Origin of the sequence: Vibrio cholerae ATCC 14035, assembly GCF_000621645.1 — a bacterium.
Lineage (GTDB): Bacteria > Pseudomonadota > Gammaproteobacteria > Enterobacterales > Vibrionaceae > Vibrio > Vibrio cholerae.
This window is the reverse complement of the sequence record NZ_JHXR01000027.1, coordinates 1-43,664: the sequence shown is the minus strand read 5'-3', so window position 1 is coordinate 43,664 and position 43,664 is coordinate 1. Positions and strand designations below refer to the sequence as shown.

The window sequence follows — 43,664 nt, the reverse complement described above, 5'->3', positions numbered from 1 at the left end:
CGAGCGTATTAAGTCGCCTCAAGAGCTTGCACAAATCGAGCATCATTGGGCTCTTTCTGAACTTGCTAATGTTCAAATTGAGCTAATGTATCACTGGACCGATGATCAACGTGCAACATACACTTTGGATGCGTGGAAGTTATACGCAAGACAGCTCCGAGACTACACCACTACCGACGAACAAGGTACACCATCAATTCGCGGTGAATCACGCCCTGTAAATCCGATTTAAATTTTGTTTAACCCTAATGAAATGAGCACTATGGTTAGTGCTCATTTTTATAGTCTCGATTGCTCATTTCTCGCGGCTCGCTACAGGAGCCTTTATCATTTTAGTTTCTGGCAAAATTACAGAGCGAATTCTTCCAGAGATTTACCTTCATCCAGTGCTTTTTGGATCACTGAAGGAGTACGGCCTTGGCCTGTCCAAGTTTTTTCTTCACCGTTGGTGTCGATATACTTGTATTTTGCAGGGCGAGGTGCACGTTTGCCTTTTGCTTTCGTTTTAGTTTCGCCTGATAGCGCAGAAATAAGCGCTTCGAGGTCGATACCATCTTTAGCAATTTGTTCAGCAATTGCGGCTAATTTCGCTTCTTGCTCTGCACGAGCAGCAATTTCTTCTGCTTCTGCTTCTTTACGCTCTTGAACGACGGTCGTTAATTTATCTAACGCTTCTTCAAGTTGCTCAATAGTCAGTTCGCGTGCATAAGCACGTAGGCTACGAATATTTAATAAAGTCTTAGTGATTTCCGACATTACCATTTCCTGTTCACAATTTGGATAACGAGTTAATACTAAACCTAGCTTATTATACTGACAAGTTTTCGCTGCAAATATTAAGTCAAAATAGTAAGAAAGTAAAAATATAAAATGATGTTTATTTAATGAATTTACTATTTAGAATACTGCAGACGCATATAAAAGCAGCTGCAGGAACTTATCATACAGGTAAATAATATTAGTTCTATATATCAAGTCTTGCGGTGTTTTTATGAAATAAGTATCAATGAAATGATTGATTTGTGAGCTGTGGCACTTGTTTTTCTCACTGGAACCTAGTTGCATTGATATTTTTGTTAAGTAAAATGTCTCTCACCTAATGCGAAAAGCAGACTAAATGAGCCAAATGAATTGGCAGATTAGGATGAAGTTTTCGCCGTAGAGGAGCGGTTACGAAAAGTATCCACAGTTGGGGTGATGCCAATGAATTGTGGAAAAAGGCGTTGCCGCCGAAGTCAACTTGCCCATCAACGCAGTTGGCTGGGGTTACATTCAATAGGTGTAACACTGCCATAGTCTATATTGTTGTTAAACTATGGAGCGCTACTGTAGGGTTGGGTGAAGTGTTCGCTTCCCTTTCGCTTAGTTCAACATAAATTAAGTTGACATGATGTCGCTTGATTTGTCTGCAGTAGATCTCTAACCATTTTTTACTGGTTTAGGAAGATCATGAATTTAATCGATTTTGCTTCTTCGCCACTCTCTGTTTTACCACCGCTGGTGGCATTGAGTTTGGCTATTGTGACTCGCCGTGTACTCCTTTCTCTTGGCGTGGGGATTTTTTTAGGTGCTTTACTGCTGGCTGATTATTCTATTGGTCAGTCGTTGCAATATATCGCCACACAAGTGGGTAGCGTGTTTGTCAAAGAGGGCGCGATCAATGCTTGGAATATGAGTATTGTCGGCTTTTTACTGTTACTGGGTATGATGACTGCGCTACTGACGTTGTCGGGCGGCACTCGCGCTTTTGCTCAGTGGGCACAAGTCCGGGTGAAAAGTAAACGTGGCTCTAAATTACTGGCGGCATTTTTAGGCGTATTCATTTTTGTTGACGACTATTTTAATAGCCTCGCTGTCGGTTCTATTTCTCGCCCAGTGACCGATCGTTTTTACGTTTCGCGTGCCAAACTCGCTTACATTCTGGATTCCACTGCTGCGCCTATGTGTGTGGTCATGCCCGCCTCAAGTTGGGGTGCGTATATCATGACCATTATCGGTGGCATTTTAGTTTCGCACGGTATCGAGGAGTATTCCGCATTAGGTGCTTATCTGCGTTTAGTGCCGATGAACTTCTATGCGATCTTTGCGTTGCTGATGGTATTTGCGGTGGTGTGGTTCCAAATGGATATCGGCCAGATGCGCAAGCATGAAATTGCCGCTTCTCAAGGGCGTGGTTTTGATGAAGACCCGAGTACAGATACACAAGAGGCCCACGAACTCAATGAAGAGCTTGATATTCGTGAAAGTGAACGCGGTACAGTACTCGATCTCGTGTTGCCGATTGTGTTTTTAGTCGTTGCGACCATTGGTGCGATGATTTGGACTGGCGCAAGTGCATTAGCGGAAAGTGGTCAGTCGTTTGATATTTTTGGGGCGTTTGAAAATACCAATGTTGGTACTTCATTGGTATATGGTGGATTAGTTGGTCTGGCGATGGCTTTTGTGACCGTGTTGCGCCAAAAACTACCGACGGCTGAAATCGCAAAAACCTTATGGATTGGTGCGAAATCGATGTTTGGTGCAATTTTGATCCTGATTTTTGCGTGGACCATAGGTTCTGTCATCGGTGACATGAAGACCGGTGCTTATCTCTCTTCTCTCGTACAAGGCAATATTGACCCACATTGGCTTCCGGTCATTCTGTTTGTGCTGTCTGGTGCGATGGCGTTTTCTACCGGTACATCATGGGGCACTTTTGGCATCATGCTGCCGATTGCGGGTGACATGGCTGGCGCTACAGATATTGCACTTATGCTGCCGATGCTCGGTGCGGTACTTGCCGGTTCCGTATTTGGCGATCACTGTTCGCCGATTTCAGATACCACGATTCTCTCTTCGACGGGAGCACGTTGTCATCATATTGACCATGTTGCGACTCAACTGCCTTACGCATTGGCGGTTGCGTTAGTGTCAGCGATTGGTTACGTGGTGCTGGGAATTTTTGCTTCACTCGGGCTGGCTTTAGCTGCCGCATCCGTGAGTTTTGTGGTGGTTTGCTTAATTTTTGCAGCACTATCAAAAGCCAAAGTGAGCAAACAGGTGTCTGCCTAATTTGCATCGCTATAGAGATAAGAGGCCAGTCGGCCTCTTTTTTTATCGCTAACCTTAATTGCAGCTTTGAGTGGTGGTGATGAGCTCTTAAAGCCGTCATAAAAAAATAACCAGAAAAGTGTCAATTTGTGGTTGAAAAAAAAACTTAGCTTAGTTAGTGTGAAGGCAGTTCTCAAACAGACAGAAACCACTAAGTATGCGTAATTTCGTAATGAACATTCATCACCATCATCATCCCTAAGGTGTCTTTCGGGAGATGTACGCATACCCGGGGGACAGGAATCTCCCGGAGTTGAAATCAGAGCCATAAAAAGATTCTAACCCTCGGGAGACCAAACCTCCCGAGGGTTTTTCGTTTTAAGCTTTGGAAAAATTATTAAATTCAACAAATTGCAAAGGAAGAATGACATGCAAACACAACGACTAAGAATCGCGATACAGAAAAAAGGCCGCCTGAGCCAAGAGTGCCAAGAACTGCTGAAAAAATGCGGTGTGAAATTCAACATCATGGGCGAGCGCTTGGTGGTTCATTCACTGAATATGCCGATTGACCTGTTGTTGGTGCGTGACGATGACATTCCAGGACTGATCATGGATGGGGTGGTGGATTTGGGTTTTGTTGGTGAAAACGTGCTTGAAGAAACACGTTTAGATCGCCTAGCACTCAACCAACGTAACGAATTTACCACTCTTCGTCGTATGGACTTTGGTGGTTGCCGTCTGTCGATCGCGATTGAAAAAGATGCTGAGTATCGTGGCCCGCAAGATCTGAATGGTAAGCGTATTGCCACCACCTACCCACAACTGCTCAAAGCTTATATGGATCGCCAAGGCGTGGATTTCAGCACCTGTATGTTGACGGGGTCGGTTGAAGTTGCACCGCGCGCGGGATTAGCCGATGCGATTGCGGATCTGGTCTCCACTGGCGCGACCTTAGAAGCCAACGGTCTTAAAGAAGTGGAAGTGATTTTTGAATCCAAAGCGACGCTTATTCAGCGCCCAGGTGCTTTTGCTGCCGATAAAGCTGCACTGATCGATAAACTCCTCACTCGCATGCACGGCGTGCAACAAGCCAAAGAATCGAAATACATCATGCTGCACGCTCCGGTTGAGAAGTTGGCGCAAATCAAAACCTTGTTGCCCGGAGCGGAAGACCCAACAGTGCTTCCCTTGTCTGCCGACAAATCCAAAGTCGCGGTACACATGGTGAGTTCGGAAAATCTATTCTGGGAAACCATGGAGCAGCTGAAAGCCCTCGGTGCTAGCTCAATTTTGGTGTTACCGATTGAAAAAATGATGGAGTAAGGCGATGAGAACCGTGGTTTGGCAATCGTTGAGTGAAGCTCAGCAAGAATCGATTTTAGAACGTCCTGCGATTACCGAAGGAGCAAACATCACTGCCGCAGTTGCGCAGGTGATTGCGAAAGTGCGCAGTGAGGGTGATGCCGCACTGTTTGAATTAACTGAAAAATTTGATCGTGTAAAACCCGCTTCACTGCGCGTATCTCGCGAAGAGATGGATGCCGCGGCCGCGAGTTTGTCGGAAACAATGAAACAGGCGTTGGAGCAGGCATACAACAACATCAGCAAATTCCACAAGGCGCAAAAAGCGCAACCAATCAAAGTGGAAACCATGCCCGGAGTGGTGTGTGAGCAAGTCACTCGTCCGATCAACAAAGTGGGTCTGTATATTCCGGGTGGCAGCGCACCGCTACCATCAACCGTACTAATGCTCGGTGTGCCTGCGCAAATCGCTGGTTGTCGTAAAGTGGTGCTCTGCTCACCTCCGCCAATTGCTGATGAAATTCTCTACGTCGCTAAGCTGTGTAACATCGATGAGGTGTACAACCTAGGCGGCGGTCAGGCAATCGCCGCAATGGCTTACGGTACGGAAACGGTGACTAAAGTTGACAAAATCTTTGGCCCCGGTAACGCCTATGTGACGGAAGCAAAACGCCAAGTGAGTAACGATTTCCGTGGCGCAGCGATTGATATGCCTGCAGGACCTTCAGAAGTATTGGTGATTGCTGATGAAACGGCGGATGCCAATTTTATCGCCGCCGATCTACTCAGTCAGGCAGAGCACGGCCCAGATTCACAGGTGGTTCTGGTCACACCATCACCAGTGTTGGCCGATCAAGTGACGGACGCAGTGCAAAAGCAGCTTAAAGTGCTTTCGCGCGCCAGCATTGCTGAAAAAGCCTTGGCTTCCAGTCTGATCATTATTGCTGAATCACTCACCCAAGCAGTGTCGATTTCTAACTACTACGGCCCTGAGCACTTGATTGTGCAGACGCGCAACCCGCGTGAGTTGGTTCCACTGCTCGATAACGCAGGCTCCATTTTCCTTGGCGATTGGTCGCCAGAATCGGTAGGCGATTACGCTTCTGGTACCAACCATGTGCTACCCACTTACGGTTACACCCGCACCTATTCCAGCTTAGGTTTGGCCGATTTCAGTAAACGCATGACAGTGCAAGAGCTGACCGCTGATGGCTTGCAATTGCTTGCGCCCACCGTAGTAACGATGGCGGAAGCGGAAGGGTTAGACGCGCACAAACGTGCGGTTACGATTCGAGTAGAAAAATTACAGAAGGCTCAATAAATTATGGAAAAACTGGCTCGTCAACAAATTCAGGCGTTAACCCCATACCTTTCTGCGCGTCGTATTGGTGGTAGTGGTGATGTTTGGCTCAATGCTAACGAATCGCCTTTCAATAACGAATACAAAACCGATTTTGCGCGCCTTAATCGTTACAGTGATTGCCAACCTAAGGCGATGATCCAAGCTTACGCTAATTACGCTGGAGTACAGCCGGAGCAAGTGCTGACTTCGCGCGGCGCGGATGAAGGGATTGAGCTTTTGATCCGTGCGTTTTGCGAACCCAATCAGGATGCGATTCTGTTCTGCCCTCCAACCTATGGCATGTACGCGATCAGTGCAGAAACCTTTGGTGTTGAGCGTAAAAAAGTGCCGTTGACTACTGATTGGCAACTCGATTTACCGAGCATTGAGGCCAATCTGGATCGCGTTAAATTGGTGTTTGTGTGTAGCCCGAATAACCCGACTGGCAACTTGGTCAAACGTGCTGACATCATCAAACTGCTGGAGATGACCCAAGATCGCGCGATTGTGGTGATGGATGAAGCCTACATCGATTTCTGCCCAGAGGCATCGACGGTTGATTTGCTCGCCCAATATCCGAACTTGGCGATTCTACGCACACTCTCTAAAGCTTTTGCTTTGGCGGGACTACGCTGTGGCTTCACGCTTGCCAATGCTGAACTCATCAATGTGTTACTCAAAGTGATCGCGCCTTATCCGGTGCCAGTGCCGGTTGCCGAAATCGCGGTGCAAGCCTTATCACCTGCAGGTCTCGCGCGCGCCAAATACCAAGTATTGGATCTCGGCGCGAATCGAGCTTACCTACAAGTGGGGCTCTCTATGGTTCCGGGTGTGCAGGTTTTTGAAGGTTGGGGTAACTATCTATTAGTGAAATTCCCTGATGGTGATGCACTGTTTAAAGCGGCGTGGGAGCACGGCATTATTTTGCGTAATTCACCGATTGAAAACTGTGTGCGTATCAGTGTTGGCAATCGCGAAGAGTGTGAAAAAACCGTCGCGTTTATTCGCAACTACTACCAGTAATTTTGTTTACAGCAGCTCGCTGCGCGGGCTGCTGATGAAAAGGACATTCTTGTGAGCAAACAACAAAAAATTCTTTTTATCGACCGCGACGGCACCTTAATTGTTGAGCCGCCAGTGGATTTTCAAGTTGACCGTTTGGACAAACTCAAACTTGAGCCTTATGTGATCCCAAGCCTGCTCAAGCTACAAGAGGCGGGTTATCGTTTGGTGATGGTGACCAATCAGGATGGTTTAGGCACTTCAAGCTACCCGCAAGCGGATTTCGATGCGCCGCATAACATGATGATGGACATTTTTGAATCGCAAGGCGTGAAGTTTAATGATGTGCTGATTTGCCCGCACTTTGAGCGTGATAACTGTTCGTGCCGCAAACCGAAACTTGGCTTGGTCAAAGAGTATCTGCAAGGTGGCAAAGTCGATTTCAAATCGTCAGCCGTGATTGGCGATCGCATGACCGATCTGCAACTGGCTGAAAATATGGCGATTCGCGGTATTCAATACCACCCACAAACCATGGGGTGGCTGGATATCGTTAAAGATCTCACCACCAAGCCACGTGTTGCCCAAGTGGTGCGTAAAACCAAAGAGACCGATATTCAGGTTCTAGTCAATCTTGACCAAACTGGCGGTAATCAGATTGAAACTGGATTGGGCTTTTTTGATCACATGCTAGATCAAATCGCGACCCACGGCGGTTTCCAACTGCAACTGAAAGTGGTGGGCGATCTGCACATTGATGATCACCACACGGTGGAAGATACCGCCTTGGCACTAGGGCAAGCACTGCGTGAAGCACTGGGTGACAAACGTGGTATTGGACGCTTTGGTTTCACATTGCCCATGGATGAGTGTTTGGCACAGTGCGCGTTGGATCTCTCGGGCCGCCCGTATCTGAAATTTGATGCGAGCTTTAGCCGCCCGCAAGTGGGCGATCTGTCGACTGAGATGGTGTATCACTTCTTTCGCTCATTGACCGATACTTTGGCGTGTACTCTGCACCTCTCTTCCAGTGGCGATAACGATCACCACATCATTGAGAGCCTGTTTAAAGCGTTTGGCCGCACGCTGCGTCAAGCCATCACGGTGCAAGGTAACGATCTGCCGAGCAGTAAAGGGGTGCTCTGATGACTCAGAATGTGGTGATTATTGATACTGGCTGCGCCAATATCTCCTCGGTCAAATTCGCCATTGAACGATTAGGTTATGCGGTGACGATTTCGCGCGATCCGCAAGTGGTACTCGCGGCAGATAAACTGTTTCTGCCCGGAGTTGGCACCGCGAGCGAAGCGATGAAAAACCTCACCGAACGTGATTTGATCGAGTTGGTGAAACGGGTTGAGAAACCATTGCTTGGCATCTGCCTTGGCATGCAATTGCTTGGCAAATTGTCGGAAGAAAAAGGCCAGAAAGCCGATGAGATTGTGCAGTGCTTAGGGTTAGTCGATGGCGAAGTCCGTTTGCTGCAAACCGGCGATCTGCCGTTGCCACACATGGGCTGGAACACGGTGCAAGTGAAAGAGGGGCATCCACTGTTTAACGGTATAGAACCTGATGCGTACTTCTACTTTGTGCACAGCTTTGCCATGCCCGTTGGCGATTACACCATTGCCCAGTGCGAATATGGTCAGCCGTTTAGCGCAGCGATTCAAGCAGGGAACTATTACGGGGTGCAATTTCACCCTGAGCGCTCTTCAAAAGCGGGCGCACGCTTGATTCAAAACTTTCTTGAGCTTTAGGGACAAGCGCTGGTCAAAGCTGGCGCAATACAAGGAACCACAATGATTATTCCCGCATTAGATTTGATTGAAGGTCAGGTTGTGCGTCTGTATCAAGGTGATTACGGACAAGTGACCGAATATAAAGTAGACCCAGCGGAGCAGTTTAATTTGTACCACCAAGCTGGGGCAGGTTGGTTGCACTTGGTGGACTTAACTGGCGCGAAAAATACCGCAGCACGCCAACTGAATTTGATTGCTCGCCTGCTCGCGAGCACACCCGCCAATATTCAAATTGGTGGTGGAGTACGCAGTGAACAAGACGTGGTGGATCTGCTTGAAGCTGGCGCGCAGCGCGTGGTGGTGGGTTCAACCGCGGTTAAACAGCCGCAATTGGTCAAAAGCTGGATAGAAAAATACGGCGCTGAGAAAATTGTTTTAGCGTTGGACATCAACATTGATGAACAAGGTACGCGCAAAGTCGCGATTTCTGGCTGGCAGGAAGATTCCGGCGTGACGATTGAAGCTTTGATTGATGATTACTTAACGGTTGGTTTACAGCACGTACTGTGCACCGATATTTCCCGCGATGGCACGTTGGCCGGTTCGAACGTTGAGCTGTATCGCGATCTCTGTCGTCAATATCCACAAGTGCAGTTCCAATCGTCCGGTGGCATTGGTTCACTTGCCGATATTGAGGCATTGAAAGGCACAGGCGTTGCGGGTGTGATTGTCGGTCGCGCGCTATTGGATGGCAAATTTACCGCGCAGGAGGCATTCGCATGTTGGCAAAACGGATAATTCCTTGTCTGGATGTACGTGATGGACAGGTAGTGAAAGGCGTTCAGTTTCGTAACCACGAAATCATTGGAGACATTGTGCCACTGGCCAAACGTTACGCCGAAGAAGGCGCGGATGAGCTGGTGTTTTACGATATTACCGCTTCCAGTGATGGCCGCGTTGTCGATAAAAGCTGGGTCGCGCGAGTCGCGGAAGTGATCGACATCCCTTTCTGTGTCGCGGGCGGGATCAAGTCGGCGCAAGATGCTGCGCGAATCTTGGAGTTCGGTGCAGATAAAGTGTCAATTAACTCGCCTGCACTGGCGAATCCACAACTGATCACCGATCTTGCGGATCGCTTTGGCGTGCAATGTATCGTGGTTGGCATCGACTCTTATTTTGATAAAGAAACAGGTCAATATCAGGTTTATCAGTTTACCGGTGACGAAAGCCGCACCCGTGCCACGCAGTGGCAAACTTGCGATTGGGTGCAAGAGGTGCAAAAGCGCGGCGCTGGGGAAATTGTACTGAACATGATGAACCAAGATGGTGTGCGCAATGGTTACGATCTTGAGCAGCTCAACTTAGTGCGCTCGGTGTGCCGAGTTCCGCTGATCGCCTCCGGTGGTGCAGGGGCGATGGAACATTTCGCGCAAGCTTTTACTCAAGCGAACGTCGATGGTGCTTTAGCCGCTTCGGTGTTTCACAAGCAGATCATCAATATCGGTGAACTCAAGCAGTATCTAAAACAACAAGGAATTGAGGTGAGACGATGAATCCAGCAAGCCCATTTGCCACGCTAACCGACCGTATTGATTGGCAGAAAGTCGATGGACTTGTGCCCGCCATTGTGCAAGATTTTCAGTCCAGCCAAGTCTTAATGATGGGGTATATGAACCCTGAAGCGTTGCAAAAAACCCTCGATACTCAGCAAGTGACCTTTTTCTCGCGCAGCAAACAGCGTTTGTGGACTAAGGGAGAAACCTCAGGTCATGTGTTGCAACTGAAAAATATCGCGCTGGATTGCGACCAAGATACGCTACTGGTGAAAGTGAACCCGATTGGCCCAACCTGTCACACAGGCACCGTGACCTGTTGGGATGGTGATGCACAAGAGGAGTCACAAATGGTTTGGCTTCATCAGTTGGAACAACTGTTGGCAGAGCGCAAAAATGCCGATCCCAGTTCTTCTTACACGGCCTCTTTGTATGCGCGTGGCACCAAACGCATTGCGCAGAAAGTGGGTGAAGAAGGGGTTGAAGTCGCGTTGGCGGCGACGGCAGGGGATAAGGAGGAGCTGATTTGCGAATCCGCCGACTTGATGTATCACTTGTTGGTGTTGCTGCAAGAGCAAGGCTTAGCCATGAATGATGTGATCAATAAGCTGAAAGAACGCCATAAGTAATTGGTAGACGAGTTTCTCCAACCAAACAATAACGCCCCATTATTGGGGCGTTATTGCCTTCCTACTTGAAGCTGCAGCGGTGTTGGCTGCATTCGTTCACCCCAATCACATAGTGTATCTATGCTCATGGGGATTCACTCATTTGCCGCCTACCTGCAACTCCAAGTAGTTTGGCTATATATTTTTGATTAATCAGAGTATTAAAGCGTCACTTCCCGCCACTCACCGGGCTGCAAATCTCCCAAGTTCCAATCGCCCATGGAGTAACGAATCAAGCGTAGAGTCGGGAAACCGATGTGCGCCGTCATGCGTCGTACTTGGCGATTACGCCCTTCCATTAAAGTAATGGCTAACCATGTGGTCGGAATTGCTGCGCGAAAACGCACCGGCGGATTGCGTGGCCAAAGCGTGGGTTCGGGCATGATGTCGACTTTCGCCGGTAAAGTCGGGCCATCTTTTAAGGTCACTCCGTGGCGCAATGCCTCAAGGTCGCTCTCTTGTGGCGAACCTTCAACTTGCACCCAGTAAGTTTTTGGCGCTTTGGACTGCGGCTGAGTCAATCTGGCCTGCAAAATTCCATCATTGGTTAAAATCAGTAGTCCTTCGCTATCGCGATCCAAACGTCCTGCGGCGTAAACATCCTTAATTGGGATGTAGTCGGCCAAGGTTTTTCTTCCATCCCCATCGGTAAATTGGCTTAAAGTGTCATAAGGTTTATTAAACAGGATCACTTTACGCTCAGCAGGAGAAAGGGGGCGCTTAGGTGACAAAGCCGTTTGAGTGGCATTTTTTTTCTTGTTAGCAACACTCTTTCGATTTGCTCTCGTTGGTGGATGGCCAGCGTTTTTCGCGGCTCTTTGTTTAAAATGCGACTTTCGTTGATCGGAAGAAGAGGAGGTGGCATCGCTGGACAAGCGAGATGACATGTTAAGCACCTTGCAAAAATGTAAATAAACTGTGTTTGAAAGTTTTCCGTAGAGGCGAGATCGGCTATCATTTGCGCCCTGGAAAAGGTTTAACGAACAAGATAATAGACTATTGTCTTCAATTTGTTTAATTATAAATACCTTCACTCAAGGACGAGCTCGAAGGCGGCTCAACGTCATTCGAACACAGGATTTGCAAGAGTGAGAAGATCGTACTCAGGTTGAGGGGATGTCGCCGACTTGAGAACGGACAGTCACACAGTGTCATTGCATCCAATGGTGCTGTTAGAACAGATAGGGAAAGTTCATGCCTACCAATAAACCTACAATTATTTATACCATTACTGATGAAGCCCCAGCGCTGGCAACGTATTCATTACTGCCGATTATTCAATCATTTACTGCTTCATCAGGCATTAACGTAGAAACACGCGATATTTCATTAGCTGGTCGTATTCTGGCTAATTTCCCTGAGCATTTGACCGAAGAACAACGTATCAGCGATGCGTTGACTGAACTGGGTGAGCTAGCAAAAACGCCTGAAGCGAACATCATTAAACTGCCAAATATTTCTGCTTCTGTTCCTCAACTCAAAGCGGCGATTAAAGAGCTGCAAGACAAAGGCTACGCACTGCCAAATTACCCAGAAGAACCGAGTAGCTACGAAGAAGAAGCGATCAAAGCAACTTATGACAAGATCAAGGGTAGCGCGGTAAACCCAGTGTTACGTGAAGGTAACTCCGATCGCCGTGCTCCAGCCTCGGTGAAAAACTACGCCAAGAAAAACCCGCACTCCATGGGCGCTTGGAGTAAGGATTCAAAATCACATGTTGCAAGCATGAGCGATAAAGATTTCTTCGGTAGCGAGAAGTCGATGACGGTGAGCGGCGCAACTAAAGTGGCGATTGAGTTCGTGGGTAAAGAGGGTGCAGTGAAAGTGCTGAAAAAGCCTTTTGCGCTGCAAGATAAAGAGATCATCGATACCAGCGTGATGAGCAAAAAAGCGCTGATTGCCTTCTTTGAAAAAGAAATCGCGGATGCGAAAGCGCAAGACGTGCTGTTCTCACTGCACATGAAAGCGACCATGATGAAAGTCTCGGATCCAGTGATCTTCGGTCATGCGGTGAAGGTGTACTACAAAGCGGTTTTTGATAAGTATGGTCAACTGTTCGATCAGCTGGGTGTGGACGTTAATAACGGCTTAGGTGATGTCTACGCTAAAATTCAATCGCTGCCAGAAGCGCAACGTGCAGAAATTGAAGCGGCGATTCAAGCGGTATATGCGACGCAACCCGCTCTGGCGATGGTGGACTCTGACCGCGGTATCACCAACCTGCATGTACCAAGCGATGTGATTGTTGATGCGTCTATGCCAGCAATGATCCGTACTTCAGGCCAAATGTGGGGCCCTGATGGTAAGCAGAAAGACACCAAAGCGACGATTCCCGATCGCTGCTACGCAGGCGTTTACCAAACCGTCATCGATTTCTGTAAACAGCACGGCGCGTTTGACCCAACTACTATGGGCAGTGTGCCCAACGTGGGTCTGATGGCACAAAAAGCAGAAGAGTACGGCTCACACGATAAGACCTTTATTCTGGATGCTGAAGGTGTGGTGCGTGTGATTGACGAAGCGGGCAAAGTGCTGCTGGAACAAAGCGTGGAAGCGGGCGACATCTTCCGCATGTGTCAGGTAAAAGATGCGCCAATCCAAGATTGGGTAAAATTGGCGGTAACTCGTGCTCGCGCTTCCAACACGCCAGCCGTTTTCTGGCTGGATCCTGCACGCGCTCATGACGCTGAGTTGATCAAGAAAGTGAATCAGTACCTACCTAATCACGATACCTCTGGTTTAGAAATCAAGATCCTGTCACCGATTGAAGCCACGCAATATTCACTTGTGCGTATGAAGGCGGGACAAGACACCATTTCTGTAACAGGTAACGTGCTACGTGATTACTTGACTGACTTATTCCCAATCCTTGAACTGGGTACTTCGGCGAAAATGCTCTCTATCGTTCCGTTGATGAACGGTGGTGGTTTGTTTGAAACGGGCGCGGGCGGCTCGGCACCGAAGCACGTACAACAAGTACAAAAAGAGAACCACTTACGTTGGGATTCACTGGGTGAGTTTTTAGCGCTAGCCGCATCTCTGGAGCACTTGAGTGTGGTCACTGGCAATCGCAAAGCACAAGTGTTGGCGGATGCGCTTGATAAAGCGACGGGTAAGTTCCTCGATATGAACAAATCGCCTTCACGCCGTGTCGGTGAAATTGACAACCGTGGTAGCCATTTCTATTTGGCGACTTACTGGGCGCAAGCACTGGCTGAACAAACGGCAGATGCAGATCTCGCAGCTGAGTTTGCTCCGATTGCAAAAGCGCTTGAAGAGAAAGAAGCGCAAATTGTCGCAGAACTGAATGGCGCGCAAGGCAAGCCTGGCGATTTGGGTGGCTATTACGCACCTGAGTTTGCGAAGGTGGCTCCGCTTATGCGTCCTAGCTCGACCTTCAACGCGATCATTGACCGTTAATCTAGTTTAGACACCAAAACAAAACCCGCCCAATTGGGCGGGTTTCTATTTTTGTGCTTTGCAAATTGCCAAAGCACGCTAGTGTGGCAATCAATCCACTATTTTGCTGATTGTCCCTCGATTGGCACAACACAGCTCGCGTGGTATCCCTTAGGACCTTGCTCCACCTGATAAGAAACCTGTTGACCGGCTTTGAGTGTACGGTATCCGTCCATCTGAATGGTTGAGTAATGAGCGAAAATATCTCCGTCTTCACCTTCCGGGCAAATAAAACCGAAGCCTTTGGCATTATTAAACCATTTCACTGTACCTGTAGCCATGCTATACATCCCTCATGCATTTTATAACTGATGTTTTAAGAGAAACGTCAATTTGTCCCTAGGACTTCCTGACTTCTCAAAAGTGAATAGCGATTCAGCCTATGCTTAACGTTAGTCACTAATTGACCAATTTAGACGATGATTGAACGCAGTCAATAGGACGAACGTATAAAAGCACACAGTTTGATATGCAAACTCAATTTTGCAATTGCAATTATATAAATTTGTCATTTGCAAATCGCGAAGCAAATCATTAACAAGCTTGCATATTGGTGTCGGTAAAGTAAGCAATCGCGCTATTCGTGATCGTCATTCGCAATGTTTTATTTGCAGCGTTACAATTGCTGCATTAGTCTCTAAGTAAGAGGCGAAATTCATTAAAGTGCGGATGCCGTCAGTGAGTTTAAACGGCTAGTTTTACAGCACTTTATAGTTGAATTCTCTGTAAGAAGCCCTCAAATATTGAAGTGTCATGAGTAAAAACTTTGAATGGATCTCTCCAGACTTTGATTTGCTGGAGAAAGAAAAGACGGCGGTTAAGCCACCATCTATGTATCACGTGGTGTTAAACAACGATGATTACACACCGATGGACTTTGTAATTGAGATTCTTGAGCGCTTTTTCTCTATGGATATAGAGAGAGCGACGCAAGTGATGCTCAAAGTGCATTACGAAGGAAAAGCAATATGTGGCACGTTTACTGCAGAAGTTGCAGAGACGAAAGTCGCTCAAGTAACGATGTACTCAAGGGAAAATGAGCACCCACTTTTGTGCACGATGGAGCAAGCTTAAACTTGCCGGGCAATGTGGTTGTTCCTTAAGGAGGCCTTATGCTTAACAAAGAATTAGAGTCGAGTCTAAACGGCGCGTTCGCTCGGGCACGAGACAAAAGACATGAATTTATGACCGTCGAGCACCTCCTACTTGCATTGTTGGAAAACGATGCAGCGCGGGAAGCCCTGTTAGCCTGTCAAGCCGACATTGATGTATTACGCCGTGAGCTGGATACTTTTATCGACCAGACCACGCCTCTTATCCCCAAAAATGACGAAACTCGCGAGACACAACCGACGTTGAGTTTCCAACGCGTACTGCAACGCGCGGTGTTCCACGTGCAATCTTCCGGTCGAAGCGAAGTGACGGGAGCCAACGTGCTGGTGGCGATTTTCAGTGAGCAAGAGTCGCACGCGGCCTATCTGCTGAAGAAAAATGACATCAGCCGCTTGGACATTGTTAACTTTATTTCGCACGGCATTACCAAAGCGTCTAACCATAGTGAAGACTCTTCTTCCGATTCGTTTGGCAGCAGTGATACTTCTGAAGAGGTGAGTGCTGACGAGCGTTTGGAAAGTTTTGCGACCAACCTTAATCAGTTAGCAAAACAAGGCCAGATCGATCCACTGATTGGCCGTGACAAAGAGTTGGAACGTACGATTCAAGTTCTGTGTCGCCGTCGTAAAAACAACCCACTGCTGGTGGGAGAAGCGGGTGTCGGCAAAACTGCGATTGCGGAGGGCTTGGCATGGCGAATTGTTGAAGGCAATGTGCCGGAAGTGATTCAGCGCAGTGTGATTTATTCACTGGATATTGGTTCGCTGTTAGCGGGCACCAAATATCGTGGTGATTTCGAAAAACGTTTCAAATCGATTTTGAAACAGCTTGAGAAAGAGAAAGACGCCATCCTGTTTATCGATGAAATTCACACCATCATCGGTGCGGGTGCCGCTTCTGGCGGTCAAGTCGATGCGGCGAACCTAATTAAGCCTCTGCTCAGTAGCGGTAAACTGCGTTGTATCGGCTCAACCACCTATCAAGAGTACAGCAACATTTTTGAGAAAGAGCGTGCGCTATCTCGCCGCTTCCAAAAGATTGATATTGTTGAGCCTTCATTGGACGATACCACCAAGATTTTGATGGGATTGAAAACCAAATACGAAGCTCACCATGATGTGCGCTATACCAATAAAGCGCTGCGTGCTGCGGTTGAACTTTCAGCCAAATACATTAATGAGCGTCATCTGCCTGATAAAGCGATTGATGTGATTGATGAAGCGGGTGCGCGGGCACGTTTGATGCCAGCAAGCCGTCGTAAGAAAACGGTCGGTGTGGCGGAAATTGAATCCATGGTCGCCAAAATGGCGCGGATCCCAGAAAAATCCGTCTCCTCTTCTGATAAAGACATCCTGAAGAATCTGGATCAGAAGATGAAAATGTTGGTGTTTGGACAAGATGCGGCGATTGATGTGCTGACAGAGGCGATCAAGCTGACCCGTGCTGGATTAGGCGCAGAACATAAGCCAGTCGGTTCTTTCCTGTTTGCAGGTCCAACTGGGGTTGGTAAAACAGAAGTGACTCTGCAGCTTTCTAAGCTGCTCGGTATCGAACTGCTACGTTTTGATATGTCTGAATACGGTGAGCGCCATTCGGTAAGCCGTTTGATTGGTGCACCTCCAGGTTATGTGGGTTATGACCAAGGTGGGTTATTGACGGACGCTGTGATTAAGCACCCGCACTCGGTTGTTTTGTTGGACGAAATTGAAAAAGCGCACCCCGATATTTTTAACTTGCTCCTACAAGTGATGGATAACGGTACGCTGACGGATAACAACGGCCGTAAAGCCGATTTCCGTAACGTGATTCTTGTGATGACCACCAACGCGGGTGTGGCCGAAACGGTGAAAAAATCGATTGGTTTGATCCAGCAAGATAATAGTCATGATGCGATGTCGGAAATTAAAAAGGTGTTCACTCCCGAATTCCGTAACCGTCTTGATCACATTATCTGGTTCAATAGCTTAGATGAGCGTGTGATTCATCAAGTGGTCGATAAATTTATCGTGGAACTGCAAGCTCAGTTGGATGCGCGTGGCGTTTCTCTGGAAGTCTCGGAAGATGCCCGCCACTGGTTAGCAGTGAAAGGTTATGACCGTGAGATGGGCGCTCGTCCGATGGGACGTGTGATCCAAGAACAACTGAAGAAACCACTCGCCAATGAGCTGTTGTTTGGCTCGTTAGTCGATGGTGGCACAGTGAAAGTGACGCTGAGTGATGACAGACTGGCTTTCGAGTATTTCGGTACTCGCGAAGAGGTGGTCCACTAGACATCTCACAATACGCAAAAGGCACCGCAAGGTGCCTTTTTTGATCCACAGTATTGGATAACTCCAATTTAACTGAGCAAGATAAAGATGGTACCCGTTAAGGTCATTAAGATATTGGCAATCGCGTAGGTGCCCGCATAACCCAGTGCTGGAATGGTAGACTTAGCGTATTCATTAACCACATCCATCGCCGGAGCACAGGTGCGCGCGCCAATAATCGCACCAAACAATAGAGCGCGGTTCATCTTTAGAATGTAGGCGCCAACCAAGTAAGCGAACACGACAGGTACAACGCTCACTAAAAAGGCTAAACCGATCACTTGCACACCTACTTCGGAGAGATGCTGGAACATTTTGCTACCTGCATTGAGCCCAATACCGACCATGAAGATGGCTAGACCAAGGTCTTTGACCATATTGAGTGCGCCTTGCGGAACATAACCGAAAGTCGGGTGGTTGGCTCGCAAAAAGCCCAAAGTGATACCAGAGAGCAGTAACCCCACCGCATTACCTAAGCTAAACGACACTTGGCCAAAGGTCATGGTGACCAAACCAAACAGAATGCCAAGAATAAAAAAGCTACAGAAAGCAAGCAGATCAGCCATTTGGCTGTGTACAGAGATAAAACCGATTTTATCTGCCAGCCCCTTTACTTTGCTTTTCTCGCCGCTGACTTGCAGGACATCGCCTTTGGCGAGCACGATATCCAGATCCATCGGCATTTCGATTTGCGCACGAACGACTCGGTTAAGGAAGCAGCCGTATTCCGAAAGATTAAGATCGGAGAGACGTTTTCCCGCAATGCTGTCACTTTTTACCACGATCTCTTCTTCTGAAATTCGTAGGTCGAGTAAGTTACGGTCAAACACTTCTTTGCCATTGCGAAAGCTCGGGTCAAGACGAGCGTGACTATCTGGGAAACCTACGAGAGCAATTTCATCCCCTTCTTGCAAAATGGCATCACCATCAGGATGGGCCAAAATGCCATGTCGGCGGATACGCTCAATATAACAGCCTGTTTGACGGTAGATACCCAGCTCGCGCAGATTACGACCGTCGATCCAGTTAATCAGTTCAGGTCCGACTCGATAGGCACGGATGATCGGCAGATAGACTTTACGCTGACTGCCTAACCCTCGTTCTTGCGCGATTTGTTGAGCCGAATCGGACAGGTTTTGCTTTTGCAACTTAGGGAGTAATTTAGCAAACATGATCATGCTGATAAGGCCGATCAAGTAGGCCATCGCATAACCGACCGAGACATTATCTAAAATCAGTGATAAATCCATATGTCTTGGTACCGCGGCAAGCCCAGAATTGAGCGCATCCTGAGCACCAACCAGTACGGGTGTTGAGGTTAATGCGCCCGCCATCATCCCGGCGGCTAAGCCATAATCCAGATTAAGATAGTAACCACCAAAGTAGGCAATCCAAGTCGCAGTGATCAAGACCACTAAGCTTAGAATTAAGTAGTGTTTACCATCGCGGAAGAAAATACCAAAGAAGTTAGGACCCGCTTCAATGCCGACACAATAAATAAAGAGCATAAAGCCGATGGTTAATGCTTCCGGTGTAAAGGAAAAACCAAGATGCCCCATGATCAGAGAGGTGATGAGCACTCCAATCGAATTACCCAATTGGAAGCTGCCAAAGCGAATTTTCCCGAAAGAGAGACCGATGGCGAGGACAACAAATATCAGCAAAATTGGATTTTGCTCTAGCAACAAAACGACGTCGATGTTCACGATTTAACTCAATTCACGCGTGACAAGAGGGGAAATAATAAAATTTTGGGAATTGTATCCGAATATTGCAAAAAGATAAGTGAATTTTTGCGCGGATGCGCATTATTTGGAGCGAAATAGCTAAAAAATCCTAAGTCTGCAGAATCTCGTACGAACAAAAAAGCCTGCGATATTCACAGGCTTTTTCGATTTATCATTTTATTAGTCAAATAGACCTAGATTCTCTTTTGCGTACGCTTCGAAGTCTGTGCAGCCGCCGATGTGTTGTTCATCGATGAAAATCTGTGGAACGGTTTCGACTGGCTTGCCGATGGTTTTTTCTAGATCGGCTTTAGTGATGCCTTCGGCGTGGATATCAACATAGCGATAGTTAAAATCATCACGCTTTGCTTTCAATGTTTCAGCATGCTCTTTGGCACGAACACAGTAAGGACAGCCAGGACGACCAAAAATGACCACAAACATATCTTTCTCCTTCATTTTGTTTGCGGGTACTATGCCCGATTCAAAGGGGGAAATAAAGCGTGATTTTTCCTCTTGATTTAATAGATAAAAACAATGGTTTTACTCTATGCTTCGCTTTTTTTCACCACTCTTCTTGGCTCGCAGTTATCATGGAAGAGATTGAAAATCCTCAATTTCTATGTGAGGTTGTGCAAGAACTAGCAGATTTTTTGTGGTTAATTTCGGCAAGTTGCACTGGGTCAAACAAATTTCCCCCATTTGGATGCAAGCTTAGCACTATCTGATGTGTGAAAGGCCTTGGAGGGAGCATGTTCCAGTTTATGACCGCGACACGGATCATCTTTGGTGAGGGGTCGCTAGAGAGCTCCCTTTCGATAATCAGCCAGTACGGATACAGCGTGCTACTGGTCTCGGGGAAAAACGCTGAGCGCTATGCTCCTCTAACGGCCTATCTACAACAGCAGAACATGCGCTACCAACATGTTGTAGTTTCTGGCGAGCCCAACATCACTATGGTTGAAGAAGCCGCGATGCTTGGTCGTCGCTTTAAACCTGACATGGTGATTGCGATAGGCGGCGGTAGTGTGTTGGATATGGGGAAAGCGGTCGCGGCGATTATCCCCAATCAAGGCAACGTGTATGACTATGTTGAGGTGGTTGGGCGCAGTGTGCCACTCAAAGCCAAACCACTGCCATTTATCGCGATTCCGACTACTGCTAGCTCGGGTTCTGAAGTGACGCGTAATGCGGTGCTGAAATCGGCGCAGGACAGAGTCAAAATTAGCTTGCGCAGTCCTGAGATGTTAGCGGACGTTGCGATCATTGATCCCACTTTGACTTACGGTACAGATCCTGTGACGTCTGGTCGAGGAGCCATGGATGCGTTTACCCATCTTATGGAAGCTTACGTGTGTGGAGAGCCCAATCCTCTAACCGATATGATTTGTGAGGAAGGGTTACGGCGTTTAAGCCGAGCGATGATCGCGGGCTGCTTGCGCGATGATAAAAAAGCACGCAGTGATCTCTCCTTCGCTGCCATGCTGGGGGGAATGGCGACAACCAATGCCAAATTAGGGGCCGCCCATGGACTGGCTTCTGCACTGGGCGGCAAATTGGATGCGCCACACAGTGTGATTACCGCGCGACTTGCGCCGATTGTGATGCGAGAAAATATTGATGTGGCTAAAGAGGCTGGGCGCAGTGATATTCTACAGCGCTATAAGATCGTTTCGCGCATTCTGACTGGCCGTAAAAATGCCGGTGTGGAAGATGGCATCTTATGGGTCAATATGATGCTAGAAAAATTATCGATTCCTAATTTGACCGATTTTGGTGTCTGCGCGACCTCTTTTGAACGCGTGGCCGCAGATGCACTGAAATCAACAGCGATTAAAGGTAACCCGATCCCTTTGACCATGGAGCGCTTGACTCACATTCTGCATCAAGTCTGCTCTTGTCAACCACTTGCGGCGATAGAGCCTCGAGCATCACAAGGTGAGGTGGAGATTCGCCATTTGCTAAAAGAGGAAGGAAGCCGCTTGAGCGGGCAACATTGAGCCTATTCCTCCTTATTGGAAACCATCATTATTCTGACTCAAAATGAAAACGGAGCCACTGGGCTCCGTTATTCTGTCTTTGTGTGTGGCCTAGTAAGGCGGCAGTTTGTCGTAGCGAGAATCTTTCAGCACTTCTTTCACGCGCTTGAGATTTTCTCTAAAGCCTGAACCTCGGCGCAATGTAAAGCCGGTTGCCAATACATCGATCACGGTCATTTGCACTACGCGACTTGCCATTGGCATATACACGTCTGTGTCTTCAGGCACATCTAAGCAGATCGATAATGAACTGGCTTTGTCCAGTGGTGAATCTTTAGCGGTAATCGCGATCACCGTTGCTCCGTTTTCACGAGCAAGATTGGCGATTTCAACCTGACTTTTGGTACGGCCAGTATGAGAAATCAGCACAATCACATCATTATCGGTGCAGTTGATACAGCTCATTCGCTGCATCACAATATCTTCAAAGCAGCTGATCGGAATATTGAAGCGGATAAATTTATTCTGTGCATCGCGTGCGACCGCAGAGGACGCGCCTAAGCCAAAAAACGAAATACGTTTTGCTTGAGTGAGCAGGTCAACAGCACGGTTGATTTGCACGGGATCCAAACTGTTTTTCGCCACATCCAGACACGCCATAGTCGATTCGAAAATCTTGTGGGTGTAAGCATCTGGGCCATCATCCTCTTCTACGTTACGGTTAACGTAAGGCGTGCCGTTTGCAAGGCTTTGAGCTAAATGCAGTTTAAAGTCCGGAAAACCTTTGGTATCAAGGCGGCGACAGAAACGGTTCACCGTAGGTTCACTCACGTCCGCCATTTTCGCCAGTGTAGCAATGCTGGAATGAATAGCGGTTTGTGGTGATGCCATAATCACTTCGGCAACCTTACGCTCAGACTTGCTAAAGTTTTCCAGGTTTTTTTGAATTTTTTCTAATGTATTCATAGTGTTCACGCAGGCTAGAGAACAACTCGTTGGTCTGGGCTTTGGAAACAATAGGGGAGAAATCAATGGCTTCCAAATGCTAAACCCACCAACGCCAATAAACCGAGTATAAACCTAAGCGTGATGGATCCAGAAACGAAACTCTCAGAAAGACCGTGAGAATATGACAAGCCTCAATTAAATTTTATAAAAACTACACTTTTGAGGTGTGGTGTTGCCCATATCTGGTGCTTCTAGCCCATGATTGACGCAAGAGTTACAGCAAACTGAAATTTTATTTCTGTTTGCTGTAACTCTTAGCGAAGGATTATTGGTTCAGAATGCATTGGGTTAGATGTTCGATTTGACGCATCAACTTTGGCGCTTGTTGCGCGATTTCTCGTTGTTCATCCAGCACGTTATGCAAAATTTCTTTGGTCGTCAGCGGGTTGGCCAATACCACTCGGAAGACTATGGTTGCCAATTTATCCCATTGGTGTGGATTGAGTTGGGTACGTGACACAAAGGATTTACCCGTTTCCCTTTGTTTCTTCTGAATAAACTTAGTGAGTTCGTTCAGTAGCTCATTCAACTGCGCACGCTGTACCCCTTGCGATTTTTCTAGCGCCATGCGGACATGCTCGGGTAGATAGCGATAAGTCAACAAGCAGAGTTCCGGTTGCGAAACCAACTCAAAGTCAGTTTGCGCATCAATCAGGTCGGCAAAATATCGCGCTTTTTCAATACTTTGATCGATAAGTAGCTGATAGCCTGGGCGGCTAATGATGTGCATGCTGGCGTAAACCAACATCGCCATGCCTGAGCGTGATCCTTCTAGGGTATGGCTACCCAAATCTTTAGAGCCTTGACGCAAAATGTACTGGGCATGATGCTCAATTGAGCGCATCGCATTCGGGTCTTTAAACAAGACCATACCCGCACCCATAGGGATGTAGAGCTGCTTATGAGCATCAATGGTCACTGAATCGGCCAACTCGACACCATCAAGCAGTCCTCGATAACGGTTTGACATTAACGTCGCGCCGCCCCAAGCCGCATCGATATGGAAGTGGATCTGTTCACGCTGACAAATCTGAGCAATGGTGCGCAGTGGGTCAATATTGCCGGTTTCTGTGGTGCCGGCGACTCCGACAACGGCAAACACTTTGATCTTATTGGCTTTTAACTCGGTGATTTTCTGCTCTAGATCGTGTGGGCAGATACGGTTATGCGCATCGGTTTTGACCGCGACCAAGCCTTCTTGGCCTATACCCAGCACATCGGCCGCTTTTTTCAACGAGTAGTGGCCTCGTTCGGAAACCAAAATGGCTAAACCTTCATGACCGTAGTGGCGCATGGCTTTGAAGAGCCCAGCTTTTTCAACGCCGGGGAAATCGCCTTCTGCTTTAAGCGCATTATTACGAGCAACCCAAAGTGCCGTAATGTTGGCTATGGTTCCGCCTGAGCAGAAAGCGCCGAGTGAGTGCTCAGCACTGTGCATCCACTGTTGATAGAAGTGATCCGTCTCGCCATAAATCAAGCGATGGATCATGCCTAGCACTTGACGCTCTAGCGGCGTGAATGCCTTCGAGGTTTCAATTTTGACCAGATTCTGGTTGAGAGCGATCATAATTTTTGACAGCGGCATCAGGAAGTAGGGCAGTGCCGATGTCATGTGGCCAATAAAACTGGGCGATGCGGTGTGCACTGAGTGTGACACCAGAGTATCCAGTAAATATTGGGTATGATCGGAAACGAATTGAGGCTGTTCGGGAATGTGCGCGTTGGAAAAATCTTTCTCAATCTCTTTGAGCGGCTTTTCTTCTGCCACAATGTGTTTGCGCAAGAAGTGGTTTAAATTGCGAGAAAGCTCTTCATCGATTTTAGTTAATGTTGAGTCTGGACCTTCCGGTACGGTGAAGATCTTGAGCAGAGAATCGAAGTTGACTTGCGCGGATTTGTGTTCTGATACCATACAGCGTCGTTATTATTCTGATTGATGGGCTTCAAGCGGGACAATCTAATTCAAAACGGGAACAATGTCCCGTCTTAATTCGGAAAGCCTTGATTGCATTGGTGTGTGATTATTGGCACTTCATCGCTTCGACTTTTTCAATCGCCTGATTATAGCGATTCAGCGCCGATTCGATCTGCTTAGGGTGACTGAGCAGGTCTGCCAACGCGGAGCGCAGTTCATAATTTTTCGGGTGAGGTGTGGCTTGTCGGTCGGCAAAGGTTACGCTGGCTAACTTGCCAAGCTCATCGCTGCGTGTCGCCAATTGTTTGATTTCTGGCTGTTCTAGTTTTAACCATGATTCAACATGTTGGGTGGTTGCGACTTTACTTGGGTCATGTTGTAAGTAGTAATGAACAGCCGCGCGATTCAAGGCAAAGTGGTGCTGCCTTCCTTCTAAAAACCATTGACTCACTTCGGCTAAATCTGGGTTACGTTCACTGGTCAGTTTGGTGAGATCGGCATACCAGTTCAATGAAGCATCGATGTAGGCATCGTATTTTTGGCTGAAGCAGGTGTTATCCGCATAGGCTGAAGCGGAGACGACCGACATCAGTAAAACAGTGCTCAGGCGTTTCATAATCTTTCCTTTTGAATTGTTATTTTTAGTCGTTCTTGATGGGACTTCATTGAGATAAACCTTAACCCCTAACCCGAAGAGAATTGTTCTACCCAATCATTTAGGGGCGTTAGGTTAAAATATTGTTTACTAAATTGTAAATCTCAAGGCGAAACATTGTAAACGAGCTCAGAGGGAAATCCTGCGATCTAGCTTGCAAGAGAAACAAAGAACAGGATCAAAACCGGCACCAATAGACTCAGAATAAAGCCGCTAACAATCGCCACCGGAACACATTTTACACCGCCAGTGGTTTGAATGACGGGCAGGGTAAAATCCATGGCTGTCGCTCCTGCATAACCAATCGCGGTACAGGGTTTGCGCCGGATCAGCATGGGAATTAACACCAGCGCGACTAGCTCGCGCAGTAGCTCAATCATAAAAGAGGCTCCGCCGAGTACCGGCCCAAAAGCATCGCCGACTAAGATACCGGCTAATGAGTACCAGCCAAAACCTGAGGCCATCGCCAGTGCTTGGTAAATTGGCATGTCGAGTAGCCACGCAGCAATCACGCCACCTAGCCAACTGGTTAGGATGATCACTGCCGCAATAACCATTCCGTGCTTATTTAGCAAGATCTGTTTGAGCGATAAACCACTGTTGCGCAGTTGAATACCAATAAAAAACAGCAAAAGGAAGAGGATCCAGCCGCTCGCGGATTCGACCCAATGTAAGTCTTGATTCAGTAACACACCCGCCACCAGGCCTGCACCGACCACCAAAATAAGCTTCGCAGACTCCAACATCATGCTTGAGAGCGGGACTTTTTTATGAGTGATATCGGTACTAAGTGGCAGATAGCGATCAACTAAAGGTAAGACTAAGAGGTTGCATGTCCCTAGCACCACGAAAAAAACGGCCGTGTATTTGACAATGGTTTGTAAGTTACTTTGTAGGTTATCTAAGCCCGCGAGACTGAGACCCATCAAAAATAAGATGACGTAAACGAGATGCGAGGTTGCTCGACTCAAACGATGGAGATGAGATGGGTTACGAATAATGAATAGATAACCCACCACGAGTGGTGCAAAAACAAAGATCATCCCTGACAGCATAACATCCTCACAGTGGTACTTCAGATGCCACTGGCACTGATCACATCACTTAGCTTGTTGTTAAATTCCATTTCACTTAAGTTGCTGAGCTGGTAGAGCACTTCAGCGCCTTCAGAGTTGATCTCGACATTGTGATCGTCAATCGCATCATCTTTCTTTCTGAACATCAGTAAGTGATGAGCAATACGAGCAATATCGAGGTAAGTGACTTCTTGTCGCTCGGTTACCAGCTCAGTGTTGCAAGCGACTTCCAAAAAGTCATGATCAAATCCCCAGTGACGTAACACCAATTGACTGATTGGTGAGCACTGAGATTGGAAAATCTTCAGTGCAATAGTGGGATCCAGATAATTACCATTTTGTAGATATAAATGGTACTCATTGACCAGACAGAAGATACCGATATCCGCCAACAAACCGACTAGTAGTGCCTTTTCTAGCTCAAGGTACTGGTATTTCTTCGCATCCACACACTTAAATGTCTGGGTCACCAGTAACATGGTGGCCCCCATTTCGCGAGAAATGGTCGCACTTTTAAGTAAGATGCGATTGCACTCTTTACTGAGGTTGACGGAGTACTTCAACTGTTCAATAGCTTGCGCCGTCACAATATCACGAACGCGCAAAATGCCAAGACGTGAAACGGCCGTGACAATATCGGTGCACGTAATGTTTCGACGATTAAACACAACTGAGTTCGCCACGCGAATCACAATCGCAGAGAGCCCAGGATCTTCAATTAAGCAGTCCGCGACATCGGATATGGATGTCGATTCCGCTAAGCACAGGCGCTGAATTTTTAAAACGACATCTGGAATTGGGGGAAGCGAAATTTTCCCGGTACTGATAGAAAGCTCGACCAATTGCGCAAATTCACTTTCCAATCCTTGGATGAGTTTATGTTTGGTTTCGGGTAACCAGTAAAAAGATAGGTGACTCATAAAATACACGATCAAGCAAAGTTGGTAGCATTTTAACTATCGCTAAACTAAATAAGCAAACGGTTCCATGCATTTTACCGATTACGCTGGTTTTTTCGTTGAACTATTGAGCGATTTAATAGATGAGGTTTAAGTATAGAGGAGCAACAAAAAATTGACGCTGTGATACTGGTCTCATAATCTGGCGCAAAAGTATTGCATCGATGTGAGATAAGTCCAGACTTATTTCTCTTCGTAAACTATCATTAGCTTCATAAAACAAGCAAGCTCATACGAACGATTGAATAGACTTGCTAAACAATTTCATTATTTTCGCTTTATTGCTGCTATCTGGTGATCTTCCTTAATCGGGGAACGTGATTAAAGGATCAATGGATATGAATGAGCAACAGTTTTTCGACTACGTAACTAAGTTTGGCGCCTACCAAAAACGCTCGATGTTTGGTGGTATTGGCTTGTTTCAACACGACGCTATGTATGTGTTGGTCAGTGAAGACCGCATTTTTGTGCGTGGTGGAGAAGAGCTCGACCCTGAGCTCTTGGCCTTAGGGTGCGAGAAATATCGCCATGTTAAAAAACAGACAACGGCAACCGTAAACTATTACGACATCACTGAACTGTATGAGCAACATCACCCTGAGCTAGACTCGATTATTGAACGCTCGATTCAGTTTTCTGTGAATCAGCGGGAATTTCAACGCTCAGCAGCCAGTCGTCGTCTACGGGATTTACCCAATATGCAACTGACTTTGGAGCGTATGGTAAAAAAAGCGGGCATTGACGATGTGGAAACTTTTATGAGCCTCGGTGCGCCAGAAGTGTTTAATAAGGTGCGTCAAGCTTATGGAAGTGATGTCGATGTAAAACTACTGTGGAAGTTTGCGGGTGCGATTGAAGGCATTCACTGGAAACTGCTGCAAGAGCCGCGTAAGCGCCAACTGTTAGAAAGTTGTCAGCAGCGTTAAGTTAAAGCGTTAGCCACGTTCTCAATCATAAAAAAGCCATAAGCCAGATTTCTGGCTTATGGCTTTTTTACTGTATCGCGACGAACCCTAACGGATCAGAAGTTAAAGCGAGCTGTGAACATCAACTGATCGTCGTAAAAGTCGTTTATGCGAGCTTCTGCACCGAGAGAGAACAGCTCGGTTGCGTGGAAGCGTGCGTATACTGAGCCTAGCCAATCATCATTGTTGTCGATAGAGACGTAACCTGCTTTACCGCCCACCTCAAGCTGAGGCCCTAACCACTGACGAATACCAATGTTCAGTTCCATGCCGGTATCGGCGCTAGAGCGTTTGCGATCATCGACTAAACGAAACAGCATTTCACCGGTAAGATCTGCCCAGTTATTGACCGGCGCGTGGAATCCAAATCCGGCCGCGACATCGTAGTCACTTTCAAATTCTGAGTCGATTCGACCAATCACATGAGCATTAGGGTGAACAGAGCGGCTCATCGCAGCACCAAAAGTCATAGGGCTGGTGCCGATGCGCGCTTCTACATAGTCATAGCTAAAGTTGCTCATTACGGTACGGCTATCACGCTCACCTTCAGCCAGTGCCGAGCCAGCGACGAGAAGTAGTGCAGTTGCAACGATTGTTTTACGCATAATTAAGATAAACCTTTATCTTCTGATTAATTCCAAGGCCACTACCTGAAAGTTGCAGTGACTGAAGCCTTAAAATCGACTCCGGGTTCATGGTTTGACATCATAAAGCATTGATGTATCAAGCTACTATCAAAAAATGTCAGAGTTTTGTCGTTCATATGAAATTTAAGCAATTAGAGTGCCAAATTCCCTATTCGCCAAAGCTCATTCTTTTAGCGGCGATCGCATTTAGAATTTTTTCTGCATCGAGAATTTGAATCCAAGGCATTAAGTCCTCTTCGTTCTCAATCACGTAATGAGTCAATTGCTCTTTTACGGCTTGGCGCAGTTGTTCTCCATGCCAAGGCTTAGCGATGTAAAAGTGTAAACTGGCATGGTTAACGGCTTGTACGGTATCTTCCAGCCCCGCTTGGCCTGTGAGTAACATCTTGCGTGTGCGGGTGGTATCGGCTTCTTGGTTGAGCTCAATAAGAAATTGAATGCCAGTCTGCTCCGGCATGATGTGATCACACAGGATCAGGGCGAGGGGGATCGCTTCTTGGCGATAATCCTCAATCACGGATTTCGCTTCCGCAACCGATTCGGCCGCTTCAATAATGAAATGCTCTTCAAAACAGTCGAGATCTTGCACCACACTGTCGAGCACTTCTCGTTCGTCATCCACACATAAAATCAAAAATTTGTTCATGGCTTGCTCCTTGCCAAGGTGGGTGCGGATACCATTAAAGGCAGCCACACCGTCATGGTGGTGTAGTGGTTAGGTTGGGAGTCGACATCAATCCAACCTTGATGTTGCATAATGATCTGTTGACAGACAGATAGGCCAATCCCAAGACCAAAGTTACCTTCTCGTTTGGTAGTGTAGTTGAGGGCAAAAATCTTCTGCTGTAACGCTTGTGGAATGCCACAACCATTGTCGGTGAAGCGAATCACGGCGTAGTCGATATCTTGACGACGTTGCTGCTCGGTTTCAATACGCAATACGCCATGTTCAGGAAAAGCGTCAATCGCATTTGAGATGAGATTAGTCCACACTTGCTGTAGCGCAATTGGCAAACAATAGATTAATGGTAATTGTGCGTACTCTTTTTCGACACTATGCCGTTTTAGGCGATTTTCAAAAATGACCAAGGTATCTTCTATCCCTTCATGAATATCGGAGAGTCGATAAGTTTCATCGTCAGGACGTGCATAGCCTTTAAGGCTTTTCACCATGTCAGCAATCCGCTGTGCACAGACTTGGATTGAACGCAGAGTACTGCCGGTGAGGTGATAGCTTTCCAGCTGTTCAAGTTGTTTTTGCGCTATTTCCGGTCGGCTTTTGGCGAGTTGGATCATGGCCTCATCGTCATCCAAGCCTAATTTGACCATTTTCTTGGCGATTAAACGGTGATGGATAAGCTCTTCTAACTGTTTGGCTTTGTGACGCTCTTCGGAAGTGGAGATCGGCTTAGCCTGCATGGCTTTTTGCAATAGTTGCGCACCTAATTGCTCGGTTGGCGCTCGCTCTTCACCCTCAATCAAATGTCCAATATGGCTGGATAAGGTTTCAGTACCGCGCAAAATGGCAGCGACCGGATTATTCAACTCGTGGGCAACGCCTGCCACCAGTTGTCCTAACATCGCCATTTTTTCACGCTCCATCAATTGTTGATGGGCAGACTCTAAAGACTCCAACGTTTTTTGCAGTTCAAGTTTCGTGGTAATACTGCGTTGCAATCGACGATTAAAATGGCGCAGAAGTAAGTTGGTAAACAGAGGCAGTAGACTGGTGTCGTTGTGCATGACTTTGGCGAACACGTCACGATCAAGTTTTATCACTTCAGTCTGGGTTAGGGTGATCGCAGTCGAAAAAGAGGGTTCGCCAGTCACAAATGACATACCGCCGATAATATTGCCTTTTTTATGGCGTACCACTTCACGCTGTTGGCCAAGATCGTCTCGCTTATATAAAGCCACTTCGCCTTCGGTGATAAACCATAAGAAACGGTTAGGCTCGCCCTCTTCGGTCAGTAAATGCTGCGCGGAATAGGTTCGGCACGCTTGAGTCTCGTCTTTCTCATCAAAAAACTGGTACAGCGCACCAATCACTTTTTCGGCTAATTCACTATCGGATAAGCGGTGATAATCCGTGATGAATCCTTCACGGTAGCTGCGCATTTTATTATCGATGTGCGCGCGTAACAGACGCTGCTGATCCAACACCGTGCTGTAGCTCAAGATATTGTCTTTATCGTGTTCAAGTACAAAGGAGGTCAGTTCTTGTAAAGCCGTTTTGCGTAGCACGTTATCTTGCAGTGGTTTAGTCAAGCAGTAGTCTAAGCGACCTTCGTTGACCGCGCTCAGAATGGCTTGGATATCTTGTCCACCACTCACCAGAACTTTGCGAGCGTGTTTGGTGTGCGCCACTTTATCTAATCGAATCAAAAAATCCGCACCATTGAGCGCTTCGTGATGACTGGCGATAACTAACGCGGCGATCTGTTCACGTTGTTCAATAAATTCAAGCCACTGCTGAGCTTCATCAATAGATTCAGCGCTGCATAGGTCGAATTTACTGGCAAAACCAGACAGTTCTTGACGCCATTGTTCAATACTGAACGGATTGTTATCTAAAATGAGCAGGGCGTAGCGATTCACAACCTTTTCTCTGGCAAGGGTTCACGCCGTTACTTTAGCAGGGATGGCGCTGATGAAGTGGGAGCAGAGTTGGAGAATTTCCAATCAAGACTGTTGCAATTCAATACTCTGATTTGATTCATACTTTTCCCGTTGTTTGCACAAATGTTGACAATTATTTGTATCTTGTACGAGTTTCGTCACCTAAACTAAGGAAACTCAATCCCAAGGAAATATTCGACTATGAAATCAATAAAAATGATCGGTGCAGTGGGTGGGGCTGTTGCGCTAGGTTTGTGTTGGCCACTCGCGGTGGGCCAAATCGGTGAATCTGCGATCAAAGATGGCCTCAACAATTTTGAAAGCTCATCAACCAAGGCTGAACTGGTTAACTATCAGCGCGGTTATCTGTCATCACAAATGCAGACGCGTTACAAAATCACAGACCCGACGATTGTGGCGCAGTTAGAAGCAGAAGGTATTCCGACCGAAATTTTAGTCGACAGTACACTGACTCATGGCCTGATGGGGGTGTCAGCGGTATCAACATTGCCGCAATTCCCTGAGTTTCCACTGCAGATTCTTTCGAATACCAAGTTAAACGGTAACACCGATTACACGGTGAAGCTGGAACAGTGGAACTACGTATTCCAAGGTGAAGAGCCTGTTGCAGTGACCATTGAACCGGCGCAAATGAGCGGTTCTTTAACGACATTGGGTGAAATGACGTTCCAACTGAACGTACCAAAGATCATTTTGGATTTTGAAAACCAAGCGCAGATGGTACTCAGCCAGATCACCGGTGACGGTCAAGGTAAAGAGAGTGATGGTTTGTGGCTAGGCGCACAGAATTTCAAGCTGGATAAACTGAGTGTCAACCAAGAGGGACAAACGGAGTTTGATATGGGTGGTTTTACTTACCATTTCACTTCAGGGTTGGATACCACACAGACTCGTTTTACCACGGCTCACAAAATGAAGATTGCCGATGCCAAATACAGCGGCGGCGAGTTTAAAGAGTTCGCTTTAGATTTCACGTTGGGGGACTTGGATACCACGGCCACCAAAGCGCTGTCTAAACTTTATCAAGGTGCGCCAGAGATGACCGAGCAGGATGTTGAGCAGATCTTGCCACAAGTGGAAGCACTGTTCAGTAAAGGGTTCTTCGTTTCAGTGGATAACTTCTCGGCCAATATTTCTGGTGGTGATTTTGCATCGAATTGGCGACTGAATGTGCCTGAAGGGACGGAAAATCTACTGCAAGATCCGATGGCGGTGATCCCAGCGCTGACCGGGCAGACTAAAACGTATATTTCCAACCAGTTGGTGACGGCTTTCCCATTTATTGCACAAGGGATTGACCAGCTCATGATGATGGAAATGATGACTCAAGATGATAAAGGCTACACCCTACAAGCGGAAATCAAAGAGGGTAATGTGGTATTCCCGAACGGAAAAACCATGCCACTCGTCATGTTGTTAATGCCGCTGATGATGTCACAAGGCTAAAAACTCGCGCGGTCGTTCGTTGCTTGGGGAAAGAGGCGTTAAGGCCTCTTTTCTCGCTTTTTATCTGGCGTAAAAAGTGGTATTAATCACAACACTTTTCGTTAGCAGGAGCAATGAACACATGGAGCACAACACCGATACGGTTTATAACTTTAGTGCGGGTCCCGCCGCCTTGCCTAAGGCTGTGATGCTGCAAGCACAAGCGGAGTTTGTAAACTGGAATCATCTTGGCACTTCGGTGATGGAAATTAGCCACCGTAGTCAGCCATTCATTCAAGTGGCCGAGCATGCTGAGCGCGATCTGCGCGATCTTCTGAATATCCCAGATAATTACAAAGTACTGTTTTGCCAAGGCGGAGCGCGTGCACAGTTTGCGGCTGTACCACTTAACTTGCTCGGGGATGCAGAGACGGCAACCTACATTGATGCCGGTTACTGGGCGATGAGCGCAGTGAAAGAAGCGAAGAAATACTGCACCGTCGATGTTTTTGACGCCAAAATTGAAAAAGAAGGCAAAATTGCCGTATTACCTGCGAGCGAATGGCGCATTGCGAACAATGCTGCCTATGTGCACTTCTGCCCGAATGAAACGATTGATGGTATTGAAATCAACGATTTGCCTGTCACAGACAAACCGATTGTTGCCGATATGTCTTCGACCATTTTATCTCGTGAAATTGATGTATCGAAATACGGCGTGATTTACGCTGGCGCGCAGAAGAATATTGGACCTGCGGGGATCTGTATCGCCATCGTGCGCGATGATTTGCTGGATTTGGCTAGCGATCTGTTACCGGGAGTACTTAACTACAAAATTCTTGCTGAGCAAGAGTCGATGTTTAATACCCCGCCTACCTTTGCTTGGTATCTCTCCGGCCTTGTTTTCCAATGGTTGAAAGCACAAGGTGGCGTCAAAGCGATTGAAGAAGTGAACCGTGCAAAAGCGGCGCTGCTTTATGGCTATATTGATTCATCCGATTTCTACCGTAACGAGATCCATCCAGACAACCGTTCGCTGATGAACGTCCCATTCCAACTGGCGAAACCCGAGTTGGACGATACCTTCTTGGAACTGGCTGAAGCGCGTGGCTTGGTGTCATTGAAAGGGCACCGTGTTGTGGGGGGGATGCGTGCCTCTATCTATAACGCGATGCCGCTAGAGGGTGTGCAAGCGCTGGTCGATTTTATGAAAGAGTTTGAAGCGCAATACGCTTAATGGCATGTGGTTGATAGATCAAGAAAAAGGCTTCCATTCGGAAGCCTTTTGTCATGTTGGCGCGGTAAATAAAATCAGGATTACTGCGCTATCGGTGAGTGAACCCCAAACTTACGCACTGCATACGCTACACGCTCGGCGGGTGTTGGGTAGATCAGTGAAGAACCTAAACTTTCAATGTGCTGCAAACGAGGCAAGAGTCCTGCGCCATTAGCAATCTGAATCGCGAGTCCGGGACGCGCGTTGAGTTCTAACACCATGGGGCCTTCTTCTTTATCCAGTACCATATCGGTTCCGAGATAGCCTAATCCAGTCATCTCCCAAGCGCTGGCTGCTAATGTCAGCAGTCTTTCCCAGTGGGGTACAACTAAGGTGGCCAGCTCTTTGTCTGTATCGGGGTGATGAGTAACGGGTTTATTAAATTGCACGGCACGCACCGCTTTACCGGTGGCAATATCAATTCCCACGCCGACCGCACCTTGGTGCAAGTTGGCTTTTCCATCCGAAGCGGAAGTGGAGAGGCGCATCATCGCCATGACCGGATAACCTTTGAACACGATAATCCGCACATCGGGTACGCCTTCATAGCTGAACCCCTCAAAACAGTCATCAAACTGAATTAAGTTTTCGACCACGGCTACATCGTTTTTGCCGCCAAGAGAGAAAAGTCCGGCGAGGGCATTGCTGATGTGGCGTTCCACATCCTCTTTATTCATGTTCGAACCTGAGGGTTTGGTATACACACCGGCTTGATGGGAGGTGACGACTAAAATGCCTTTCCCACCGCTGCCGCGCGCAGGCTTAATCACAAAGCCCGGCCAGTCTTTGACCATTTCATGGATGTGTTTCACTTCGGCTTGATTGCTGATCACGCCGATGAGCTTTGGAACCGTACACCCAGCCCGTTGAGCGATCAGCTTGGTTTTGAGCTTGTCATCCACTAAAGGGTACTTGGAACGATCGTTGTAACGTCCGATATAAGCGTGGTTACGCTTATTCATCCCCATGATACCTTTGCGGCGTAGCTTAAAAGGGGAGGTGTAATCCGAGAACGAAAAGGAGAACCCCATTACTTCTCCTCCACCAAAGGCTTGAAGCGACGTAGCTCAGAAATTCGATAACCGGTGTAAGTTCCCAACAGTAGGATTGCCGCGAGAACAACCAACTGTAACCCAATGAAATTAAAGGTTAAGTGTTGTACATACGTGTTGGTCATCGCCAGATAGATCAAAATAGCGGTAAACAGTGAGCCACCGCCTTGCAGTAGCACCTCTTTAGCGCCTTCTTCTTCCCACAGAATGGACATCCGCTCAATGGTCCACGACAGAATAATCATCGGGAAGAAAGTGATGGTTAAGCCTTCGGTTAAACCGACTTTAAACGCCACCACAGTAAACACCGAAATAATCAAAATCACGGTGATGATCACGGCTGAAATCCGTGCAACCAGTAAGAGATTGAGCTTGGAGAGGTAACTACGAATGATTAAGCCAGTGCCTACAATCAGCAGAAAGCCGACAATACCCGTGGTGAGCTGGGTTTGTACAAAGGCCACCGCGATCAAGACGGGCATGAAAGTCCCCGAGGTTTTGAGTCCGACAATCACGCGCAAAAACACCACGATCAAGGCACCAATCGGGATCAACATGATGGTCTTGAACATGGCTTGCTCTTCAAGCGGCAAGCTATGGATTGAGAGATTGAGTAAACCGTCTGCCTCAACTTTGCTGTCGGTGGCTTGTTGAGGCGAGACTTTTTGCGAAATCATACTGAACATGACTTGGCTATTTTGCCCACCGACCACATCGAGTAGAGAGACGTTGGATTCATCCCACACCAGAAGATTCGGATGTGTTGGTTGGGTGCCTGTTTCTGGATTAAACAGGATCCAAGCGCTGCCATTCCACACTTCATTCATATGCTGAATCGACTGACGGCGGCGACCATCTTCTAACTGGATCACTCCGACCACTTTATTGGGTACGAGTGCGTAAGAGAGCAGTTTTTGCGTGGCATCGACTTTACTCATTTTATTCAGCAGCAAAGAGGCGTTTTGGCTCTCGCTATCGTTGAGTCCTTTAATCAGCTCGCGAGCAAAGGTAACGTGATCTGCTGAGCGCTGCGAAGCACTGTCGATCAAGGCGATAGCCGCTGACTCTTCGGGGCCATCAAAGGCGGGTTTTGTGATCGGTTGTGTTGGCGGAATTTGTACTGCTTTGGCTTGTGGGTCGACCAGAAATTGCGCTTTGTAGTAGATGGTTTGCGGGCCGCTCGCCTGACGAATCGACCACTCAATACGGCGACCTGATTCGGTATTCAGGTAAGAAATGCCGTAGCCCGGGGAGGACGCGGTTTCGTTGATCAGGGTATAGCCTTCTTGCGTGAGCGGTGCGGCAAGGGAAACTTTGGCCTCCTTCCCTTGCGCTGCAAACTCGATCCTCGCTTCAATATCCCAGACTTGACGAGTTTCGCCGGGGGTCCATGGCACACCATAATCTTGGTGGCGCAAAACACTCAATGTGATACCTGTAGCAAAGAGCAGAAAGACAGAAATATAAAAAGGAATTTTCGAAGTCATCGTCTCGCCTATTTTTGTTCGGTCTGAATGTATTTGCGACTGACATCGACCAGGGCGATATCACGGATAAACTCGCGGCCAAGCAGCACGGGATGTGTCATTTGCGAACGGTCGGCGAGGGTAAACTGCGCTTTCTCATGAATAGAGCCCAGTTTTACCCAAAGCTCGACAACGGCGCGGCGCTCGGTATTGTCGTTGGTGGATTGACGAATACGCACATAACGCAAGACGGGCGCTTCAATCCAGTTAGCCTCTGTTTTAGGGTTTTTCTCATCAGCGAGGTGGAAACGCACCCAGTTTTTGCCATTGCGTTCGAATTCTTCAATATCGACGGCGTTCAGTGATGAGGTGGCGGCACCCGTATCGATACGAGCATCAAAGGTTTGCTTAATCGCATCAATGGTGACGCTCTCAATTTCGCCCAGCACCACATCATGGCGAGGCTTGCTGATAGCGGTGTTCTGATCATTAGACGGTTTCGCAGTGGAGACTCGTTTCGGGGCAGGGGGGGGGGGCAGTTTAATTTGGCTAACTTGAGTTTTTAGCTCAGTAATTTGTTTTTCAAGGCTTTCAATATAATCATTCTGCAGACCCATTTGTGATTCTAAGTTCGTCATTTTTTGGGTCATATTGGCTTCAGAGCTTTGAATCGCGGAGAGCGTCGCTTGATGGTATTCATCGCCATTGGTGAGTGCGCAGCCCGAAAGCAAACTCAATGCGGCAAAGGGTGCAATTCGCTTAAACATTTGCGACCTTATTATTTTCTAATGAGTGATTGTATAGATAAGTTATAGCAAAGGATGCTTAGCGCATCCTTTACCAAGGGTAACGTGATACCCGAATAAGCGAGTTAAAACTGTGTCAATTATGGCTTTTTGGCAATCAGAATGGCACGTCGCGGCGCCGGATAGCCTTCAATGGTCTTGCTTGGGTCTTGTGGGTCAACGTAATCGGGCAGTGAATTGTGTGTCATCCACTCTGTGGTACGCTGCTCACCGAGTGAAGTGATATTTTCATCGACAATACGCACATCGACAAACCCTGTCTTTTCTAACCACACTTTAAGAGCCAGTGCAGAAGGGAAGAAATAGACGTTGCGCATTTGGGCGTAGCGATCAAACGGCACCAGTACCGTATGTTCATCCCCTTCTACGACTAAGGTTTCCAGGATCAATTCACCGCCAGCAACCAACTGATTTTTCAGTTGCAGCAGGTGATCGAGTGGTGAGCGACGGTGGTAAAGCACGCCCATGCTGAACACAGTATCAAAGGCGTTGAGCTCCGGCATCTGTTCAATACCGAGTGGCAAGAGATGAACGCGTTGGTCATCGCCCAGCAGTTTACGTACCGCTTCAAACTGGATCAGAAACAGCTCGGAAGGGTCAATGCCGAACACTTGCTGCGCCCCTTCACCCAGCATGCGCCACATGTGATAGCCGTTGCCACAACCCACATCAAGTACCAAACGGTTTTTCAGTGGCGAGATGTGTGGCAGTAAGCGATCCCATTTCCAATCGGATCGCCATTCGGTATCAATATGAATGCCGTGCAGATGGTAAGGACCTTTACGCCAAGGGTGAAAGGTTTTGAGCACCGCTTCCAATTTCTTCTGTTCACCTTGCGCGAGTGGCTGATGATTGTGTGCCGCTACCGCATTTTTCAGATCAATCACCTCCGGTTGACCGACCGGAATTTTCTTGAGGTTACGCATCCAGCGATCGAGATCTCCGTGCTGCTTAGCTTGCCAATCCGTCAATTGCTGAGGCAGGGTGTTGAGCCACAACTGTAACTGCGGATGTTGAGCGATCTGTTGGTAAACGTTGGCAAAGTTGAACATGGGGCTAAATACCTAAACTATGCTCTCTGCACATGACTTCAGGATCATACGTGGCGCAGAGAGTCGCTAACATGAAGATAAATGACAAAAATAGTTAACAAAATAAGCGATTTACTTAATGGCGAACATAGAGCCAAAGTTAAAGCACTGGAACCAGACTTCAAAGCTAGAAAAGCCGAGAGTGGCAAAACGCTGTTTGTGGGTCTGGATGGAATCTGGGCGCATCACATTTTCAATCGCGCTGCGTTTTTGGCTGATCTCCAGCTCGCTGTATCCGTTGGCACGTTTGAAATCGTGGTGCAAATCGATCAGCAGCTCGTGGGCTTCTTGATCCGAAAACACAAATTTTTCCGACAAGATCAAAATGCCACCCGGGCGTAATCCGGCGTAGATTTTTTCTAGCAGCGCGTAGCGATCATCCGGCGCGAGAAACTGCAAGGTAAAGTTGAGCACTACGACGGAGGCATTTTCAATCGCGATATCGCGAATATCCGCTTCGATCACCTGCACTGGTGTGTCCGAGCGATAAGCGTTGAGGTGCAGCTTGCAGCGTTCCACCATGGCCGCTGAGTTATCGACAGCAATGATTTGGCAGCCTTCTTGTTTGATATGGCGGCGCATAGAAAGGGTTGCCGCACCCAGTGAGCAGCCTAAGTCGTAAATCTTGGAATGAGGCTTTACAAAGCGCTCAGCCAGCATGCCAATCGCAGATATGATGTTGCTGTAACCCGGCACCGAACGTTGGATCATGTCTGGAAAAACTTCAGCCACGCGCTCGTCAAAGGTGAAATCACCGATTTTATCGATGGGTGCGGAAAAGAGAGTATCTTTTGGGTTCATAGCAGACCTCATGGCAGCGTCTTGTGCCAGCTTTTGTGGCGCTGGCTCAATAAAAGGCGCGTATTTTATGAAAAATCGCAGCGTCTGTCATTAAACACATCGCCTTTAGGGTAAATCAGCCGTACCGGATTGTGAGTTCAAAACATGCTCAGTTGTGGTTGTTCTGGTGTGACGGGAAAAGGGGCTAAGTCAGGCAGCGCGATAGCCTGTTGTAATTGTTGGTAAAGTTGCACCGCCAGCTGAGGCGCGAAATCATTATCCGGTGTATGAATCATTAGATAAGGCTGCTTACCTTGGGCAATCCACTCGGGCAGTTTATGTAGCCAAGCACCGAAAAAGGGTAGGTTGGCCTCAATCTCAGGATGGCCGATAAAACGGATCATCGGATGCTTGGCGGTGGCAATCGCATGCACCGGCACTTTCGGTTTTTTCTGCTGCGCATCAATTACCGCTTCGGTATTCGGCAGCGCCGAAAAAACGGGGCGACTGTCCATAATGATGCGATCAATGTTTTGCTCAATCAGCCATTGATTGAGCGCTTTTTCCGCTTCGCCTTTGCCAAAAAAGGCCAAATGACGCACCTCCACGCCCAGTGGAAAATCGGCTGGAAACCAGTCTCGAAAGTTTTTCAATTGCGCCAGATGTTCAGGCCCAAAAGCGGCGGGCAGCTGAATCGTCCACATGCCAATTCGGTCGTGCAAGGGCTGCATTAAACGCAAAAAACTCAGCAGCTCTTCTTTACAGTCGCGCAGTAAATGCTGGTGGGTAATGCTTTTGGGCAGCTTAAAGGTGAAGCGAAAGTCATCATGAGTCGCGGCGCGCCAGTTGAGCACAGTACTGGGCGAGGGCGACGCGTAAAAGGTGGTATTCCCCTCCACGGTGTGAAAAACGCTGGCGTATTTCGCAAGGCGTTCAGAAGCTTGCGTGCCGCTGCCATAAAACTCACTCTGCCATGCAGGGTGAGACCACAGGGTTAAACCGAGTCGCAAGGGAAGAGAGGACGTCACTCTGCTCGAGCTCCTTAAATCATCATCACGAGAGTTTTGAAGAATACGAGATTTTAGCGCTATAATCAGCGCCTATTTTTCCCTTCTGGTTAGCCTTTAATCTCCGGTTGACGGGATTATTGCGTTAAAAAGCAGCAAGGGGTAAGAAAAGACAACAAATTGTACGTGGGAAGGTCGATCTTAAATCTCTTTCGGCGTATAAATGGAACTTTGCTGAATAGGCAGTCTGTCGAGTACTCCACGACCTTTCAGCGTTAAATTTGATGACTAATTGAGATTGGGAAATTCACTATGCGTAGCCATTATTGTGGTCACCTGAACAAGTCCTTGGTAGGACAAACTGTAGAGCTGTGCGGCTGGGTTAATCGCCGTCGTGATTTAGGCGGTCTGATCTTCATTGATATGCGAGATCGTGAAGGTATTGTTCAGGTAGTAGTGGATCCGGATATGGCGGATGTATTCGCCGTGGCTAACCAACTGCGTAGCGAATTCTGTATCAAATTGACCGGTGAAGTGCGTGCGCGTCCAGAAAGCCAAGTCAATAAAGAGATGGCAACCGGTGAAGTAGAACTGTTGGCACGTAGCCTTGAGATCATTAACCGTTCAGATGTTCTGCCGCTCGATTTCAACCAAAAGAACTCAGAAGAGCAACGCCTCAAGTACCGTTATTTGGATCTGCGTCGCCCAGAGATGAGTGACCGCATTAAACTGCGTGCGAAAGCCTCAAGCTTTGTACGCCGTTTCTTGGATACACACGGTTTCCTTGATATCGAAACCCCAGTGTTGACCAAAGCGACACCAGAAGGTGCGCGTGACTACCTAGTACCAAGCCGTGTACACAAAGGCAGTTTCTACGCGCTGCCACAATCACCACAGCTGTTTAAACAGCTACTGATGATGTCTGGCTTTGATCGTTATTACCAAATCGTAAAATGTTTCCGTGACGAAGATTTGCGCGCTGACCGTCAACCAGAATTCACCCAGATCGATATTGAAACCTCTTTCATGACCGCAGAACAAGTACGCGCAGTGACTGAGAAGATGATTCGTGAAATGTGGCTTGAACTGCTGAATGTGGATCTGGGCGATTTTCCAATCATGCCTTACAGCGAAGCGATGCGTCGTTTCGGCTCAGACAAGCCAGATCTGCGTAACCCAATGGAGTTGGTGGATGTGGCGGATCTGCTGAAAGACGTCGATTTCAAAGTGTTCTCTGGTCCAGCGAACGATCCAAAAGGCCGCGTTGCTGCACTGTGCATCCCAGGTGGCGCAGCACTGACTCGTAAACAAATTGATGAGTACACCGCATTTGTGGCTATTTACGGCGCAAAAGGCTTGGCATGGCTGAAAGTCAACGATTTGGCTGCGGGCATGGAAGGTATTCAATCGCCTGTAGCGAAATTCCTCACTGAAGAGATCATTCAAGCGATTATCGAGCGTACTCAAGCGCAAACTGGCGATATCATTCTGTTCGGTGCCGATTCTGCCAAAGTGGTTGCTGAAGCGCTGGGCGCACTGCGTCTGAAAGCGGGTAAAGAGTTGGGTATTACTAATGAATCGGCGTGGGCTCCATTGTGGGTCGTGGATTTCCCAATGTTCGAAAGCGATGATGAAGGTAACGTGGCAGCGATGCACCACCCATTCACATCCCCTCTGAACCTCTCTCCTGAGCAGTTGAAAGCCAACCCAGAAGAGGCGCTGTCAAACGCTTACGATATGGTATTGAACGGCTACGAAGTCGGTGGTGGTTCAGTCCGTATTCACAACGCAGAAATGCAATCAGCCGTATTTGACATTCTGGGTATCACGCCAGAAGAGCAACGTCTCAAGTTTGGTTTCCTGCTCGATGCGCTGAAGTTTGGTACGCCACCACACGCAGGTCTGGCATTTGGTCTGGATCGTCTGGTGATGCTGCTGTGCGGTACGGAAAACATCCGTGATGTCATTGCCTTCCCGAAAACGACAGCCGCCGCGTGTCTAATGACCGATGCACCAAGTTTGGCAAACCCTGCCGCCCTCGAAGAGTTGGCGATTGCGGTCAAGCTTGCAACGAAAGATAAAGCGTAATCAACGCCTTGCAAAGGGTGGCATTAGCCACCCTTTTTTTTAACCTGCGCGGCACGAGAGCGCAGACAGTAAAATGATACAAACAGGATTTCTTCTTTGGCTCAGATGTACTTTTATTACTCGGCAATGAATGCGGGTAAGTCGACCACCTTATTGCAATCGGCGTTTAACTACCAAGAACGCGGCATGAACCCACTGATTTTTACCGCCGCGATCGACGATCGGTTTGGTGTTGGCAAAGTGAGTTCTCGGATTGGGCTTGAGGCCGAAGCGCACCTTTTCCATGCCGATACCGATCTGTTGCACGTGATCGCAACATTGCATGAGGCTGAACCTCGTCACTGTATTTTGATGGATGAGTGTCAGTTTCTCTCTAAAGAGCAGGTTTACCAACTGACCGAAGTAGTGGATAAACTGGATATCCCTGTGCTGTGTTACGGCTTGCGTACCGATTTTCTCGGTGAGCTGTTTGAAGGCAGTAAATATCTACTCTCATGGGCGGATAAACTGATTGAGCTGAAAACCATTTGCCACTGTGGACGCAAAGCCAACATGGTGATCCGTACCGATGAGCATGGCAACGCCATCAGCGAAGGGGATCAGGTGGCGATTGGCGGTAATGATAAGTATGTTTCAGTCTGTCGCCAGCACTATAAAGAGGCGTTGGGACGCTAAGCGAACCCATCTCCTTCGCGGGATAATTTGCCCGTGACTCAATAAAGAAAAAGCCAGACAGTTAATGTCTGGCTTTTTTTATGAATGATAATGATCAGCGATTAAGCTTCACGTTTTTCCAGCTCAGCCGCCGCTTCCTCAGTGATCATCGAATCCACAATCACTGCACAAGCCGCATCGCCGGTAATGTTGAGCGCAGTACGGATCATGTCAAAGATACGATCCAGTGCAAACAGCAGTGGTAGACCTTCAATAGGAATACCGGCAGAGAGCAGAACCGCCACCACAAGGAATGAAGGCCCCGGAACACCCGCTTGACCAACCGCACCTAAAGTCGCCGTCACGATGATCGCAATGTAAGCGCCCATGCTCAGGTCAATATTAAACAGCTGAGCAAAGAAGATAGCCACCAGACCGTAGTAGATCGCGTTACCTGACATATTGATGGTCGCGCCCAAAGGCAGTACGAAAGAAGCCGTTGAGTTGCGCACACCCAGATCGTTTTTCACCGTATCCATAGTGACAGGCAGTGTCGCCATAGAAGAGGCCGTAGACAGTGCAACCGCTTGTGGCTTTTTCATTGCTTGAATGAACTTTTTCGCCGATGTTTTGCTGAACAGTTGGATCATGACTGGGTAAGCCACAAAGCCAAAAATCGCAATCGCCGCTACGTAAACGACGAACAGCTTAAACACCACCATCAGCGCGCTGAAACCAAAAGTACCCACGGCATCAGCCATTAAGCCAAATACACCAATCGGCGCAATCAGCATCACTTTATTGATCATCCACACCATGGCATCAACAATGGTTGTAGCGAGCCGCGAGAAATGAGCAATCGAGACTATAAAAATGAGCACTAACCATAGTGCTCATTTCATTAGGGTTAAACAAAATTTAAATCGGA

At 47.7% G+C, this 43,664-nt stretch carries 37 protein-coding genes, 2 pseudogenes, 1 riboswitch and 1 other annotated feature; of the genes and pseudogenes, 19 read left to right on the top strand and 20 right to left on the bottom strand.

What is annotated here, in order from left to right:
- Positions 1-232: pseudogene (locus T411_RS1000000121020) on the top strand (hypothetical protein); the annotation flags it as partial.
- 116 nt (positions 233-348) lie between these two features.
- On the opposite strand, the gene T411_RS0113440 reads toward T411_RS1000000121020, so the two are convergent.
- Entirely contained in the window at positions 349-756 is a 408-nt protein-coding gene (locus T411_RS0113440) for an H-NS family histone-like protein (protein WP_001290200.1), read from the bottom strand.
- A gap of 395 nt (positions 757-1,151) precedes the next feature.
- Positions 1,152-1,334: riboswitch (Lysine riboswitch) on the top strand.
- Positions 1,335-1,449: 115 nt separating this feature from the next.
- Between T411_RS0113440 and T411_RS0113435 the strand changes: the two genes are divergently transcribed.
- The 9 genes from T411_RS0113435 (at position 1,450) to hisIE (ending at position 10,600) form a co-directional block, all read left to right on the top strand.
- A complete protein-coding gene (locus T411_RS0113435) occupies positions 1,450-3,051 on the top strand; it encodes a Na+/H+ antiporter NhaC family protein (protein WP_001048829.1) in 1,602 nt (533 codons plus the stop codon).
- A gap of 219 nt (positions 3,052-3,270) precedes the next feature.
- Positions 3,271-3,404 (top strand) — a sequence feature (His leader region).
- A gap of 55 nt (positions 3,405-3,459) precedes the next feature.
- Complete coding sequence (gene hisG / locus T411_RS0113430) at positions 3,460-4,356, top strand: ATP phosphoribosyltransferase (RefSeq protein WP_001194704.1); 897 nt, start codon at positions 3,460-3,462, stop codon at positions 4,354-4,356.
- Positions 4,357-4,360: 4 nt separating this feature from the next.
- The gene (gene hisD, locus T411_RS0113425; RefSeq protein WP_001261315.1) at positions 4,361-5,656 is read left to right on the top strand and encodes a histidinol dehydrogenase; all 1,296 of its coding nucleotides are present in this window, start codon (positions 4,361-4,363) and stop codon (positions 5,654-5,656) included.
- A gap of 3 nt (positions 5,657-5,659) precedes the next feature.
- Positions 5,660-6,700: a histidinol-phosphate transaminase gene (gene hisC, locus T411_RS0113420; protein WP_000412889.1), complete on the top strand. Its 1,041-nt coding sequence runs from the start codon at positions 5,660-5,662 to the stop codon at positions 6,698-6,700.
- A 51-nt stretch (positions 6,701-6,751) separates the two neighbouring features.
- Entirely contained in the window at positions 6,752-7,825 is a 1,074-nt protein-coding gene (hisB, locus tag T411_RS0113415) for a bifunctional histidinol-phosphatase/imidazoleglycerol-phosphate dehydratase HisB (RefSeq protein ID WP_000043567.1), read from the top strand.
- A complete protein-coding gene (gene hisH / locus T411_RS0113410) occupies positions 7,825-8,436 on the top strand; it encodes an imidazole glycerol phosphate synthase subunit HisH (RefSeq protein WP_000193249.1) in 612 nt (203 codons plus the stop codon). Before hisB ends, hisH begins: the two co-directional genes overlap by 1 nt.
- Positions 8,437-8,478: 42 nt before the next feature.
- The gene (gene hisA / locus T411_RS0113405) at positions 8,479-9,216 is read left to right on the top strand and encodes a 1-(5-phosphoribosyl)-5-[(5-phosphoribosylamino)methylideneamino]imidazole-4-carboxamide isomerase (RefSeq protein ID WP_000586511.1); all 738 of its coding nucleotides are present in this window, start codon (positions 8,479-8,481) and stop codon (positions 9,214-9,216) included.
- Positions 9,198-9,971, top strand: a complete 774-nt coding sequence (gene hisF, locus T411_RS0113400) for an imidazole glycerol phosphate synthase subunit HisF (protein WP_000880146.1) — start codon at positions 9,198-9,200, stop codon at positions 9,969-9,971. Before hisA ends, hisF begins: the two co-directional genes overlap by 19 nt.
- On the top strand, positions 9,968-10,600 hold the full coding sequence (gene hisIE, locus T411_RS0113395) for a bifunctional phosphoribosyl-AMP cyclohydrolase/phosphoribosyl-ATP diphosphatase HisIE (protein WP_001067502.1): 633 nt from the start codon (positions 9,968-9,970) through the stop codon (positions 10,598-10,600). The genes hisF and hisIE overlap by 4 nt, the downstream gene beginning before the upstream one ends.
- Before the next feature lie 200 nt (positions 10,601-10,800).
- On the opposite strand, the gene rluE is transcribed toward hisIE, so the two are convergent.
- Positions 10,801-11,526, bottom strand: coding sequence for a 23S rRNA pseudouridine(2457) synthase RluE (rluE, locus tag T411_RS0113390; protein ID WP_000098720.1), 726 nt, complete (start codon positions 11,524-11,526; stop codon positions 10,801-10,803).
- A gap of 307 nt (positions 11,527-11,833) precedes the next feature.
- Here rluE and T411_RS0113385 point away from each other — a divergent pair, with 307 nt between their 5' ends.
- Complete coding sequence (locus T411_RS0113385; protein WP_001142855.1) at positions 11,834-14,059, top strand: NADP-dependent isocitrate dehydrogenase; 2,226 nt, start codon at positions 11,834-11,836, stop codon at positions 14,057-14,059.
- 98 nt (positions 14,060-14,157) lie between these two features.
- Here the strand turns inward: T411_RS0113385 and cspD are convergent, their stop codons facing one another.
- A complete protein-coding gene (cspD, locus tag T411_RS0113380; protein WP_000190603.1) occupies positions 14,158-14,379 on the bottom strand; it encodes a cold shock domain-containing protein CspD in 222 nt (73 codons plus the stop codon).
- A 472-nt stretch (positions 14,380-14,851) separates the two neighbouring features.
- On the opposite strand from cspD, the gene clpS reads away from it, so the two are divergent.
- A complete protein-coding gene (clpS, locus tag T411_RS0113375; protein WP_000041728.1) occupies positions 14,852-15,172 on the top strand; it encodes an ATP-dependent Clp protease adapter ClpS in 321 nt (106 codons plus the stop codon).
- A 38-nt stretch (positions 15,173-15,210) separates the two neighbouring features.
- Complete coding sequence (gene clpA, locus T411_RS0113370) at positions 15,211-17,481, top strand: ATP-dependent Clp protease ATP-binding subunit ClpA (protein ID WP_000932415.1); 2,271 nt, start codon at positions 15,211-15,213, stop codon at positions 17,479-17,481.
- Between the two features lie 68 nt (positions 17,482-17,549).
- Here clpA and T411_RS0113365 read toward each other — a convergent pair whose 3' ends face one another.
- Positions 17,550-19,226, bottom strand: coding sequence for an aspartate:alanine antiporter (locus tag T411_RS0113365; protein ID WP_001018084.1), 1,677 nt, complete (start codon positions 19,224-19,226; stop codon positions 17,550-17,552).
- 201 nt (positions 19,227-19,427) lie between these two features.
- Positions 19,428-19,691, bottom strand: a complete 264-nt coding sequence (locus T411_RS0113360) for a GrxA family glutaredoxin (protein ID WP_000498418.1) — start codon at positions 19,689-19,691, stop codon at positions 19,428-19,430.
- A gap of 308 nt (positions 19,692-19,999) precedes the next feature.
- Between T411_RS0113360 and T411_RS0113355 the strand changes: the two genes are divergently transcribed.
- Positions 20,000-21,247, top strand: coding sequence for an iron-containing alcohol dehydrogenase (locus T411_RS0113355; protein WP_000486145.1), 1,248 nt, complete (start codon positions 20,000-20,002; stop codon positions 21,245-21,247).
- A gap of 90 nt (positions 21,248-21,337) precedes the next feature.
- Here T411_RS0113355 and T411_RS0113350 read toward each other — a convergent pair whose 3' ends face one another.
- From T411_RS0113350 to T411_RS0113330, 5 genes are all read right to left on the bottom strand, one after another.
- Entirely contained in the window at positions 21,338-22,192 is an 855-nt protein-coding gene (locus T411_RS0113350; RefSeq protein WP_001093848.1) for a MurR/RpiR family transcriptional regulator, read from the bottom strand.
- 307 nt (positions 22,193-22,499) lie between these two features.
- Positions 22,500-24,146: a pyridoxal-dependent aspartate 1-decarboxylase PanP gene (panP, locus tag T411_RS0113345; RefSeq protein WP_000253201.1), complete on the bottom strand. Its 1,647-nt coding sequence runs from the start codon at positions 24,144-24,146 to the stop codon at positions 22,500-22,502.
- A 109-nt stretch (positions 24,147-24,255) separates the two neighbouring features.
- Entirely contained in the window at positions 24,256-24,765 is a 510-nt protein-coding gene (locus tag T411_RS0113340; protein ID WP_000826868.1) for a hypothetical protein, read from the bottom strand.
- 188 nt (positions 24,766-24,953) lie between these two features.
- The gene (locus tag T411_RS0113335) at positions 24,954-25,859 is read right to left on the bottom strand and encodes a LysO family transporter (protein ID WP_000948497.1); all 906 of its coding nucleotides are present in this window, start codon (positions 25,857-25,859) and stop codon (positions 24,954-24,956) included.
- A 20-nt stretch (positions 25,860-25,879) separates the two neighbouring features.
- Complete coding sequence (locus T411_RS0113330; RefSeq protein ID WP_000019000.1) at positions 25,880-26,800, bottom strand: HDOD domain-containing protein; 921 nt, start codon at positions 26,798-26,800, stop codon at positions 25,880-25,882.
- Positions 26,801-27,177: 377 nt separating this feature from the next.
- Here T411_RS0113330 and T411_RS0113325 point away from each other — a divergent pair, with 377 nt between their 5' ends.
- Positions 27,178-27,765, top strand: coding sequence for a TfoX/Sxy family DNA transformation protein (locus tag T411_RS0113325; RefSeq protein ID WP_001005366.1), 588 nt, complete (start codon positions 27,178-27,180; stop codon positions 27,763-27,765).
- A gap of 95 nt (positions 27,766-27,860) precedes the next feature.
- Here T411_RS0113325 and T411_RS0113320 read toward each other — a convergent pair whose 3' ends face one another.
- The 3 genes from T411_RS0113320 to T411_RS0113310 all read right to left on the bottom strand — a co-directional run bounded on the left by T411_RS0113320 (position 27,861) and on the right by T411_RS0113310 (position 31,049).
- The gene (locus T411_RS0113320; protein WP_001232643.1) at positions 27,861-28,409 is read right to left on the bottom strand and encodes a hypothetical protein; all 549 of its coding nucleotides are present in this window, start codon (positions 28,407-28,409) and stop codon (positions 27,861-27,863) included.
- A gap of 190 nt (positions 28,410-28,599) precedes the next feature.
- Positions 28,600-29,097: a response regulator gene (locus T411_RS0113315; protein WP_001031964.1), complete on the bottom strand. Its 498-nt coding sequence runs from the start codon at positions 29,095-29,097 to the stop codon at positions 28,600-28,602.
- Positions 29,094-31,049, bottom strand: a complete 1,956-nt coding sequence (locus tag T411_RS0113310; RefSeq protein ID WP_001082992.1) for an ATP-binding protein — start codon at positions 31,047-31,049, stop codon at positions 29,094-29,096. Before T411_RS0113310 ends, T411_RS0113315 begins: the two co-directional genes overlap by 4 nt.
- Before the next feature lie 222 nt (positions 31,050-31,271).
- Here T411_RS0113310 and T411_RS0113305 point away from each other — a divergent pair, with 222 nt between their 5' ends.
- A complete protein-coding gene (locus tag T411_RS0113305; RefSeq protein WP_000835928.1) occupies positions 31,272-32,537 on the top strand; it encodes a DUF945 family protein in 1,266 nt (421 codons plus the stop codon).
- A gap of 121 nt (positions 32,538-32,658) precedes the next feature.
- Entirely contained in the window at positions 32,659-33,753 is a 1,095-nt protein-coding gene (gene serC, locus T411_RS0113300) for a 3-phosphoserine/phosphohydroxythreonine transaminase (protein ID WP_000400868.1), read from the top strand.
- A gap of 80 nt (positions 33,754-33,833) precedes the next feature.
- On the opposite strand, the gene T411_RS0113295 is transcribed toward serC, so the two are convergent.
- From T411_RS0113295 to T411_RS0113270, 6 genes are all read right to left on the bottom strand, one after another.
- Positions 33,834-34,823, bottom strand: coding sequence for an alpha-L-glutamate ligase-like protein (locus T411_RS0113295; protein ID WP_000506955.1), 990 nt, complete (start codon positions 34,821-34,823; stop codon positions 33,834-33,836).
- The gene (locus tag T411_RS0113290) at positions 34,823-36,331 is read right to left on the bottom strand and encodes an inactive transglutaminase family protein (RefSeq protein ID WP_000202050.1); all 1,509 of its coding nucleotides are present in this window, start codon (positions 36,329-36,331) and stop codon (positions 34,823-34,825) included. Before T411_RS0113290 ends, T411_RS0113295 begins: the two co-directional genes overlap by 1 nt.
- An 8-nt stretch (positions 36,332-36,339) precedes the next feature.
- On the bottom strand, positions 36,340-37,077 hold the full coding sequence (locus tag T411_RS0113285) for an ATP-dependent zinc protease family protein (protein ID WP_000476327.1): 738 nt from the start codon (positions 37,075-37,077) through the stop codon (positions 36,340-36,342).
- A gap of 119 nt (positions 37,078-37,196) precedes the next feature.
- A complete protein-coding gene (gene cmoB / locus T411_RS0113280) occupies positions 37,197-38,168 on the bottom strand; it encodes a tRNA 5-methoxyuridine(34)/uridine 5-oxyacetic acid(34) synthase CmoB (RefSeq protein ID WP_000481534.1) in 972 nt (323 codons plus the stop codon).
- A gap of 111 nt (positions 38,169-38,279) precedes the next feature.
- Positions 38,280-39,008, bottom strand: a complete 729-nt coding sequence (gene cmoA / locus T411_RS0113275) for a carboxy-S-adenosyl-L-methionine synthase CmoA (RefSeq protein WP_001068374.1) — start codon at positions 39,006-39,008, stop codon at positions 38,280-38,282.
- Positions 39,009-39,145: 137 nt separating this feature from the next.
- Entirely contained in the window at positions 39,146-40,015 is an 870-nt protein-coding gene (locus T411_RS0113270; protein WP_001880947.1) for a DUF72 domain-containing protein, read from the bottom strand.
- A gap of 291 nt (positions 40,016-40,306) precedes the next feature.
- Here T411_RS0113270 and aspS point away from each other — a divergent pair, with 291 nt between their 5' ends.
- Positions 40,307-42,082 carry an aspartate--tRNA ligase gene (gene aspS / locus T411_RS0113265; RefSeq protein WP_001256500.1) on the top strand — a complete coding sequence of 592 codons (1,776 nt, stop codon included), beginning with the start codon at positions 40,307-40,309 and terminating at the stop codon, positions 42,080-42,082.
- 96 nt (positions 42,083-42,178) lie between these two features.
- A complete protein-coding gene (locus T411_RS0113260; protein WP_001880948.1) occupies positions 42,179-42,757 on the top strand; it encodes a thymidine kinase in 579 nt (192 codons plus the stop codon).
- A 101-nt stretch (positions 42,758-42,858) separates the two neighbouring features.
- Here the strand turns inward: T411_RS0113260 and T411_RS01000000119460 are convergent.
- Positions 42,859-43,569 (bottom strand): annotated as a pseudogene (locus T411_RS01000000119460) (dicarboxylate/amino acid:cation symporter); the annotation flags it as partial.
- Positions 43,570-43,664 lie beyond the last annotated feature (95 nt).

Bases quoted from the DNA above. Each gene is read 5' to 3' on its own strand.
- hisG (WP_001194704.1), top strand. From the start codon at position 3,460: ATGCAAACACAACGACTAAGAATCGCGATACAGAAAAAAGGCCGCCTG.
- aspS (WP_001256500.1), top strand. From the start codon at position 40,307: ATGCGTAGCCATTATTGTGGTCACCTGAACAAGTCCTTGGTAGGACAA.
- T411_RS0113335 (WP_000948497.1), bottom strand. From the start codon at position 25,859: ATGCTGTCAGGGATGATCTTTGTTTTTGCACCACTCGTGGTGGGTTAT.
- T411_RS0113325 (WP_001005366.1), top strand. From the start codon at position 27,178: ATGAATGAGCAACAGTTTTTCGACTACGTAACTAAGTTTGGCGCCTAC.
- T411_RS0113440 (WP_001290200.1), bottom strand. From the start codon at position 756: ATGTCGGAAATCACTAAGACTTTATTAAATATTCGTAGCCTACGTGCT.
- hisH (WP_000193249.1), top strand. From the start codon at position 7,825: ATGACTCAGAATGTGGTGATTATTGATACTGGCTGCGCCAATATCTCC.
- clpS (WP_000041728.1), top strand. From the start codon at position 14,852: ATGAGTAAAAACTTTGAATGGATCTCTCCAGACTTTGATTTGCTGGAG.
- T411_RS0113285 (WP_000476327.1), bottom strand. From the start codon at position 37,077: ATGTTTAAGCGAATTGCACCCTTTGCCGCATTGAGTTTGCTTTCGGGC.
- T411_RS0113355 (WP_000486145.1), top strand. From the start codon at position 20,000: ATGTTCCAGTTTATGACCGCGACACGGATCATCTTTGGTGAGGGGTCG.
- panP (WP_000253201.1), bottom strand. From the start codon at position 24,146: ATGGTATCAGAACACAAATCCGCGCAAGTCAACTTCGATTCTCTGCTC.
- hisC (WP_000412889.1), top strand. From the start codon at position 5,660: ATGGAAAAACTGGCTCGTCAACAAATTCAGGCGTTAACCCCATACCTT.
- clpA (WP_000932415.1), top strand. From the start codon at position 15,211: ATGCTTAACAAAGAATTAGAGTCGAGTCTAAACGGCGCGTTCGCTCGG.
- hisF (WP_000880146.1), top strand. From the start codon at position 9,198: ATGTTGGCAAAACGGATAATTCCTTGTCTGGATGTACGTGATGGACAG.
- T411_RS0113295 (WP_000506955.1), bottom strand. From the start codon at position 34,823: ATGGGGTTCTCCTTTTCGTTCTCGGATTACACCTCCCCTTTTAAGCTA.
- T411_RS0113340 (WP_000826868.1), bottom strand. From the start codon at position 24,765: ATGAAACGCCTGAGCACTGTTTTACTGATGTCGGTCGTCTCCGCTTCA.
- T411_RS0113290 (WP_000202050.1), bottom strand. From the start codon at position 36,331: ATGACTTCGAAAATTCCTTTTTATATTTCTGTCTTTCTGCTCTTTGCT.
- T411_RS0113315 (WP_001031964.1), bottom strand. From the start codon at position 29,097: ATGAACAAATTTTTGATTTTATGTGTGGATGACGAACGAGAAGTGCTC.
- T411_RS0113385 (WP_001142855.1), top strand. From the start codon at position 11,834: ATGCCTACCAATAAACCTACAATTATTTATACCATTACTGATGAAGCC.
- cmoB (WP_000481534.1), bottom strand. From the start codon at position 38,168: ATGTTCAACTTTGCCAACGTTTACCAACAGATCGCTCAACATCCGCAG.
- hisIE (WP_001067502.1), top strand. From the start codon at position 9,968: ATGAATCCAGCAAGCCCATTTGCCACGCTAACCGACCGTATTGATTGG.
- serC (WP_000400868.1), top strand. From the start codon at position 32,659: ATGGAGCACAACACCGATACGGTTTATAACTTTAGTGCGGGTCCCGCC.
- T411_RS0113305 (WP_000835928.1), top strand. From the start codon at position 31,272: ATGAAATCAATAAAAATGATCGGTGCAGTGGGTGGGGCTGTTGCGCTA.
- T411_RS0113330 (WP_000019000.1), bottom strand. From the start codon at position 26,800: ATGAGTCACCTATCTTTTTACTGGTTACCCGAAACCAAACATAAACTC.
- T411_RS0113360 (WP_000498418.1), bottom strand. From the start codon at position 19,691: ATGTTTGTGGTCATTTTTGGTCGTCCTGGCTGTCCTTACTGTGTTCGT.
- cmoA (WP_001068374.1), bottom strand. From the start codon at position 39,008: ATGAACCCAAAAGATACTCTCTTTTCCGCACCCATCGATAAAATCGGT.
- hisA (WP_000586511.1), top strand. From the start codon at position 8,479: ATGATTATTCCCGCATTAGATTTGATTGAAGGTCAGGTTGTGCGTCTG.
- cspD (WP_000190603.1), bottom strand. From the start codon at position 14,379: ATGGCTACAGGTACAGTGAAATGGTTTAATAATGCCAAAGGCTTCGGT.
- rluE (WP_000098720.1), bottom strand. From the start codon at position 11,526: ATGTCATCTCGCTTGTCCAGCGATGCCACCTCCTCTTCTTCCGATCAA.
- hisD (WP_001261315.1), top strand. From the start codon at position 4,361: ATGAGAACCGTGGTTTGGCAATCGTTGAGTGAAGCTCAGCAAGAATCG.
- T411_RS0113435 (WP_001048829.1), top strand. From the start codon at position 1,450: ATGAATTTAATCGATTTTGCTTCTTCGCCACTCTCTGTTTTACCACCG.
- T411_RS0113350 (WP_001093848.1), bottom strand. From the start codon at position 22,192: ATGAATACATTAGAAAAAATTCAAAAAAACCTGGAAAACTTTAGCAAG.
- T411_RS0113320 (WP_001232643.1), bottom strand. From the start codon at position 28,409: ATGCGTAAAACAATCGTTGCAACTGCACTACTTCTCGTCGCTGGCTCG.